Annotated in this window: 53 protein-coding genes; 14 read left to right on the top strand and 39 right to left on the bottom strand. The window is 63.6% G+C overall.

Going from position 1 to position 57,671, the window contains the following annotated elements; translation table 11 throughout:
* Positions 1-19: 19 nt before the first annotated feature.
* Genes AOT83_RS13135 through AOT83_RS13120 form a run of 4 tightly spaced genes read right to left on the bottom strand, consistent with a single transcriptional unit; the run spans position 20 to position 3,946 of the window.
* Complete coding sequence (locus AOT83_RS13135; protein ID WP_078284419.1) at positions 20-826, bottom strand: thioesterase family protein; 807 nt, start codon at positions 824-826, stop codon at positions 20-22.
* A 5-nt stretch (positions 827-831) separates the two neighbouring features.
* Positions 832-1,677 carry a sugar phosphate isomerase/epimerase gene (locus AOT83_RS13130; protein ID WP_030096477.1) on the bottom strand — a complete coding sequence of 282 codons (846 nt, stop codon included), beginning with the start codon at positions 1,675-1,677 and terminating at the stop codon, positions 832-834.
* A 16-nt stretch (positions 1,678-1,693) separates the two neighbouring features.
* Positions 1,694-2,962 (bottom strand): membrane protein, encoded by a 1,269-nt coding sequence (locus tag AOT83_RS13125; protein ID WP_030096476.1) that lies wholly within the window; start codon positions 2,960-2,962, stop codon positions 1,694-1,696.
* A 36-nt stretch (positions 2,963-2,998) separates the two neighbouring features.
* A complete protein-coding gene (locus tag AOT83_RS13120; RefSeq protein WP_044105077.1) occupies positions 2,999-3,946 on the bottom strand; it encodes a Ppx/GppA phosphatase family protein in 948 nt (315 codons plus the stop codon).
* Between the two features lie 34 nt (positions 3,947-3,980).
* Here AOT83_RS13120 and AOT83_RS13115 point away from each other — a divergent pair, with 34 nt between their 5' ends.
* Complete coding sequence (locus tag AOT83_RS13115) at positions 3,981-4,796, top strand: hypothetical protein (RefSeq protein ID WP_046254796.1); 816 nt, start codon at positions 3,981-3,983, stop codon at positions 4,794-4,796.
* Positions 4,797-4,800: 4 nt separating this feature from the next.
* On the opposite strand, the gene mca is transcribed toward AOT83_RS13115, so the two are convergent.
* From mca to AOT83_RS13100, 3 genes are read right to left on the bottom strand one after another with little or no spacing between them, the layout of a single operon-like run.
* Positions 4,801-5,661, bottom strand: coding sequence for a mycothiol conjugate amidase Mca (gene mca, locus AOT83_RS13110; RefSeq protein ID WP_057964875.1), 861 nt, complete (start codon positions 5,659-5,661; stop codon positions 4,801-4,803).
* 55 nt (positions 5,662-5,716) lie between these two features.
* Entirely contained in the window at positions 5,717-6,262 is a 546-nt protein-coding gene (locus tag AOT83_RS13105) for an SRPBCC family protein (RefSeq protein ID WP_057964876.1), read from the bottom strand.
* Positions 6,252-7,832 carry an NAD(P)/FAD-dependent oxidoreductase gene (locus tag AOT83_RS13100; RefSeq protein ID WP_057964877.1) on the bottom strand — a complete coding sequence of 527 codons (1,581 nt, stop codon included), beginning with the start codon at positions 7,830-7,832 and terminating at the stop codon, positions 6,252-6,254. Before AOT83_RS13100 ends, AOT83_RS13105 begins: the two co-directional genes overlap by 11 nt.
* Before the next feature lie 219 nt (positions 7,833-8,051).
* Between AOT83_RS13100 and AOT83_RS13095 the strand changes: the two genes are divergently transcribed.
* Positions 8,052-8,828, top strand: coding sequence for a class I SAM-dependent methyltransferase (locus AOT83_RS13095; RefSeq protein WP_057964878.1), 777 nt, complete (start codon positions 8,052-8,054; stop codon positions 8,826-8,828).
* 14 nt (positions 8,829-8,842) lie between these two features.
* On the opposite strand, the gene AOT83_RS13090 is transcribed toward AOT83_RS13095, so the two are convergent.
* The 8 genes from AOT83_RS13090 to AOT83_RS13055 all read right to left on the bottom strand — a co-directional run bounded on the left by AOT83_RS13090 (position 8,843) and on the right by AOT83_RS13055 (position 17,908).
* On the bottom strand, positions 8,843-10,666 hold the full coding sequence (locus tag AOT83_RS13090; RefSeq protein ID WP_057964879.1) for an SDR family oxidoreductase: 1,824 nt from the start codon (positions 10,664-10,666) through the stop codon (positions 8,843-8,845).
* A gap of 15 nt (positions 10,667-10,681) precedes the next feature.
* On the bottom strand, positions 10,682-11,752 hold the full coding sequence (locus tag AOT83_RS13085) for a PDR/VanB family oxidoreductase (protein WP_057964880.1): 1,071 nt from the start codon (positions 11,750-11,752) through the stop codon (positions 10,682-10,684).
* A 53-nt stretch (positions 11,753-11,805) separates the two neighbouring features.
* Positions 11,806-12,690 (bottom strand): metal-dependent hydrolase, encoded by an 885-nt coding sequence (locus AOT83_RS13080; protein WP_057964881.1) that lies wholly within the window; start codon positions 12,688-12,690, stop codon positions 11,806-11,808.
* Positions 12,691-12,694: 4 nt separating this feature from the next.
* Positions 12,695-13,645 carry an SDR family NAD(P)-dependent oxidoreductase gene (locus AOT83_RS13075; protein ID WP_057964882.1) on the bottom strand — a complete coding sequence of 317 codons (951 nt, stop codon included), beginning with the start codon at positions 13,643-13,645 and terminating at the stop codon, positions 12,695-12,697.
* Between the two features lie 9 nt (positions 13,646-13,654).
* Positions 13,655-14,575: an SDR family NAD(P)-dependent oxidoreductase gene (locus AOT83_RS13070; protein ID WP_057964883.1), complete on the bottom strand. Its 921-nt coding sequence runs from the start codon at positions 14,573-14,575 to the stop codon at positions 13,655-13,657.
* Positions 14,572-16,143, bottom strand: a complete 1,572-nt coding sequence (locus AOT83_RS13065; RefSeq protein WP_057964884.1) for an NAD(P)/FAD-dependent oxidoreductase — start codon at positions 16,141-16,143, stop codon at positions 14,572-14,574. The genes AOT83_RS13070 and AOT83_RS13065 overlap by 4 nt, the downstream gene beginning before the upstream one ends.
* Positions 16,144-16,172: 29 nt before the next feature.
* Positions 16,173-17,027, bottom strand: coding sequence for a metal-dependent hydrolase (locus tag AOT83_RS13060; protein ID WP_030096463.1), 855 nt, complete (start codon positions 17,025-17,027; stop codon positions 16,173-16,175).
* Positions 17,028-17,212: 185 nt separating this feature from the next.
* Positions 17,213-17,908, bottom strand: coding sequence for a TetR/AcrR family transcriptional regulator (locus tag AOT83_RS13055; RefSeq protein WP_030096462.1), 696 nt, complete (start codon positions 17,906-17,908; stop codon positions 17,213-17,215).
* Between the two features lie 291 nt (positions 17,909-18,199).
* On the opposite strand from AOT83_RS13055, the gene AOT83_RS13050 reads away from it, so the two are divergent.
* The 11 genes from AOT83_RS13050 (at position 18,200) to AOT83_RS13000 (ending at position 29,140) form a co-directional block, all read left to right on the top strand.
* Positions 18,200-18,859, top strand: coding sequence for a TetR/AcrR family transcriptional regulator (locus tag AOT83_RS13050; RefSeq protein ID WP_057964885.1), 660 nt, complete (start codon positions 18,200-18,202; stop codon positions 18,857-18,859).
* A 349-nt stretch (positions 18,860-19,208) separates the two neighbouring features.
* The gene (locus AOT83_RS13045; RefSeq protein WP_057964886.1) at positions 19,209-20,171 is read left to right on the top strand and encodes an ABC transporter permease; all 963 of its coding nucleotides are present in this window, start codon (positions 19,209-19,211) and stop codon (positions 20,169-20,171) included.
* Between the two features lie 2 nt (positions 20,172-20,173).
* On the top strand, positions 20,174-21,052 hold the full coding sequence (locus AOT83_RS13040) for an ABC transporter permease (RefSeq protein ID WP_030096459.1): 879 nt from the start codon (positions 20,174-20,176) through the stop codon (positions 21,050-21,052).
* 3 nt (positions 21,053-21,055) lie between these two features.
* Positions 21,056-22,135 carry an MlaD family protein gene (locus AOT83_RS13035; protein ID WP_030096458.1) on the top strand — a complete coding sequence of 360 codons (1,080 nt, stop codon included), beginning with the start codon at positions 21,056-21,058 and terminating at the stop codon, positions 22,133-22,135.
* Complete coding sequence (locus tag AOT83_RS13030; protein ID WP_030096457.1) at positions 22,132-23,145, top strand: MCE family protein; 1,014 nt, start codon at positions 22,132-22,134, stop codon at positions 23,143-23,145. Before AOT83_RS13035 ends, AOT83_RS13030 begins: the two co-directional genes overlap by 4 nt.
* A 14-nt stretch (positions 23,146-23,159) precedes the next feature.
* Positions 23,160-24,164 carry an MCE family protein gene (locus tag AOT83_RS13025; protein ID WP_030096456.1) on the top strand — a complete coding sequence of 335 codons (1,005 nt, stop codon included), beginning with the start codon at positions 23,160-23,162 and terminating at the stop codon, positions 24,162-24,164.
* Positions 24,165-24,172: 8 nt separating this feature from the next.
* Complete coding sequence (locus tag AOT83_RS13020; RefSeq protein WP_057964887.1) at positions 24,173-25,420, top strand: MlaD family protein; 1,248 nt, start codon at positions 24,173-24,175, stop codon at positions 25,418-25,420.
* Positions 25,417-26,451 carry an MlaD family protein gene (locus AOT83_RS13015; RefSeq protein WP_030096454.1) on the top strand — a complete coding sequence of 345 codons (1,035 nt, stop codon included), beginning with the start codon at positions 25,417-25,419 and terminating at the stop codon, positions 26,449-26,451. Before AOT83_RS13020 ends, AOT83_RS13015 begins: the two co-directional genes overlap by 4 nt.
* Positions 26,448-27,524, top strand: a complete 1,077-nt coding sequence (locus AOT83_RS13010; protein ID WP_030096453.1) for an MlaD family protein — start codon at positions 26,448-26,450, stop codon at positions 27,522-27,524. Before AOT83_RS13015 ends, AOT83_RS13010 begins: the two co-directional genes overlap by 4 nt.
* Entirely contained in the window at positions 27,521-28,327 is an 807-nt protein-coding gene (locus AOT83_RS13005) for a hypothetical protein (protein ID WP_057964888.1), read from the top strand. Before AOT83_RS13010 ends, AOT83_RS13005 begins: the two co-directional genes overlap by 4 nt.
* Positions 28,328-28,330: 3 nt before the next feature.
* A complete protein-coding gene (locus AOT83_RS13000; protein WP_030096451.1) occupies positions 28,331-29,140 on the top strand; it encodes a hypothetical protein in 810 nt (269 codons plus the stop codon).
* A gap of 3 nt (positions 29,141-29,143) precedes the next feature.
* On the opposite strand, the gene AOT83_RS12995 is transcribed toward AOT83_RS13000, so the two are convergent.
* The 22 genes from AOT83_RS12995 to AOT83_RS12890 form a co-directional block, all read right to left on the bottom strand.
* A complete protein-coding gene (locus AOT83_RS12995) occupies positions 29,144-29,683 on the bottom strand; it encodes an SRPBCC family protein (protein ID WP_057964941.1) in 540 nt (179 codons plus the stop codon).
* A gap of 14 nt (positions 29,684-29,697) precedes the next feature.
* Positions 29,698-31,269, bottom strand: coding sequence for an NAD(P)/FAD-dependent oxidoreductase (locus AOT83_RS12990; protein WP_057964889.1), 1,572 nt, complete (start codon positions 31,267-31,269; stop codon positions 29,698-29,700).
* 257 nt (positions 31,270-31,526) lie between these two features.
* Entirely contained in the window at positions 31,527-33,077 is a 1,551-nt protein-coding gene (locus AOT83_RS12985; protein ID WP_057964890.1) for an NAD(P)/FAD-dependent oxidoreductase, read from the bottom strand.
* Complete coding sequence (locus AOT83_RS12980; RefSeq protein ID WP_057964891.1) at positions 33,074-33,931, bottom strand: SDR family NAD(P)-dependent oxidoreductase; 858 nt, start codon at positions 33,929-33,931, stop codon at positions 33,074-33,076. Before AOT83_RS12980 ends, AOT83_RS12985 begins: the two co-directional genes overlap by 4 nt.
* Positions 33,928-34,929, bottom strand: a complete 1,002-nt coding sequence (locus AOT83_RS12975) for an alpha/beta hydrolase (RefSeq protein ID WP_057964892.1) — start codon at positions 34,927-34,929, stop codon at positions 33,928-33,930. Before AOT83_RS12975 ends, AOT83_RS12980 begins: the two co-directional genes overlap by 4 nt.
* A gap of 101 nt (positions 34,930-35,030) precedes the next feature.
* A complete protein-coding gene (locus tag AOT83_RS12970; protein ID WP_057964942.1) occupies positions 35,031-36,380 on the bottom strand; it encodes an AarF/ABC1/UbiB kinase family protein in 1,350 nt (449 codons plus the stop codon).
* A 72-nt stretch (positions 36,381-36,452) separates the two neighbouring features.
* Complete coding sequence (locus AOT83_RS12965) at positions 36,453-37,733, bottom strand: TetR/AcrR family transcriptional regulator (protein WP_057964893.1); 1,281 nt, start codon at positions 37,731-37,733, stop codon at positions 36,453-36,455.
* A gap of 149 nt (positions 37,734-37,882) precedes the next feature.
* Complete coding sequence (locus AOT83_RS12960; protein WP_030096443.1) at positions 37,883-38,569, bottom strand: response regulator transcription factor; 687 nt, start codon at positions 38,567-38,569, stop codon at positions 37,883-37,885.
* Positions 38,566-39,879 (bottom strand): ATP-binding protein, encoded by a 1,314-nt coding sequence (locus AOT83_RS12955; protein WP_057964894.1) that lies wholly within the window; start codon positions 39,877-39,879, stop codon positions 38,566-38,568. The genes AOT83_RS12960 and AOT83_RS12955 overlap by 4 nt, the downstream gene beginning before the upstream one ends.
* Positions 39,880-40,029: 150 nt before the next feature.
* Positions 40,030-40,800 carry a phosphoglyceromutase gene (locus tag AOT83_RS12950; RefSeq protein ID WP_030096441.1) on the bottom strand — a complete coding sequence of 257 codons (771 nt, stop codon included), beginning with the start codon at positions 40,798-40,800 and terminating at the stop codon, positions 40,030-40,032.
* A gap of 43 nt (positions 40,801-40,843) precedes the next feature.
* The gene (locus AOT83_RS12945; RefSeq protein WP_131726959.1) at positions 40,844-41,374 is read right to left on the bottom strand and encodes a hypothetical protein; all 531 of its coding nucleotides are present in this window, start codon (positions 41,372-41,374) and stop codon (positions 40,844-40,846) included.
* 56 nt (positions 41,375-41,430) lie between these two features.
* Entirely contained in the window at positions 41,431-42,753 is a 1,323-nt protein-coding gene (locus AOT83_RS12940; protein ID WP_057964896.1) for a hypothetical protein, read from the bottom strand.
* 143 nt (positions 42,754-42,896) lie between these two features.
* Positions 42,897-44,438 carry an NAD(P)/FAD-dependent oxidoreductase gene (locus AOT83_RS12935; RefSeq protein WP_057964897.1) on the bottom strand — a complete coding sequence of 514 codons (1,542 nt, stop codon included), beginning with the start codon at positions 44,436-44,438 and terminating at the stop codon, positions 42,897-42,899.
* A complete protein-coding gene (locus tag AOT83_RS12930; protein ID WP_030096437.1) occupies positions 44,435-45,376 on the bottom strand; it encodes a reductase in 942 nt (313 codons plus the stop codon). Before AOT83_RS12930 ends, AOT83_RS12935 begins: the two co-directional genes overlap by 4 nt.
* Before the next feature lie 12 nt (positions 45,377-45,388).
* Positions 45,389-47,428, bottom strand: a complete 2,040-nt coding sequence (locus AOT83_RS12925) for an alpha/beta hydrolase fold domain-containing protein (RefSeq protein ID WP_057964898.1) — start codon at positions 47,426-47,428, stop codon at positions 45,389-45,391.
* Positions 47,428-48,348 carry an SDR family NAD(P)-dependent oxidoreductase gene (locus AOT83_RS12920; protein WP_057964899.1) on the bottom strand — a complete coding sequence of 307 codons (921 nt, stop codon included), beginning with the start codon at positions 48,346-48,348 and terminating at the stop codon, positions 47,428-47,430. Before AOT83_RS12920 ends, AOT83_RS12925 begins: the two co-directional genes overlap by 1 nt.
* 123 nt (positions 48,349-48,471) lie before the next feature.
* Positions 48,472-49,026, bottom strand: a complete 555-nt coding sequence (locus tag AOT83_RS12915; RefSeq protein ID WP_057964900.1) for a pyridoxamine 5'-phosphate oxidase family protein — start codon at positions 49,024-49,026, stop codon at positions 48,472-48,474.
* Between the two features lie 51 nt (positions 49,027-49,077).
* Positions 49,078-50,652, bottom strand: a complete 1,575-nt coding sequence (locus AOT83_RS12910; protein WP_030096433.1) for an AMP-binding protein — start codon at positions 50,650-50,652, stop codon at positions 49,078-49,080.
* 77 nt (positions 50,653-50,729) lie between these two features.
* On the bottom strand, positions 50,730-51,233 hold the full coding sequence (locus AOT83_RS12905; protein ID WP_057964901.1) for a YbjN domain-containing protein: 504 nt from the start codon (positions 51,231-51,233) through the stop codon (positions 50,730-50,732).
* On the bottom strand, positions 51,230-52,561 hold the full coding sequence (gene mshA, locus AOT83_RS12900; protein WP_057964902.1) for a D-inositol-3-phosphate glycosyltransferase: 1,332 nt from the start codon (positions 52,559-52,561) through the stop codon (positions 51,230-51,232). The genes AOT83_RS12905 and mshA overlap by 4 nt, the downstream gene beginning before the upstream one ends.
* 64 nt (positions 52,562-52,625) lie before the next feature.
* On the bottom strand, positions 52,626-53,087 hold the full coding sequence (locus AOT83_RS12895) for an SRPBCC family protein (RefSeq protein ID WP_030096430.1): 462 nt from the start codon (positions 53,085-53,087) through the stop codon (positions 52,626-52,628).
* A gap of 137 nt (positions 53,088-53,224) precedes the next feature.
* Positions 53,225-54,463 (bottom strand): ROK family transcriptional regulator, encoded by a 1,239-nt coding sequence (locus tag AOT83_RS12890; RefSeq protein WP_030096429.1) that lies wholly within the window; start codon positions 54,461-54,463, stop codon positions 53,225-53,227.
* 311 nt (positions 54,464-54,774) lie between these two features.
* Between AOT83_RS12890 and AOT83_RS12885 the strand changes: the two genes are divergently transcribed.
* Entirely contained in the window at positions 54,775-55,524 is a 750-nt protein-coding gene (locus AOT83_RS12885) for an SDR family oxidoreductase (RefSeq protein ID WP_057964903.1), read from the top strand.
* Positions 55,525-55,570: 46 nt separating this feature from the next.
* Here the strand turns inward: AOT83_RS12885 and AOT83_RS12880 are convergent, their stop codons facing one another.
* Together AOT83_RS12880 and AOT83_RS12875 are read right to left on the bottom strand one after the other, a co-directional pair.
* Positions 55,571-56,935: an Ig-like domain-containing protein gene (locus AOT83_RS12880; RefSeq protein ID WP_057964904.1), complete on the bottom strand. Its 1,365-nt coding sequence runs from the start codon at positions 56,933-56,935 to the stop codon at positions 55,571-55,573.
* A gap of 99 nt (positions 56,936-57,034) precedes the next feature.
* Positions 57,035-57,478: a hypothetical protein gene (locus AOT83_RS12875; protein WP_030096426.1), complete on the bottom strand. Its 444-nt coding sequence runs from the start codon at positions 57,476-57,478 to the stop codon at positions 57,035-57,037.
* Positions 57,479-57,671 lie beyond the last annotated feature (193 nt).

The following is a 57,671-nucleotide window of genomic DNA, read 5'->3' as shown; positions in this document are numbered from 1 at the left end:
CCTACGGAAGGTACACCGATCAGTTCGCCGGCACCATGGCCAGCTGGCGAGACTGCACCACCAGAGCGCCCTCGGAGTCGATGACCGTGTGCTCGGAGTCAAACCAATGCTGGCCGATCTGGTTGGTACTGCACAACACTCGCAGCCAACCGTCCGCGGGCAACGTACGCAGATACGTGGTCAGCTGCACGGTGGGTGCCCAGCCGAAACGCCCCAGCGGGAACGTCACCGGTACCGAGATGTCGCCGCACACCAATGCGAACAACCCGTCTGGCGCCATATCGCGCGGTCGTGCCCACAGCACGATCTCGGGCTTGCCCCGCTCGCTCAGGTCGCTCATCGACCGCAGTGAGGGCCGAACGTCGATCCCGCCGAACAGGTGAAAGATCTCTCCCATCGGATGACCCTCGGCGATCGGGGCCACCCCGGGCGGCGGTTCAGCGGGCAGCTGCGTGAGTGCGGGCGGCAGGGCCGTCAGCAGCGGGCCTACGTGCTGCTCGGGCGTGCCCAGGGTGACCACGGCGTGCACCGCGGTGCGGCCGTCCTGGACGAGTTCGGCATCCACGAGCGAGATCTGCCGTCCCCGCTTACGCACCGATGTGCGCACCTGCATGTCACCGGGCGAGGGCGCGAACAGATAGCTTGCGCTGACGGCGATGGGCTCGCTCTCGCCGAGCGTCTCACGCGCCGCACCGGCAAGCAACGCAAGCATGACGCCGCCGTGCAGCTTGGGTCCGATGGTCCAGGTGTCATTCAGGTGCGCGTCAAACAGGCCGTCGCCCGCGGGCGTGAGGGCCATTGCTTGCGCGAAGGGAGCGTTAACCACGCCGCCTATCGCACCAGATGCGTTCTGGCGAACTCCAGCGACTCCCTCAGAATCGCCTCGCGCTGGTCCTCGGTACGTGCGGCCGAGGTGTGCACCTCGAGCACCACCTGCCCGGTGAAGTCACCGGCCGCCAGCTCCCGGCACACCTGCGCAACTGGCTGAGTTCCCTTGCCGGGCACCAGATGTTCGTCGACAGAGGCGCCAGTGCCATCAGTGAGATGCAGATGCGTGAGCCCAGATCCCATCCGGCGCATCATGTCCACCGCATCGGTCCCGGCGGTTGCGGTGTGTGACAGGTCAAGCGTGTAGTGCGCGTGATTGGCATCGGTCGGATCGAACGACGGCGCAAAGGCGGATACTCCGATTCCGGGCCTGCCACCGCGGCGCTTCATGCGCTCCACCGATGTCTGCCCGGCACCGAACAGACGGTCGGCCCGCAACGGGAACATGTTCTCCACCGCGACGTGCACATCGCTCGAGTCCTCCAGCGATGCAACCTGTTCGGCGAAGCCTTCGGCGTACCGGCGCTGCCACCGAAATGGCGGATGTACGACGACGGTCTGCGCACCCAGTTTTTCGGCGGCCCGAACGCTGCGTTCCAGCTTGGGAATCGGGTTGGCGCCCCAGACGCGCTGCGATACCAATAGGCACGGGGCATGCACGGATAGCACCGGCATGTCGTACTTGCGGGAGAGTTTGGCGACGGCGCCGACGTCCTGACTCACCGCCTCGGCCCACACCATGAGCTCGACACCGTCATACCCGAGCCGGGCCGCGTACTCGAAAGCTGCTTCGGTTTTGAGTGGATACACCGAGGCCGTTGACAGACCAACCTTGATCGCAGGGCGCACGGTTGGATAACGCTACCTAATCAACCGCTTGCAGCATGAGCACGAGGGGGCCGAACGCGATCAGGGCTCCCACCACGATCGCGATCAGGATGCTGGCCAGGTCGACCGTCTTGCGGATCACCCACAGCGAGGCGACCAGAATTGCGATGAACAACACGCCCAGGAGCAACGCGAAGCCCTGGTTCCAGCTCCACAGTTCCCGGAACACGAAGAACAGGCCCGCACCCGCGGCGGCCGCCAGCAGGTACTGCGCGGCAATCCAGCTGCCCTGCAGGTAGGTCTTGATCTTCTCCCGGCGGTCGGCCTTCGCCTCAGCCTTGGATTTGTCGGTGTCGGCCGCGGCGAGCTGACTGACCTCGGGCTCGGACGGGTCACCGTGCGCGCCGACAAGCTCCTGAAGCTCGTGCTCCAGCTGATAGTCGTCTTCCTGATCGTCGAATTCGTCGTCCTCGACGTCCTGCTCGGCATCGTGCGACGTCCACTCGACGGCCCGGCCGTACTCGTCGTATTCGCCGTCGTCCTCGTACTCCGCCTCATACTCCGCGTGGTACACGGTCTCAGGTTCGGGAGAGGGTTCCGGCTCCGGTGTGACGGGCTCCGGTTCGGGTTCCGGCTGTGCGACGGCCGCGGGCTCAGGTTCCGGCTCGGGCGCGACTGGCTCGGGTGTGACGGACTCGGGCTCCGGGCGAGACACCGGCGGGACCGGAATCTCGGGAGCCGGTGGCGCTGCGGGTACGGCGGGCGCGACCGCCGCCGGCGCCGGTGCCGGTTCGGACTTGGGCGGCTCGGCGGTAACCGGGGATATGACGCCGGTCGCGTCGTTGAAGTCGATGGACTTGCGCGGTTCCCCCGGCCGTGCGACTGGTGTGGGGGTCGGCGGGAAGATGCTCCGAAGCGGTGATTCCATCGAGGAAGGCTGAGCGGGCGCCGGGGCCGGTGCGGCCGTGGTGCCGCGACGGGCGGCCTCATCGGCCATGCTGTCGCCGCCGAACAACGCATCCTCGTTGGAACGCAGGTAGGAACGCGCTCCCGCCTCAGATGCCTTGGGAGACTCGGGCGGCGCCGCCGTTTCCGGAGCAGGCGACGGCGCCGGGTTGGGGCGCGCGCGGCCACCCTTCTTGTCACGGATGACGGGGATCTCACCGGTCAACTCGGCCACCGGGATGGCGTCGGCATTGCCGCGCATCCGGCGGCGATGGCCGCTGATCTTGCCGTCGGCGGCACCATTGCGCGCCAGCAGCTCGGCAACCGATACCGGCCGCTGCGTGTCGTCTGAGTCGGTCATGTCCTCTCCTACCGTCCGAGGCTAAGCGGGACGGGGTCAGTCAACGAGTGCAGTGCCATCGGCTTCGCTATCCAGCTTGCGCAGAATCAGCCCTTCGCGCAGAGCCCACGGGCAGATGTCGACCGCCTCTAACGACAGAGCACGCATGCTTGCCTCCGCGACGAGTGCTCCGGCGACGATCTGAGGCGCCCTGTCGACACTGACTCCCTCCAACTCTGCACGGTCTGCGGTAGTCATTCGCGAGATGAACGCGATCAACTGACGCAGTCCGCTTGCTGTAAGTGTCCTCTTAACTCGTGGTCCTGCACCGGAAGGTGCAGCACCGGTGAGTCGCGCAAGCGACCGGAACGTTTTCGAGGACGCTACGGCCAGATCGGGCACCCCAGCCGCCGCCACCTGTTTGGCAGCGTCCACCAGTTCCGATTCCAGCCAGTCACGCAGCATAGCGACGCGGCGACGTCCCGGCGGATCTTCGGCCAACCACTCTCGCGTCAGCCGTCCGGCCCCCAGCGGCAGAGACAACGCGATGTCTGGTTCTTCGTCGACACCGCAGGACAACTCCAGCGAGCCACCGCCGATATCGAGGTTGATGATGCGCCCAGCGCTCCAGCCGTACCAGCGCCGCACGGCCAGGAAGGTCAGCCGCGACTCGTTGACACCGGAAAGAACGGCGAGATCCACGCCGGTTTCCTTCTTGACACGTGTCAGCACCTCATCGGAGTTGGTGGCGTCTCGAACGGCCGACGTGGCGAACGCCATGATCTCCGCACAGCCGGAGCTGCGGGCAATCTTGGAGAACTCCTGGATCGTATGCACCAGGCTGTCGGAGCCCTTGCGGGTGAGCTTGCCGGACTCATCGATGGCCTCCGCCAGACGCAGCGCCGCCTTGGTGGAACTCATAGGGGTGGGGTGTCCACCCCGTCGGGCATCAACCACCAACAGGTGCACCGTGTTGCTGCCGACATCCAGCACGCCTAATCGCACGCAGCACACGTTAGTGGGTCTACCGTTTACATCTGTGACGACGCTGCCAAAACAGCCCTTTGGACGTGACGCCTCCCTCGACGGCCAGGAGGTGGAGCTCGACTTCGCCCGCGAGTGGGTGGAGTTCTACGACCCGGAGAATCCCGAGCATTTGATCAAGGCCGACATGACCTGGCTGCTATCACATTGGACCTGCGTGTTCGGCACTCCCGCCTGCCAAGGCACGGTTGCCGGACGTCCCGACGATGGTTGCTGCTCGCACGGGGCGTTTCTGTCCGATGCCGACGATCGGGCGAAGCTGGACGACTCGGCGAAACAACTCACCGATGAGGACTGGCAATTCCGCGAGAAGGGGCTGGGCCGCAAGGGCTACCTGGAGAAGGACGAGCTCGACGGGGAAAAGCAATGGCGCACACGCAAGTACAAGGGTGCGTGCATTTTCCTGAACCGCCCCGGCTTCGCAGGCGGCATCGGCTGTGCCCTGCATTCCAAGGCCATCAAGCTGGGTGTCGAGCCGCTGACGATGAAGCCCGAGGTGTGCTGGCAGCTGCCGATCCGGCGGACGCAGGCCTGGGTGGACCGGCCGGACGGTTCGCAGATCCTGAAGACGACGATTACCGAGTACGACCGTCGCGGCTGGGGTGAGGGTGGCGCAGACCTGCACTGGTACTGCACCGGAGACCCGGCCGCACATGTCGGCAAGAAGCAGGTATGGCAGTCGTACGCCCCGGAACTGACCGAGCTGTTGGGCGAGAAGGCCTACGCGGAGCTGGCCGCGATGTGCAAGCGCCGCAGGGGGCTGGGACTGATCGCGGTGCACCCCGCAACCGTTGCCGCAGCACCCCACTAGCGCCTCAGAGGCCGGCGAAGAGGTCAGTCTCGGGAGCGCTCGTCGCGACGCGGGTGTGCGCGAGCTCGAATTTCTCCGTCGGCCATAGCTGTTGCCGCCAGGTCCAGGGCACCAGGAAGAACGGTCCGCTGGGATCGACTTGCGATGCGTGCGCCCTCAGGGCCTTATCGCGTACGGGGAAGTACTCGGCGCAGGAGACTTCGGTGGTGACCCGGCGCCCTCGCAGCCGCCTGGTCAACGAGCTCACGCGCCGTACCCAATCGGGGACCGCGACATCTCCCGCTCGGGGATCTTTGGGTGCTGCACCGGATCCACGGCGGCTGACAATCCGCTCCACTCGTCCCGCGAACTTCACCATCGCCGGTGTCACCCGGACGATCTCGTGGAAGTAGTAGAGCTTGCGCACCTCCTCACACGCCTCATACGCGGCGACGGCGAGCTGGTGACAGCGAATGTGGTCGGGGTGCGGGTAGCCGCCACACTCGTTGTAGGTGATCATCACGTCCGGCCGGAAGCGCCTGATCACCTCGACAAGGCGGGGCACCGATTCGGCCAGTGGCACCCGGGCGAATCCGTCCCCGGGTAGCAGACTGGGGTCGAGTTGCAGACCCGAGTCCATGAAGCCCAGCCAGTGATGGTCAACACCAAGGGTTTTTGCCGCGAGCGCCATTTCCTCACGACGCACATCCGACAGGTTCTCGTGGTTGCCCGGCAGGTTCATCGCCGGGTTGAGAATGTCGCCGCGCTCGCCTCCGGTGGCCGTGACAACCAGTACCTCGTGCCCCTCGGCCGCATACTTGGCCAGAGTGGCGGCGCCTCGGCTCGATTCGTCATCGGGGTGGGCGTGCACCGCCATCAACCGCATGTTGTCAGTGGACCACAGTGTGTCTGCGGTGCACCCGCCCGGTCGGGGCCGCGGTTTAGCCGGTGCGCTGCGGGCCGCGCACCGGCAGCTCGCGGGCGAGCCCGCCCAGGCCGAACCAGAAGATGGGCTTGAGGATCGCGGCAACCGGGCGAATCGCGATATGCGATCCCGGAATGTTCGTCAGGTACCTCGGCGCACACGCCAGTGTCCAGTCAACGGTGGCCTTGCCGGGATCGGACTCGGGAAGCACCCGGTACTCCTCGCACCACGACCCGAACACCGGCAAGGTGGCGTCCAGCGCCGTATATCGCATGACGTGGGGGGCGTCGAAGTGAATGATCTGCTCGTGCTGGGCGAACACCATCCAGGAGTGGATGTACATCTGGAAGTCCCGTACGGTGCCGGCGGTTGGTGTGATGTCCTGCGGATACCGGCAGCCCCAGACGGACGGCAGCCACGACCACATCCGGTCGCCCGACACCACCCTCCATACGTCCTCGGGTGGCGCGTCGAAAGTGCGCCGGACCCGAGTCACGAACGGCGCGGTGGCGAAGAACTCCTCGACCCCGTCGACCGGGATGGGGACTGCGTCAAACCGCATGTTCGATCTCCTTCACCGGGCTGTTAATCCGCCTGAATTCGTAGGCACCTGACGGGAATTGGACACTGCGCCGGTAGGACTGCAGGACCGTCCACGGACGCACGTAGGGGGTATCGCCCTGCGAGTTGATGAAATAGCTGTTAGATCCGGCGCAGTTCACCGTGAAGTACCGATTCAGGTTGGCGCCACTGCGGGCGATGCTCGCCTGGAAGTCGTCCAGCGCCTCCTGGGTGACTTCGACCCAACTGGCTCGTTTGGCGCGAGCGAGTTGGATGACGGCCCCGATGTGGCGCATCGAGTTCTCCAGGATGTAGTGGAAGCTGGTGCCAGTCCAGGAGTACGGACCGACCAGCATGAACCGGTTCGGAAGGCCCGGCACCGATGTGCTTTGGTACGCCTGCAGCCCGTTGTCACGGTAGAACTCGGCGAGGTCGAATCCCTGGGTGCCCAATACGGTTCCCACCCTGTAGGTTTCGGGATCGGAGAACATCTCGTATCCGGTGGCCAGCACCAGAATGTCAACGGGGCGTTCGACACCCGCCTTGTCGACGATGCCCGTCGGTGTGATCCGGTCGATACCGTTCGATACCAGTGTCACGTTCGGCCGGTTGAAGGTCGGGAGGTAGTCCGCCCCCAGCGTGCCGCGGGTGCATCCCGCCCCGAACCGCGGCCGCAGCTGCTCGCGCACCTCGGGATCATTCACTTTGTGCCGGAGCCAGCCGCGATACGCCCAGAGCGCCACCTTGTCGAAGATCGCTGCCCCCGCCCGGAACAACGGCTTGGGCGTGTAGATCAGAACCCGCAAGCCAAGTTCTATGCCCCCCAAGGCAATCCCGTTGACTGTATTGGCGAATCTGCGCCCCGCCAACAGCCGCTGCAGTATGCGCGGCATCCGGAAGTCTGGTTTCGGGAAGTACCACTGCGGCGTCCGCTGGTACACATCGAGGTGCTCCACCTCGCCGGCAATGGCCGGTGCTATCTGCACGGTGGAACTTCCCACGCCCACAATTCCGACCCGCTTGCCGCGCATGTCCACATCGTGTTGCCATCGGGACGGCACCTGGATCGGACCCGCGAAGGTGTCCAGCCCTGGGATATCCGGGGCCGTTCGCGGGTTGATGTAGGCGCCTATCGCGCTGATCAGGAACCGCGACGAGATGACCTCACCGTCGGCGGTATGCACCTGCCAAAGGTGATTCTCTTCGTCGAACACCTCTCGTTCGACACACGTACCGAACCTCGCGTGGGCACGCAATCCGTGCTCGGTGACCAAATCCAGTGCGTACTGCTGTATTTCGGCGCCGGTGGCGAAGAATCGTTGCCAATCCCCCTTCGGCGCGAAGGTGAACTGGTAGGCAACGGTCGGGATGTCGGCACCCACCCCGGGGTAGGTGTTGCGCAGCCACGTGCCTCCGAAGTCCTCGTCCCGGTCGATGATGACGAAGTCCTGGATACCCATCTCGAGCAACTTGATGGCCGCACAGATGCCACCCAGCCCGGCACCGATGATCGCGACTTCGTAGTCGGGTTCATCATGCAGACCCAGGGCTGGATCCACGGTTCGTTTCACGGCACGTTCCTTCCATTACTTGCGGCGCGCACACGGCTCTTCCCCACCCGTCCCCCGCTCACATATTTAATAGACTGACATGCCATTCACTAAATAACAAGTCCTGCCGGCCACATGGTTCTGCGCAAACTCGCACATCACAGGTCTATGCGTGACCAGAAGTATCCAGTACTATCCGTTTCACTAATTTTGAATCAACCGATGTGCACTGGAGGGACCGTGGGCAACCAGCCAGATCTGACGCTCGCCGAGACGTTCGTGGATCCCACCCGGATCACACAGTCCCCCACGCGCGAGCACGGCTATCTCGACGTGCTCGGCCCCGAGGACGACGAGCCGGTGTCCCTGGCCAACCGATTCATGCAGAGCCGGCTGCTGGCGGCGATCTACGAGCGCGCCTGGCGGCCGATGTTCACCCGCGGATTCAGTTATGGCGGCAAGAGCACCCTCAAGGCCCACACCGCATTGATGGGCGAGATCGCCGGCCGCGGCGATCTGAAGATCCTCGATGTCGCGTGCGGTCCTGGTCTGTACACCCGCGAACTCGCCGCGCAGCTCGGCGACGATGGCGCGTGTATCGGCCTGGACCTGTCAGGCCCCATGCTGCGGCGGGCAGTGCGCGACAACTCGGCCGAGCACATCGACTACATCCGTGGGAGCGCGCACGCACTTCCCTTCGCCGACGCGACATTTGACACTGTGGTGTGCCTCGCCGCGCTCTACCTCATCCCGAATCCCGAACAGGCCGTGCGAGAACTGTGCCGAGTCGCGGGACCGGGCGGCCAGATCGTGATCTTCACATCCCTGCGCACCCCGGCGGCATCGCTACCGGGTGTCACCGGAGCCATGCGCATCGGCGGCTTCCGCGCGTTCGGTCGCGAAGAAGTCACCGGTTGGCTACGTGCTCAGGGGTGGACCGATATCGACCAAACGCTCACCGGCCAGGGACAATTCATCCGCGCCCGCCGCGAGGCCGCGCTGCGCATCGCGACCTGACGGCGGAGCGCTCTCTACTTCTTGTTGGGCACCAATTTGATGAGGTCGGTCATACCCGCCTTGGATGCGAAGTAGCGGGTAAGACCCGGCGCCAGCCGGTTGTTGAGATACTGCAGCCGGGCCTCGGGCGTCACGGGCACGACCTGCTTGTTCTTACGTACCGCGTTCACGATCTGGCGCGCCACCTTGTCGGGGCCGTAGCGACGCATCGCGTAGGCCTTGTCACCGGCCTGTTGCATCCGCGCCTCTTCCTCAGCATCCACACCCGAAATCTTGGTGTTGGCAACAATATTGGTGTGCACCACGCCGGGGCAGATGGTGGTGACACCGATATTGTTGGCGGCGAGGTCGGCGCGCAGGCAGTCCGAGAACATGAACACGGCGGACTTGCTCGTCGAGTATGCGGTGAAGGCCTTCTGTGGGCTGTAGGCAGCCATGCTGGAAAGATTGACGATGTGCCCGCCGAGTCCACGTTCGGCCATCTTCGCGCCAAATGCCCGACTGCCGTTCACCACTCCGAACAGGTTGATCTCGATAACACGGCGGAACTCTTCCGAGGGTGTGTCGAGGAAGCCGCCCGCGGCACCCACTCCGGCGTTGTTTACCAGGACGTCGGGTACACCGTGCCGCTTGACGACCTCCTCCGCGTGCGCGTTGACAGCGTCCTCGTCCGCGACATTGAGCCGGTAGGCGTGCGCCACACCGCCGGCCTCTTCGATGAGCGTGACGGTCTCGTTGGCACCGTCGAGGTTCACGTCCGAGAGCACCACCTCGGCACCCTGTCGGGCGAATTCGAGGGCGGTCTCCCTGCCGATACCACTGCCCCCTCCCGTGATGACCACCAGCTGGTCTTCGAACGGCTTGCGGCTCTTACCCATTTCTGCCCTCCGTAGTGCGCGGTCGGGCTCCTTGCCCGATACCGCGTCGATGAGTTCGACAGCCGCCGTGGCGAGCACATTCGGGTGCGAGAACGGCAGCCAATGGCCACCGTCGACCACTCGCCGCCATGTCCGCTGGTTCCATTTGAGCTCGTCGTCGTAGTTCGACTGGCGCACCGCGGGATCACGGGTGCCGACAATCACCTGGACGGGCACACCGGTGTGCCGGTCCTGTGGGTGCAGCATCGCCGGTAGTGCATTGGCCCGGTAGACACGCAATGTTCTGGTGATATCGCTCATGAACGTCGGCCCGAGGTGAATTTGCTCGACAGGTGCACCTTCGGCGACGGACAGTCCAGCACGCCAACGGTTTTCGTTCATGGTGAGCTTGAGCAGAACATTGGGGATGACGGGGGTCATGGACCCGAACATGTACAGCAACGAGCCGATCTGCCCGAGGGCAAGCGCCACATTCTTCGGAGTGGGACTGCCGAGTCGCGAGCGCACCCACCGGCTCATGTGATGCGCAGAGGGTCCGGACACGGAGGTGAACGAGGAGAACCGGTGTTCCAGGTCGGGATTGCAGATGGCTTCCCACATCGCGACACTGCCCCAGTCGTGGCCCAGGACATGCACGGGCTTGTCGGGGCTCACCGCATCCGCGACCGCGACGTAGTCGCTGGCCATCTCGGCGAGCCGGAAGTCACGGAAGCTCTTGGGGTTGGTGCTCTTTCCCGCACCGCGATTGTCAATGGCAACCACCCGGAAGCGGTCCCTGAGCAGCGGCACGACGCCGTCCCAGAGGTGATGCGAATCGGGCCATCCGTGCACCAGCAGTAGGGTTTCCCCATCCGGGTTGCCCTGAATGAAGTACGCGACGTCGATATCCCCGTTGCGCACCACGTGCTCGATGACGACGTCGTTCGTCACTCCGTCGGCGCGCTCTGTCGTGAGAGTCATCCCATGTCTCCGTTCTTAGATGTCCAGTACCAGTCGCCCGCCGTCGGCACGAGACACACATAAGAGCATCTGGCCTTCGGCGCGCTGAGTTTCGGTCAAGAGGGTGTCGCGATGATCGGGGTTGCCCGCGAGCACCTTGACTTTGCAGGTGCCGCAGAAGCCCTGCCTGCATGAGTACGGTGTGCCGGGCCGGGCCGCGAGAACCGCATCCAGTGCACTGTTCTGCGGCCCGATATCCAGCACCGGGCCGCCCCCGCCCAGCTGCACCTGGAATGGCACCCCATTCTCGATCGGCGGAGCCGAGAATCGCTCGAAATGCAGTTCTGCGCCCGGGTACTCGGCGACCGCATCGCGAATCACCTTCAGCATGGGGCCGGGCCCGCAGCAATACACCGCCAGATCGGGATGCAATGGCGGCAGCAGATCGGCTGCCGTCGGTATCCCGTCCTCGTCGTCGGTACGGACGGTGATCCGTTCGCCGTATCGGGCCAGCTCATCGCGGAACGGTATGGACTCCTTACTGCGCCCGGCGTAGGTCATCGTCCAGGGGAGCCCACGCTCTGTGGCGACCGCCAGCATGGGCAGAATCGGTGTGATGCCGATGCCGCCGGCCACGAAATGGAACTGGCGGACCCCGGCGTTCAGGTGACCGGTCGTGGCCAGCGGGAAGGCGTTTCGCGGCCCTTTGACGCCGAGCACGTCTCCGACGCGCACCGCGTCGTGCAGCTCGATGGATCCCCCCTTGCCTTCGGGTATGCGCCTGACCGCTATCCGGTACCGGTACCGGTCGCGCGGGTCACCGCACAACGAGTACTGACGCACAGCCCCCGACGGCAAGGTGACATCCAGGTGTGCGCCCGGTCGCCACTTCGGCAGTTCTCCACCGCCCACGGCGGCCAGCGTGAAAGCCACCACGTCCTGATCGGCAGCGACTACCGAACGTTCCCGGACAACCAGATTCAGTGAGCGGTCCACCCATGTGGGTTGACGCACGGGCCCCAACAACGGGCTCAGCCGCAGCACGGCGGGCAGTGTCTTGCCAAACGCCGCGACGGCCGTCGGCCCCACCACGTCAAGAACTTTCATACCCCAGCCGAGTGGGTGACGGCCCGTCTGAGCCGCCATCGCGTACGTCCGGGTCATGCCGCGGTCGCGGCTTTGGCCGCCGGAGACTTGGCAAGATACGCGACCGCCTGTGCGGTGTCCCCGATCGATTCCGGAGTGAAACCGGGCCGCAGAAAGCTCCGGAACCCCTCCCCCAAGACACTCCACTTCAAGGTGACGCCCCGCTTCATCGCCTTGTTGGTTTCACGAGTCCAGCGCGCCAGACTCATCTTCGGTACATCCGGGTCGGCGCGCGCGAGCAGCCAACTGAGAAAAATGAGACCAAATGGGATTGTCGCGCAGGAGCCGATGAAATACACCATCATGCGTGTCCGTCCAACCCCTAAGTGCCGAGCAAGATCCCACGCGACACTGCGGTGTTCGACCTCCTCGGCACCGTGCCAGCGGAACATGTCCGTGATGACCGGGTCGGAACCGTACTTTTCGAAGTCATGGTTGAGCAGCCAGTCTCCGGCGGTGGCGGTGAGATGCTCCAGGCCCGCGATAATCGCCACACCTTCGACCATCGCCCGGTATTGCGCCTTGGGTGGGAGCCGGTCCGTCTGCCGTTTGAAGATGGCGAGCATCCGGTCGGTCAGATCGTGCAGCGGCCGTGCATCGATACCGTGCTGCCCGAAGTACTGCAGCAGCGCTTTGTCGTGTGTGTCGGAGTGCAGCTGCTCCTGACCGATAAAGCCGATGACCTCTTCACGCAACTTATCATCCTTGATATGCGGCAGCGCCCGGCCGAACACCTCGACAAAGAACAACTCACCGGCGGGCAGCATGAAATTGAGCGCCGACAGCGCGTGTGAGGCCACCGGCTCATCCGGGATCCATTGCAACGGGGAGTTCGAGAAGTCGAACGTGACGTTGCGAGCATGCAGCGCCACATCGCCGATGTCTGATGTGTCGTTCATCTGTCTACCTCCGTGCTGCCGTGGGCTTTCGAGCCTCCTCGACGCCACCTTGGCGCGGAAGCAGATTCAGATAGTCCAGCTTGCCCAGCGCCCAGGCTCCCCATCGCTCGGCTCGCTCGATCGAGAACGCCTGGGTGGTACGACGGTTGATTCCCGGCGCCACTCGGCCCAGGACGTACCCGAGCCATGCCTCGGTGCGCACCGGCACCACCGCAAGGTCATACTTCACCGCGCGCAGGACGGCGCGCGCCACCAGGTCGGGGCTCATCGGGGAAAACGGCAGGCTGGCCGCGAACTCCTGCACCCGGAGCATGATTTCCTTACCCCGATCGACCATGGCTTGGTCCACGCCCACAGTTATTCCGTTGATCCCGATATTGGTGTTGATGAATCCTGGGCAAATTGCGCTGACACCAACACCTTTCGGACCAAGTTCCAGGCGAAGACATTCGGTGAGCATCTTCACCCCGGCCTTGGACACCGAGTACGGAGCCATCACCGGCGTCGGCGTGAAGGCCGCTGCCGAGGCGATGTTGACGATATGCCCGCTGCCGCGCTCAACCATCTGCTCACCGAAGACCCGGCACCCATGCACCACGCCCATGAGGTTCACCGAGAGCAACCGGTCCCAGTCGGCCGGACTGAGTTTCAGAAATGCCCCGCCCATGGCGATTCCAGCGTTGTTCACCAGCACGTCGGCTACGCCATGGTCGGCGAGTACGTCCCGCGCGAAGGTCTCCCACTGAACCGGATCGGTAACGTCCAATTGCACCGCCGATGCCGTGTTGCCGTCGGCGCGGATCATGGCCGTGGTGGCTTGAGCAGAGTCAAGATCCATATCGGAAACGACCACGTGGGCACCGTGTTTGGCGAATCGAATGGCGGTGGCCCGGCCGATGCCACTGCCTGCACCGGTCACCACCACCAGCTGGGGCTCGAGTTTGTTGAGTTTCACCTTGGTCTCCTACCGCACGCTCTCGACAAGAATCGGAGCCTGACGCTCAGTGTGTTTGGCCGCCGCACGCTCACCCAGACGCTCGAATCTGTCGATACCGAACGGAGCCATCAGCCGCCTGTTCAGGGCCGGGAACGCCCGCGACAGGAAGTACCCCAACCACGATTCGAGCTTGACCGGAACCACCACGAGATCCAGACGGACCGCACGGGTCACGGCCCGCGCGACGAGGTTGGGGCTCATCGGCGTCCACGGCAGCTTCTCGGTGACGTCGCGCATTCTCTGCATGCTGCGCTGGCTTGCATCAACGATTTCCTGGTCGACGCCGACCATGGTGCCGTGCAGACCGATATTGGTGTTGATGAATCCGGGGCACACGGCGCTCACGCCAACACCCTTGGGTCCCAATTCAAGCCGCAGGCATTCGGTGAGCATCTTCACCCCTGCCTTGGACACCGAATATGGTGCCATCACCGCGGTCGGCGTGTACGACGCCGCCGAGGCAATGTTGACGATGTGGCCTCCCCCACGCGCGACCATCTGCTCACCGAAGACCCGGCATCCGTACACCACCCCCATCAGATTCACGGACAACTGCTTATCCCAGTCCGCGGCGCTCAGCTTCAGGAATGGGCCGCTGACCACAATTCCAGCGTTGTTCACCAGCACATCCGCCACGCCATGTTCGATGGACACATAGCGGGCAACATCCTCCCAGTGGGCGGGATCGGTGACATCGAGCTGCACAGCCGATGCGTTGCGCCCCTCCGCGTGGATCAGATCCACTGTCTCATTGGCGGTGTCCAGATCCAGATCGGTAACCACCACGTAAGCACCGCGTTTGGCGAATCGGATGGCGGTCGCTCGTCCAATACCGCTCCCCGCACCGGTCACCACCACCAACCGGGGTTCCAGCGGATTGTTTCTCATGCACTCTCACCGACGGTCGATACCACGATCTCGGGAACCACAGCGCCCGTTGAGTAGCGATATACGTCGAGGTTGTAATGCCGGTTTTGCCAGTACATCTCGCCGTGCGTCGTCGGCCGGAATGGCGAGTCACCATTCTGATCCAGGTAGTACGTATTCGAACCGGCGCACACATCGGTGAACAGGAAATTCTTCTCCTGCCGCTTCAGGCACTTCTGGAAGTACTGGTCGTGGGCCTCCTGCCGGATCTCGCAGACGGTGGCTCCGCGGCGCTTGGTCTCGGCGATGGCCCGCGCCAAGTGCGCCGATGTCGCCTCGATCATCCACAGGTAGGACCCCAGGACAAATCCATACGGCCCGGTGATGGAGAACATATTGGGGTACCCGGGCACTGAAACCCCTTGGTAGGACTGGAAACGGTGCTTGTCCCAGAAGTCGCCGAGATTCCGTCCGTGGCGCCCGAGAACAGGGAATGGTGGCACAGAACCCTTGTCCCACAGCTTGAATCCCGTCGCGCAGATCAGCACGTCGACGTCGTGCTCAACCCCGTCCACCGTACGCACTCCGGTGGGCGTCACGCATTCGATCGATTCGGTGATCAAACTGACGTCATTCCGGTTGAACGTCTTGAGGTACTCATTGGACATCGACGGGCGCTTGCAACCCAACCCGTACTGGGGGATCAACTTCTCCCTGATGACGGGATCATGGACCTGCTCGCGCATCCAGCGGCGCATCGGCGCCTCGCCGGCACGGCGAACCGCGTTGATCAGCCAGGCCGGGCCGGCCACCTGACCGCTCATCGCAAGCTCGATGCCGACGGTCGCCACCGATCGGATGGCAGAACGAATCCGCCTATTTCCTAGCACTCTCCGCCCAAGAGAGCCGATTTCGAGATCGAACTTCGGCCCCACCCAGATTGGTGTGCGCTGGAAGACCGTGAGATGGCTGGTGTGGTCGACGATGGCCGGAACCAACTGCAAGGAGGTTGCCCCGGTCCCTATCACCGCGACACGCTTACCCTCAAGCGCCACGTCGTGATCCCACAGGGCGGTATGCAGGAGCGTTCCGGCGAAGTCATCGACTCCCGGGATGTCGGGCATCTTCGGGCGTTCCAGGCCACCGACCGCCATCACGCAGTATCTGGCGGTAATTTCCTTTCCGCCGTCAGTAGTCAATCTCCACAAGCTGTTTCGCTCATCAAACTCCGCGCGGATGATGCTTGTCCCTAATCGCAGCTTCTCGCGCAGTCCGTACTTGTCCACCATGAAATCGGCGTAGTGCTGTAACTCGTCCCCCGGCGCGAACAGACGCGACCAATCGCCACGTTGTTCATAGGAGAAGCTGTACACCACTGACGGGATGTCAACTGCGACCCCGGGATAGGTGTTCGCATGCCAGGTGCCACCCACCTGATCCCATTTGTCGATGACGACGAAATCGTGGATACCTTTGCGTTGCAACGCAATGCCGGTTCCGATTCCACCGAATCCGGCCCCGATCACCGCTACCTCGTGATCGGGTTGTGTCAGTTCAGCCGTCGTTGAATGCCGTGCGGCAGTGCTCACCGTTCGCGTCTCCTTTGACGTGTCGCGGGTTACTTGAGATGGTCGACGAGAATGCCCTTGGTGCCGAAAAGCTCTTTCTGCCAACGATCCAGCAGTTCATCGGTGTTGATATCGTCGGGATGAAAACCCGGTCGCAGATACTTGCGGACGTCTCCCAAAATTCCCTTGAACAAGGGCCCGCCGAAAAGTCCCCGCGCTTCTTTCAACAGTCGGAGCGGTTGACGCCGCGCGACCGGATCGGACAGCAGCGATCCCGCCAGGATGCCGAGCGTCAGCGGCGGGACGATGGTCATCGCGGCCAGCGTGAGCCCGATCCTCATCGTCTCAGTACCGCCAACCGCGCGATACACATCGAACGCCACCGACTTGTGTTCCAGTTCCTCCAAAGCGTGCCAGTTCAGCAGATGCCAGACCTCGGGATCACCCGGAATGGCCTGTACCTCATCACTGCCCAGCAGCCGCTCGGCGAGGATCGCGGTCATGTGTTCGGCCATGGCCGTGAACGCCAGATGCGCGTGGGCGGGGAGCATGTTCTCGAACCTGATCAACCGGTCAACCTGCTTCTGCGAATCCCACCACGCGATGGGATAGCCCATTTCGACCAGCTTCTCGTTGACCCGGCGATGCTCCTGCCCGTGCACCGACTCCTGCCCGATGAATCCCGCGACACGCTTCTTGAGCACTGGATCGGTGATCTGGTCAGAGAACTTGCGCACCGAACGGATGAATCCCTCTTCCCCGGGCGGGAAGCCCCCGGAAAGTCCCGCGACGAAGTGGCTGTAGACGATGTCATCTTCCACGAAGTACTTGTGGGCATTGCCGTCATCGCCGAACCGAAATCTGATCCGCCGAGTCTTGGGGTACGCCGCAGCTGGGCTCACCATGTCATCACTCCCTTGTGACGGTAAGTTACTAGTACTCAAAGTACTACCTGGAGTACACCATAAGACGGCGGCGGCATGGGACGCAATACACCGCGGCAGATGAAATAGGCGCAACACAGCGCTGGGCCGATCAGCGATAGGCCCAGCGCGAGAAGAGAAGAAGCGCCCTGGAACAGCGCTGGAAGCTATTCGGCAGGTACGAGGACGGGTTCGTCCGGATTCAGCTCGACGCCACGGGCCTTGGCCGACGCCGCGAGCCCACCCCACACGTAAACCACCAGCTCGTCGACAAGGGTTTCCTTGCTGATGACCGGCTCATCGAACCAGCGCAGTACGGCAATACCCGTGGAGGCCAGCATCGCGTCGATCACGTACTCGATGTGGTCGGCGTTGCCGCCGCGCGAGCTGAAGACCGACCCCACCAGCTGGGCAATGGCATCGGACAACGGGCGCCCGCTCTCGATCAGCGATGTCGCATTCGCATACTGAACGCTCAGCAGAAACCGCACGAGGTTGGGCCGCTCATCGACGAGGTCGACATAGCCGGCCAGCCCCGAGCGGAAAAGTTCGAGCAGACTGACGGACAGGTCGATGTTCGAGACCAATCGCTCGACAACCAACTCCTGGACGCGCATCGCCACCGCGGCGAAGAGGGCTTCCTTGTCGGTGAAGAAGCGATACAGCTTGGGCCGGGAGATCCCGGCGGATTTCAGGACGTCGTCGATCGAGAGGTCGGGACCGAGTTCGTCGATCGCGTTCAGGGTGGCTTCGACCAATTCCGCGCGAACCTTCGCACGGTGCTCACGCCACCGGTCGACGCGCGCATCACCGGTCAGCTCAGGAAGGCCTCGATCGGGATACACCTGCGTTGACACGCCCACATCGTAGACCTAATAGCTGGGCGTCCGAGGCGCATAGGACCACGTAGGAGGACCGATCTTCGCCATGACAGATCGTGACAAATGACCCTCGACAGGCGTCCAGCAAATAATGCGGTTACCGCGACGAGATCGTGCACCCTAGATGAAGGTATAGACCGTTCCTACCCCACCTCGGTATATTTATCCGACATACAGTTCAGCTAATGAAGCTGGTTGTGACCGCGCCCGAATGCGAGGCGGCAAGTTAGTGCATTTACCAAAATATTTGCCAGGAGTGGTTACTGTGTTCGCGTGGCCAGCACCAACGGAGACCGGCGAGGACCGGGCCGCCCGCCGAACCCCCAGCGTGCACGCGAACGCCAGCGCACCCTGACCGAAGCGGCCGCACTGGAGTTCGCCGAGAAGGGCCACCACAAGGCCAGCATCACCGACATCACCCAGCGCGCCGGCGTCGGCCGGGGCACGTTCTATCTGTATTTCGATACCAAACGCGATGCGCTGGACGCGGTGATCGACAGTTACTTCCAGAGAACACTCGCCGCGGTGAATGACACCAGCGACCTGTCGGGCAACGCGGGCGACTTTGAACAGCATCTGCGCACGGTCTTCACCAGCCTGTTCGACATGCTGGACAACAGCCCCGAGATCATGCAGGTCATCCTGCGTGAGGGCTTGCTCGACTCGGCGATGACCAAGCGCATGTTCGGCATCCTCGACCTCATCGAGTCCGTCAACATCACCATCATCGAGCAGGCCCGCGCCGACGGCACCATCACCTCGGCCATCGACGCTGCCTTCCTGGCGCATGCCATCACCGGGTTGTCGATGGCGGCCACCCTCAAGGCGGTCCGAGGCGAGCTCGCGGGCCACGCGCGCCAGACATACATCGACTCGTTTATCGAGCTGGTGCGGTCGATCACGACCGTTCCCCCCGCACTCGCAAATTCTTGACAATTCGCGTCCCAAGATCTGGAACCTCCGCTAGCCTCTGCCCTAGCCAATAAACTGACCACTGAACCAGTGAATTGCTAGAGGACCGGGTCGGGGGACCTCCGACAGCCTCGTCATGACAGCGTTCCGGCCGGGACGCATGGCATACCCACATGCGTGGGCACACGCTGCAACGTGCCAAACGCGGCAACCCCGCGCTTGACACAGACCATGACCTACACCACACTAAGCCACCGACTGTGATGTGGGGTACTAGATACCCACTGTTACACAGTTGTCCATTAAGCGGGCTGTTCGTCCAGGTCGGGCCCGAAATGAGAAGCCAAAGGAGCCACTGTTGAACTCAGCCGTGAGTCAAGTAGTGGCCGAGACGCGGGCAGAGACCGCTCCGGTGGACTGGTTCGAAGACCCCGATGGTGAATCCGACAGCAAATCGAGCGTGGACAGCGGGCCCGGTTCTCCCCCCGGCGGAGCATTCCAGCTACTCGATCGGGCGCCTGGAATCGTCCGGCGCCCCGCTGAATATGTGATCTCTCAGACCGATTCGATGCTGAAAACGCTCGGACGTTATGTCGATCTGGTGGCGCAATCTTTCGCGTTTCTCATCAGCGACATCATCCGGCTGCGCCATCCGTGGCAGGACACCGTGATCCAGTCCTGGTTCATCCTGACGGTCACGGTTGTTCCGGCGATCCTGGTGTCCATCCCGTTCGGTGTGATCGTCGCAGTTCAGGCGGGCAGCATCATCTCGCAGGTCGGCGCCTCGTCTATCTCTGGCGCGGCCGGCGGCCTGGGCGTGATCCAGCAGGGCGCACCCATCGTCGCCGCCCTCCTCCTGGGTGGCGCGGCGGGGTCGGCCGTCGCCACCGATCTCGGTGCCAGAAGCATCCGGGAAGAGGTTGACGCCATGCGGGTCATGGGTGTCAATCCCGTCCAGCGCCTGGTCACCCCGCGACTGGCGGCGATTCTCTTCGTGTCACCGCTGTTGTGCATCTTCATCATTTTCGTGGGCATCTTCGCCGGCTACCTGGTCAACGTGGGTTTTCAGGGCGGCACGCCCGGCAGCTACCTGTCTTCGTTCGCCGCGTTCGCCAACGTCAACGACGTCACCGTCGCGGTTCTCAAGACCTGGCTGTTCGGTGTCGTGGTCATCCTCGTGGCCTGCCAGCGCGGCCTGGAAGCCAAGGGCGGCGCACGAGGTGTCGCCGATGCCGTCAACGCCACCGTGGTGATCGGCGTGGTCACCGTCATGGTGCTCAACACCGTGATCACCCAGATCGTCGCGATGTTCATGCCATCGAAGGTGGGCTGAGAATGGCGACATCCCGTCCGGCCCGGTATTTCCCCGACGAACTTCCCGCAGCCGCCAGGTCGATCTGGAACTTCACCAAGGGAGCAGGCGGCTCCGCCGAACACCTCGGCCACCAGATCACGTTCGTCGGGCTGGTGCTGGCCGCAATACCACAGACCCTCAAGCGTTATCGGCGACAAACCGGTGTCCTGCTCGTCGATATGACCTGGGGCAACGGCTCGATCATCGTCGGCGGCGGGGTCATCGGCGTCCTGGTGTTCATGGGCATCGCGGTGGGCGCATCTGTTGGGATCGTTGGCTTTTCGACCCTGGACATGGTGGGCATGGGATCTCTCACCGGATTCATCTCGGCCTACGTGAACACCCGGGAGATGGCACCGATGATCGCCGCCATCGGATTCGCCGCACAGGCAGGATGCCGGATGACCGCCGAGATCGGCGCCATGCGTATTTCCGAGGAGATCGACGCGCTGGAAGCTCAGGGCATCAGATCCATTCCGTTCGTGGTCACCACCCGAGTGATCGCCGGCGTCATCATCATCGTCCCGCTGTATGTATTGACCTTGCTGCTGGCCTACGGCTCCTGCGCCTTCATGGTGTTCTTCGTCCACAACCAATCCCAGGGCGTGTACAAGCATTACTTCGACTCATTCGTCCATCCGATAGACGTGCTCTATTCGGTGATCAAGGCCGTGGTGTTCGTCGTCATCATCATCGCCATCCAGTGCTATCAGGGCTATTACGCCGGCGGCGGTCCCGAGGGGGTTGGGATGGCCTCGGGTCGCGCCATCCGGGCCTCCCTGGTCGCGATCGTCCTTTTCGACATGCTTCTCACGTTGCTCTTCTGGGGCAACAATCCTGGAATTCAGATATCGGGGTAATGGGTGGCCATCTATAAAGATCCGAGCGGGCGGGCCGCAGGCCCCGGGGCGCTCAAGTTGCGCGGGCTTGCCCTGGCGCTGGTGGTAGCCGCAGGCGGTTACTCGCTGTATCAGTCCGGAATCGGCAGCTACGGCCAACCATTCGAGCTCACGCTGATCACCAACACCATCGGCGAGGGCATGGGCCCCGGCGGCGAGGTGAAGTACCGCGGCTACAACATCGGGCAGGTCAAGTCGCTGCAGACCACCGGATACAACAAGCAACGGATGACCGTGATCCTCGACGGCCGACAGGCCAAGGCACTCACGTCAGATACCAAGGCGCAGTTCACTTCATCGAACATCTTCGGCACCGCCGCCGTCGAACTGGTCAGCAGCGGCGTCGGCGAGCCGCTGAAACCCGGTGGCGTGCTGGAGATCAGCAGCGACGTCCAGGCCGCGTCCATCACCGGATTCCTGCGGATGGGTCAGCGGCTGGGCGCGATCCTGGACACCCGCGAATTCAACGCCATCATCGCGACGTTCGAGCGCCACGCCGATCTGACCGGCCCTGTGGTGAAGTCGTTCTGGGACTTGTTCGCGATGATCGCGGATACCCAGAAGGTGCCCTTCTCCAAAACACTGGATGTGATGGCCTCATTGATCGACGGGACCAACGACTTCGTCCCCGTGATCGGATCTACCAACAAATTGCTGGACAGCCTCAACTTCATGGTGGGTCCGGGCAATACCGAGCGCGCGACCGCCGCACTCGACTCCTTGTCGGATCTGCTGAAAGTGGCAGGCGACGGACTGCACACGAACAACGACTGGCTCGTTCCGCTGATTCGATCGATCATGGATCTCGCTGTCCCCTATACCTATTTCCTGGGGAGCCTGGCCCCGGCGTACGACCGGCTCAACGGTCTGTTCGATCGCACCACTGCCGCATTCCCCGTCGACAACGGCAAGGTTCGCCTGAACGTGCAGCTGATCATGGATACCGCCCCCGGGCTCGGCGCGGCATTGCCGATGGTGCCTGAGGGGCAGGCTTCCAACGCGGCCGCCCCCGCCCCCGGACCGCCAGCTGGAGGGCAGCGATGAAACGGATCGTGCTTCTCATGACGGGCCTCACCGCGATTCTCGCGGTGGCGGTGGTGCTGACTCTGATCATCGTGAATGCCCTGCGCACCCCGGTAAACGGTCCGGTCCGCCGCTTCGACGCGCTGTTCACCGATGCCTCCGGGCTCATCATCGGCAACGATGTGCGCATCTCCGGCGTACAGGTCGGCAAGGTCGAAAAGATTCATCTGGACGGCAAGAACGCACGGGTCACGTTCAACGTGCTGACGGATCACCCGCTCTACCAGAACACCACGGTGGCAATCCGGTACCAGTCCCTGGTCGGTCAGCGGTACGTCGAGATCGCGCAAGCGCCGACACCGAGCGCACCGCTGGCGGCCGGAGCCACGATACCGCTCGGCCAGACCATTCCCTCTTTCGATATTGCCAAGCTGTTCAATGGTTTTCGCCCCATATTTGAAACACTTGACCCCGCCCAGTTCAATCGGCTGACCGAGAACATCCTGCAGCTCATCCAGGGCGACCAGCGGGGCATTGGGCCGATCCTGCGGGATATCGATGCCGTGCTAAAGCTTTCGGTCGATCGTCAGGCCGCTCTACAGGCCATCATCACGAATCTGGGTGATGTCTCCAAGGAACTGGGCGGCACCTCAGATCAGCTGTTCTACTTGATCAACGACCTCAACGATGTGCTGACACCGTTCGAGAAGCAGGCCGACGAGTTCAACAGAGCAGGCGCGGACGCACTGCCGGTGCTGCGCAGATCGGTCAGCATGCTGCGGTACATCGAGAACACGGTGGATGGCGCACAGTTGCCCCTGTACGACGTGGCCAGCCGCACTACGCCGGGGACACCGACCATCATGGCCGGGCTATCGCTGATACCAGACTTGGTACAGGGCATGCGTGACGCCTTGATCGAGGAGAAAACAGCGCCCCCCACCGCATTCGAGTGCAAGAACGGGATCGTCAAAATGCCCGGTATCGGTGAAGTGTCCTTCGCCAACCAGGATCTGGTGGTGTGTAAGTGAGCTTCTTCAAGAAGATCTTCGCTCGAAACAATCCGATCCTCGACGAGCACGAGGCAGCCAAGCGTAATCGCCGCAACGGGCTGATCGGGGTCCTGGTCATCGCCTCGGTACTGGCCGCAACAGGCGTCGCTTTCGTCAACACCAGCGGCATGAAGACCTATGCGCTGCATCTGCGAGCTTCCGGAGGGCTGCGTGCCGGCGACGACGTGCGCATCGCAGGGATTTCCGTGGGCAAGGTATCGACCGTCAGCATCGATAAATCACTGGTAAAGGCCGTCTTTACGGTGGATCACTCGGTCCCGGTCGGCTCCGAGTCCCGTGCCGACATTCGGATGCTCACTCCACTGGGCGGGCACTATCTGGCCCTCTACCCGGAAGGCAGCACGCCTCTGGGCAACACACCCATTCCGCCCGAGCGCACCAGTGTCCCCTTCGAGATCAACGAGTTGTTCCAGAAGTTCACACCCGTGGTGAAGAAGGTGGACGCCAAGGTCATCCACGACAGCCTGATGGAAGTGGCGAACGCAGTCGACAAGTACCCCAATGGTTTACGCGACTTCTTTCAGTCATCGCAAGCGCTCATCAAAGCACTTGAGCCCACCACCGAGGACTTTCACGCCACGCTGAACTACGCCAATGAATATCTGCGTGCCTTCAAGACAGGCAAGGAACAACTCGCCACGATCGTCACCATGCTGTCCAAACTCGGTGCCAAATACAGCAAGTCGACGACTGACCTGATCGAGGTGTTCGTACTGCTGAGGGATCTCTTCCGACTCTTCAATCGGTTCTTCACGGCGTACGCGCGCGATTACGAGCCCATGCTCAACGGCCTCGATGACATCGTCGACACCCTCACCAAATACCCCGAGAAGCTCGGCAAGGCCGCCGAACAATGGGGCCAACTCGTTGGGATTGTCCTGCCCATGCTCAGCGGCAACGGCATCACCATCAACGAGAACGACCGGGTGATCCCCGGGCAAGACGTCTGCCTACCGCACTTCTTCAGGTTCTGTTGAGGCCCTTGATGACACAGCCAGCATTTGTGAGCAGCATTCGGACCCGTCTCGCGGGTATGCGTCCCGCCGCACGCGCGGGTCTGGTGAGCGCAGTCGGCGTGGTACTTGTCGCGGTAGTGGCGGTTGCCGGAATCTTCGGTGCGCGCACTGTGTTTCCCGCCGTCAAGAACATGGTGATGCCGTACCTGGGGAACGCGCATATCCCGTTCCTGGACGACACCCGGGCGCTCTGCGCGAATTTCCGCGACGGATCCGGTTTATACAAGGGCAACAAGGTCTTACTTCTCGGTGTCGAGATCGGCACCGTGACAGCCGTCACCAACAAGCCCGACCATGTCGAGGTCGACTTCGACATTCCACAAGACATGGAGCTGCCCGCCGATGTGGGCGCAGCCAGCTATTCGCAGTCGGTGATCACCAACCGCAGTATCGAACTCACCCGTTCATGGAGCGAGGGGCCCAAATTCACTGGTGATCAATGCATCTCGACAGAGAACACCAGAACTCCGGTGACCGTCACCGAGTCGTTCTCCGCCATAGGCGAGCTCGCCGATACGCTGATGCAAGCAGCGCCTGGCCAGGACCCGGCGAACTCGCCTGGCGTACAGGCACTGAACAAAACCCTCAAGGGTGCAGCTCGATCGCTCGACGGCGTCGGCCCCGGGTTCAAGGAGATGCTGAACAACCTCACCACGATGGTGGGCGATCCCTACAAGGCCGACGCCGACTACCGGCAGCTATTCGAGAACAGCGCCATCGTCACCTCGAACTGGTTGCAGTATTGGAACGAGTTCGCGGGTGTGGTCGCCTCCCTGCCCGATACCGCACGCCTGATCGAGGGCATTTCGGAGAACTTCTCGGTCAGCCTCGACTACCTCACGACGCTCCTTCCGACGCTGAACGGCATGGTCCAGCGCGCCGCCGGCCGGCTCTACAAGAACGTCTTCGACAAGCTGGTGCCCTGGATACGCGACATCCTCAACGCCTACACCCCGCACATCCTCACCTTCTTCAACACGTTGCCACCGGTGATCAACTGGCTGGCCGATGACATCTATCTGCCGAACACGAAGACCCACGGTGTCACCTATGTTCCTCCACGCGTGGCCATCTCGCCGGAACAGGCCAGTGCCATCTGCCAGAACCTGCGTGACCGCAACACCCCAGGCTCCCAGGCGGCATGTGCACCGGGCACCGCCTCGGACCCCGTGACCCTCGGTTTGACGAATCTGATCATGGGGGCGGCACTGTCATGATTCGACGTGTACTGATCGTCCTGTTCGCCGCGGCATTCACGGTGGTCCCGGCGTGCTCCACGGAGGCACTGGATCCCACCAAGATGCCGATGCCCGGCGCGTACATACCGAAGAACACGTACCGCCTCAAGATCGAATTCTCCAGTGTGCTCAATCTGCCCGGACGGGCGAAGGTCGACTCGGGTGGCGTGCAGGTGGGCCTGTTGGATCGGGTGGAGCTCAAAGGCACAACCCCCGTCGTCTACGTAGATATCGACGGCGGTGCGAAGTTCCCGCGGAACGTCAAGGCCGAACTGCGGCAGGCCACCGTGCTCGGCGACATCTACATCGCCATGATCTCGCCCACCGATCCGGCTCCGACACATCTTCAGGATGGCGACACCATCGCCCTGGCCAACACGGTGCCGGCGGCCAACGTCGAAGATCTCATGCGGTCCATGTCAAACCTCATCGGCGGGGGCAGCCTCAACACGATGCAGACCACCGTGGCGAACATGAACAGCTCCTTCCCTCCGCCCGAGGAGCTTGACCGCATCCACCGCGCGCTGGCCGGAATCATCAATGACCTGTCCAACAATCAGGACACCCTCAACAAGATCCTGACGAATATGCAAGCCGTCAGCGAGTCCTTCCGAGCCAACAAGGGAACGTACCGACGGCTTCTGACCGAGGGACCCACCAAACTGCCGTCACTGGCCAAAGTGGTGCTGAGTCTTAGTGATCTGATCATCAATGGCGCCGAGTTCGGACGGCAGATCGCCCAGATCCTGGACTACCCGAACCTCATGCAGATCCTGTCCTATCTCACGCCATTCATCCACAGCGCCTCGACCGCCGACACCACTATCCCGGTGCTCGGCGACAAGATGGTCCGAACCATCCGCGACAGGATCATCCCGTTCTTCAAGGATGGCGGTCCCAAGTACACCGTGACCGATATCCAAACTCCCGATGGCACATTGGGAGTCAGCCCCGGGGAACGCGCCGACTCGGTCATCCGGAACATGCAGACGATGGGGCTGGTGCGATGAGGCTCAATGTCCTACTCACTCTCGCGGTGCTCTCGATCATTTCTCTGGTGGGCGCCGTCTACATGGCCTTCGGTGTCCTGGACATCGCCTCCACCAACAAGACCAATCACATGACGCTCATGCTAGAGAGCTCTGGCGGGCTAATGTCCACCTCGCAGGTCACCCTGCGGGGCATCAAAGTCGGCCGGGTCACCAACATTCAGGCCACCCCGTCGGGGTTGGCGATCTCGATGGCCCTCGACAGCGGCTACCCCATTCCCGTCGACAGCAAGGTGAGCGTCCAGAATCTCTCGGCCGCGGGAGAGCAGTACGTGGAGTTCAAACCCGCTCGCATCGAGCCCCCCTACTACAGCGACGGCGCCGTGATCCCGGCGTCGAAGGCAGCGCCGGTCTACACCGTGAGTGATCTCCTGCAAAAGGGCAACGCACTGATGCAGGCCATGAACGCCGACGACTTGGAGATCACACTCAACAACGTGGCTGCCGGATTCGTGGACAACACCAAGACCATCGATCAGTTGGCCACCACGGCAAGGCTGTTCGCGCAAATGGTGAAGGACGACAAGCATTATCTGGCCGAGGTCATCGGCAACACATCGACCCTGACCAACGGGCTCGGTGAGATCCGGGCCGGCGATATCTTGAAGCAGTCCGCCAAGACCATTCCGGGTAGCCTCGACGGCCTGGCGTCCCTGGTGAAAGTGATCGAAAAGCTGGAACCGCTCGTCGAAGCAGGCCTGGGCGATGGGAAGCCCCTGACGGATCTGGTCGAAAAGCTCTTCGACTACATCAACGCACTGTCCGAACCCATGTCGGAATTCGCGACAGTCCTCGAGCCCATCGTCGCCCCGCTGCGCGATGTCAAGCTGGATGCCGGGCACTGGCTGGACTTCTGGGATTCCACCTTCAACAACCAAGGCGGACTGCGCATCCATCTCGGGGTACCCGAATGGCCACAGCCCGATACACCGCAGCCAGGATCAGCTCAGCCATCGCGGCCAGCTGCCACACCACCCGCACCCAAACCCACATCGGCACCACAAACGGCAACAGCAGGAAGGCCCGGATCATGACCGACATCGACGATCGCACACTCACCCTCGATGACGCAGATCCCGATGAGCTCGCGGAATCGGAGACCAAGTCCACCACCGATTCCGCCGAGACCGAATCTGACGCGGAACCGAAAGCCAAGCGGGTAAAGCGGGCCAAGGCCGTTGAACAAGAAGCGGATCCGGCCGAAAGCGATAGCGCTCCCAATATCTGGAAGTGGATCGCCTTCGGTCTGCTCGCGGTGGGAATCATGGGAGCGGTCCTCGGTGGCTGGCAGTATCAGAAGTTGTCCGATGCCCTCGCCGCCACGCGCGCCGGCGATACCGAACGCACCGCGGCCACCGACGCGGCGTCGGCGTACGCGATGAAATCGCTCACCTATAGCTTCGAAGACCCGGACGGCTTCTTCAAGAACGTCAAAGAGAACGCGGCGGAACCGCTGAAGAACAAGTACAGCGATGCCGAGAAGCTGCTCAAGGCCATCATGCTGCAGGCCCAGGTGACGTCCAAGGGCGAGATCATCGCCGCGGATGCCGTTGCCCAGCAGAACGGCATCTACCAGGTGGTGGTCACCACCCGACAGACCACCCGGAACGTCCAGAACCCGGAACCGCGGGCTACCACACTGGTTCTGCAGATCACGGTCAAGAAGGATGGCGACAACTGGCAGGTGACCGATATCGGCCCCAAGAATGCCAACTCGACCGGCACCATCATGCACCCCGGCGACCAGAAGCTGCTTCCCGACGAGACGGCACCCGCACCCGGTAAGGCACCCGCGCCTGCCCTCCCGCCGCTGCCCACGCTCCCCGGTCAGAAGTAGGCAATGTCCCGGCACATAGGTGGTCTGGGCGCGGGTATCGCCGCTGCCGCCCTACTGGTTTCGGCGCAGACGGTCCATCCCGTGGCGGTGGCACGGGCTGCTTTGCCGCCGTGCCCGAGCAGAGCCACCACGATCGTCCCGGACAGCCCCAAGGCACATACAGACTGCCGGCTGTCTGCGGCCGACGGCACCGGGATCACCTTCGATGTGGAGTATTGGCGTCCGCACCCCGACAACAGGGACGCACCGGACTACCCGCCGCTGTCGGCCCGGGTAACCATCAAGGACGCCGCCGGTAACAGGCTGCAAGAAGTGAACGAGCTGTTGGAGCCGTCAAGCCCCTCACCGGCCGGTCTGCAGGACATCGACGGAGACGGCCGCGACGAGATGATCATTCCGATCTCTACCCGGGTCATGAATGGTGCTGTCAACACCCGGTTTTCCGTCTGGCGAGCCGAGAAGAACACCACCCACTTCGAGCGCGTCCAGATGTTCGGACAGGCCGTCTATCCCAGTGGCGACGGGTACATCGTGGTCAACAGCGGTGCGTTCTCCAGCCGCGATCTGGATTTCTACCTGCCCACCGCGGCCGGCTACACCCACATCATCACGTTGACGATGACTGCCGAAGAGGTCGACCTGAATACCCGCAAGGTGCTTACCGCAAGCTGCATGGTGCACAAGCAGTCCGGCCTGGGTGCCATCGACATGGACTGGCAGGATTCGCCGGTTTTCTGTGATTCTCCTGCGGCCAAGTCGATTTGGCCGGATGCCGAACGCGTCGAGACCAACAGAAGAGTGCAGGGCCGCTAAGCCTTACACCGCATCCCGGGATATGTCCGTGCCTTCCAGGAGCGCGATGAGCGACCGCATACCCGGCCGGAAACCCCACGCGAAGACCACCCGCAGCAGGGGCTGGAGCCAGCGCAAGGGCAACCCGGAAACAAAACGGGGGGTTATCGCCACCGTCCAATCGACGGTGCAGCCGTCGGGAGTGCTGGTCAGCACGTAGTCCTCGGCCCACAACTGCAACAGGGGCCAGGTTCCTGCCACCGCTGAGTAGGTGAGCCGATGCGGCGCCTCGTACCGCCAGAATCTCTCTCGCTGGATCCACAGGAACCGCCACGGTGCCGACACGGTGCCCATCTCTCGCTCCATGCCCACTCGCCGGCACGGTTCGTCATAGCGCACGCCGCACCCGAAGGGCAGCCATGACCAGGCATGGTCACTGTCCAGCGCCGCCCACACCTGACCACGTGGCGCATCGAAGGTGTGGGAGGTGCGCAGCACGATGGCAGCCGATTCGAACGCGGAATCGTCCGCCGACATCGGGATCCGATACTTGGGGGCGAGCATCGGCCACCCCATCCTCAGACCACCACCTGTGAATCATTGAGGGCCACAGTGGAATCGACACGTTGACTCTGTTGCGCATACTCGTAGTCATCCGCCGGGAACTTCTTCGCCGCCCGGCGGGCCTGCAGGGTCGTGGTCGGCCGCAACAGCGGTACATCATCGTCAGCGTTCTTCCAGTACGACCGCACACCTTGATTGAGTTCCGTGAAGTAGTACTTCAGGTTCCGCCCGTTGCGCAGCATGAGTTGGTGGAAACGGTCCAGTGCCTCCTGGCGCACTTCCATACGGCTGGCACCGCGCTCTCCCGCAAGGGAGATGGCCCGGACGATGTGCGTGACGGCGGTATCCGCCAGCCCGTGCCATCCGCCGTTGCCGGTCCAGGAGTAGGGCCCGACGATGATCCAGCGGTTGGGGAAGCCGGTGATCGAGACGCTCTCGTACGCCTGCATACCGCGAGTGTTGAAGAAGTCCCCCAGATCACGGCCACCGGCGCCGGTCACACGTCCTCGCTTGTAGGAGGCGGGTTCGGAGAACAGATCGAAACCTGTTGCGGTGATCAAGAAATCGGCCTCATGCACCGTCCCGTCCGAGGTCTTGACTCCCTCGGGAACGACCTCGTCGATGGGCGTGGTGACCAGTGAGCAGTGCGGCTTGTTGAAGACCCGCGGAAAGGCGGAGTTGAGAGTTGGCCGGTTCCCCAGCGGCCCGAAGTACGGGAGAAGATCCCGCGCGACCTTCCTGTCCTTCACCACCGCACGCAGGTACGCCCCGTACAGTGCACGCCCGGCGGCATCGAACAACCGCATCAACGGCCGCATCACCGCGCCCGGGGTGTGAATCAGGAACCACAGACCCAGGCTCCCGCCGAGCAGGGCCCCCCACTCGATCACGGAGAACAATCCGGGGATACGGAGCGCCCATTGGGCAATCACCGGGATCCGGAAGTCGGGTTTGGGGATGCAGTAGACGGGTGTCCGCTGGAACACCACGAGCGACTCGGTCTCGTCGGCGATGGCACCGCACAATTGGACGCCGGTCGCCCCGGTGCCGATCACTGCCACGCGTTTGCCCCGCACGTCGTGCTCCGGCAGCCACTGTACGGGCGTCACCCGGGTACCGGTGAAGTTCTCGAGCCCCTCGATGCCGGGCTGCTTCGGATCGAAGAAGGGACCGATCGCTGAAACCACGAACCGTGCGGTGATCAGCGAGCCGTCAGCGAGATTCAGCCGCCACCAGTGGTTCTCCTCATCCCACTCCTCGTTGCGAACGTCGACGCCGAAACGGAAGTGCGGCCGCAGATTGAACCGTTCGGCGACCTGTTGGTGGTAGGCCTGCACTTCGGAGCCGGGCGCAAAAACGCGAGACCACTTAGGGTTTCGGAAGAACGGGAACTGGTAGATCACCGACGGGATGTCGACGGCGATCCCCGGATACACATTGTCGCGCCAGGTCCCGCCCAGATCCGCGGCCCGGTCGAGGATCACGAAGTCCTCGATACCCGCCTGCTGCAAGCGCACCCCGGCACACAGGCCTCCGATACCCGCACCGATCACGACGACGTGATGATCGGGAACTGATGTGGTCATGAGGACTCCTCACTCGATGTCCGATACGGACTACTCACTGACAATTCCGGCGTTGAAAGCGACGGGCCTCCGGCCAGGATGACGAGCCCGCCGCATGGCCCGGGTCGGACTGGTCTGATCGCGCCAGTCCGGCCCGGACCCCCTCCGACGCCGTCACGGGATGATGTTGGTTCCCCCTCAACGAGCCGCCCTATTGGATATCGCAGCGTTACCCACCAAAAGCGGCATGGACACAGGTCTCCTTCTCGATGGCTTGGCTAGTTCACCTGCACGGCAGTGGTTTCGGCCACGGGGGCGCGATCACCCGCCACCGGCAATCGGTCGAAGCGAAAATCATCGAGCGGAAAGCGCTTACTCGCACGCGTCGACTGGTACGCCGTGGTGGGGCGCAGGAACGAGAAGTCGCCATGTCGGTCGATGTAATAGGAGTTGGCGTTGACACACGCACGCCCGTGCATGAGCGTCGATTCCGCCTTGGGCGCAATGAAATCGAAGAACCGGTTGTTGGCGTCTTCGGTTACCGCGAAGGCGGTGGCGCCACGCTTGCGCGCCTCGGTGATAACCCGCACGGCGATGCGCGTCGCGTTTTCCACCATCACATGCCAGGAGCTGCCGCTCCACGCGAACGGCCCGAAAACCATGAAGGTATTGGGCAGTTGGGGCATGGTGACACCCTCATACGCCCTGGCACGATTGTTCTCGTAGTAGTCGGCCAGGTCGAAGCCATTGCGCCCCTTGACGGGGCGGGCGCGATAGACCTCAGGGCTCTGCGACATCTCGAACCCGGTGGCCAGAACCAGGACGTCGATATCGCGGTGCGCACCGTCCGCCGTGACGATTCCCGCCGGGGTGATCTTGGCGATCGGATCGGTCACCAGGTCGACATGGGGCTGGGTGAAAGTCCGGTAGTAGATGTTCGAGACACTCGGGCGCTTGCACCCGAATCCATACTGAGGTGTCAGCTTCTTGCGCAACTCGCGATCGCGGACCTGGCTGAACAGAAATGCCCGGCAGGCCCAGTTCGGAATGAGGGTTATCGGCGCAATCTGCTTGCCGTAAACCGTGATCGCCACCAGGCCGACCTCCACCGCGGCGGCGGCGATCCCCCGGATCAGGGATTGCAGGCCCGGGACGTACTTCAACGCCCACCGCGCGATACGCGGTATCGGGAAGTCGGGCTTGGCGAACACCCAGATCGCCCGGCGCTGATAGACGTCCACGTGGGAGGCCACCCGCGCCATCTGCGGAATGAGCTGAACCGAGGTTGCTCCGGTGCCGATCACCGCCACCCGCTTACCCTGCAGATCGAAGTCATGGTCCCAGTTCTGTGTCTGGATCACCTTGCCCGCAAAGGAATCCAGACCCGGGATATCCGGCACCTTCGGCTCCACAAATGCGCCGACCGCGGTGATGACGAACCTGGACGTGATGACCCGGCCGTCGGCAAGGGTGAGGTGCCACAGGTGGTTGTCCTCGTCCCATACCCGTTTCATGACCTCGTGGCCCAACCGCAGGTGGTCGTTGAGGCGGTACTGGTCGACCAGGCTTGCGATGTACTGCTGCACTTCCCGGCCTTTGGGAAAAGTGCGGGACCAGTTGGGGTTTTTTGCGAAGGAGAACTGGTACACGATTCCCGGGACATCTACTGCCACATCAGGATAGTGGTTGTTGTACCAGGTGCCACCGATGCCCGCGGACCGCTCCAGTATGACGAAATCGGTCAGGCCGGCACGCTTCAATCCAATGGCGGCGCCGAGCCCTCCGATCCCAGCGCCGATGATGACGGTCTCGTGCTCGGGGGTACTCATATTGTCGCCTCGACCTGCCGGTCGATCCGGCCGTCATACTCGCTGCGGGCGCTCCGGTCTACGGGTCCGACCGTCCTGTCCGCATTCACGACTCGCCGGCCCAGCAGCCACAGCCACTCGGGAATCAGATGCTGTAACCGCAGCGCGAGGACCGTACCTCGCGGGGAACCGACCACTGCCGGCCGATTGCGCACGGTCCCGACCGCGTCGCGTGCCACCCAGCTGGGAGGAATGATGCCCAGTTTCTCCCACCACTTGAACGGAATACCATCGACGAGCTGGGTGCGGACGGCCGCCGGCATGACTGTCGAGATGGTCACGCCGGTGCCGACCAGCTCCTCGCGGGCGCTGCGCGCGAACCCGGTGGCGGCATGCTTCGAGGCGACGTAACTGGCCAGGCCCGGTGAGTGAATGGCTCCCGCCGCCGATGTCACATTGATGAAATGTCCTCTGCCCCTCGCGATCATCCGCGGGGCGAGTACCTGATAGGAGATGTAGTGGCTCCAGAAGTTGACGCGCATCGTCGCCTCGGCCACTCCCCGGGACTCTTCCAGCAGCGGCCCCACTGGCATGATGCCCGCGTTGTTCACCACGATGTCGATGGGCCCGACGGTGTCCTCGACCTCGGCGACAACACGTCGATAGTCATCGGACTCGCCTACGTCCAGCGCGAAACCTCGTGCATCCGCACCAATCTCCCGCGCCGCCAGAACAGCGGCGTCACCGTCGAGGTCCGCGATGACCACCCGAGCGCCCTCACGCGCCAGCCGCTGTGCGATAGACAGCCCGATACCGCGCGCGCCGCCGGTGACCAATGCGACGGCGCCGTCGATCTGAATCTCGGTGAATTTCATGCGGCGGGCCGTCCAACATGAGCTCTGACGAATGCCGAGATCTCCCCCACGGCCGCCCGCGCATCGGGGAGCACATCCGCGGCGATCTGGAAATCGTGCACTTGATTCCTCCATATCTGCAGTTCGACAGGCACTCCGGCCTCGGCGAGCCGAGCAGCCGCGAATTCGGCATCAGGGCGCAGGATCTCGTCACTGCCCACCTGAAGAAGTGTTGGCGGTAGGCACGCCAGCGTGGCCGCGGCGCCCTCGACGAAACTGTCGAGGACCCTGAGCCCGGCGGTAGCCGTCTCGCCCGACATCATGAGGCGCTCCATGGCTATCAACGCCGCCCGCGGGAACAACGGGTCGTTGGATTGCGCGGCCAGCACCAGCTTGCCTGCCGGGTCACGTTGCACCAGAGGTGAAATGCACACGAGAGCGCCGGGTGATTCCAGTCCGCGACGCTGCGCGATCAGACTGGCGGCCAGAGCAAGGAATCCACCCGCGGAATCGCCGGCGATGACGATCTCCGAAGGCTGGTAGCCCATGTCGATGAGGTACCGGTATCCGTCGAGTGCGTCCTCGACCGCCGAGGAGACCGAGTGCCCGGGCAGCTTGCGGTAGTTGACGGCAAGCGACGTGACGCCCGCGCTCGTGACAATGCGCGACACCAGCCTGCGATGCGTGTTCAGTCCGCCGACGACAAATGCCCCGCCATGCAGAAAGAGCATGGCGCCGTGTGACGAACCGCCTCCGGCAGACATGAGCTCGGCTTCGCAGTGGGTGAGTCGCACCCGGACACGACGCACTCCCCGAACGGGCCGCAGCACGATCGCCGCGAGGTCGATGACTCGGTACGGCCACGGCAAATACGGAAAGCGCGCCCACAGTGCAATCACCGGATACGCGAAGAGGCGGATGGCCAAGCGTCCTAATCGCAACAGAACCGTCAGAGAGCCTCGCTCGGAGCGAGTGAGCTCCAGACGCTCCGGATGTAGCGGCACCACGTTGGCCGTCATCGGCGCTCCTCGGTGATCTCGAACACGGGTAGGTGTTTTATAGACTGACATGCCATTCACAAAAATACAAGACGGCATTCCCACCTACTCCCAGATGACTGTTATCGCTGCTGAGACCAGATTTCTATGGCCTGCCCCATGGGGGTGGCGGTGTCGGCCATGCCGAGATACTCGCGCGCAATCGCCGACCACGGCGCCTCTGCGCCGAGCCTGCCGAGGAGTGCGGCCACACACATTTCGGTGCGCCGCGCCATCGCATGCGTCTCCACTAGACGCTGGTTACGGATGCCGTCGTAGAACCTGGACGAGGGCAATACGGCATCGGCAACCGAACGCCGCGCGATATCCGGCGTCATCCGCAAGATCCCGTCTCCGAGATGCCAGTTACTGACCGCGCGGATGTACTCGGTGGCGGCGCATCGCTCCATGGCCTCCGGGTCTGCCAGGAATCCCGCGGCCACCGCAAGCTCGAACGCCTGGTCATCATCCCCGGAGAGCAGCGCCCGAAACACCTTGCGCTGCACCTCGGCGTCCTCGTAATCCATATCCATACACAGTCCGAAGTCCACGAAACCGACCCGCCCATCGGGAAGCAGCATGATGTTGCCGGGATGTGGATCCGCGCAGAAAAATCCGGTTCGGTACATCTCACCGCAGTAGAAGCGATAGATCGCCTCCCCCACCAGGTTCCGCACCGGCTGATCCTGTTCGGCAAGGCCGTCGAAGGCCATACCGTCGAGGTACTCGGTCACCAGGACGTGCTCGGTGCACAATTGCGCGATCGGTTCGGGGATACGCCATGCCGGATGCCCCTGGAACGCGTCGAAAATCCGCTGGTGGTGGGCTAGCTCGGCCCGGTAATCCACTTCCTTGATCATCTGCCGCTGTACCTCCGCGACGATGGCCTGGGTGTTGCTCGCGGGCATCTTCTTCGCCGCCAGCTTGGTGACCAGCTGCAGATTCTTCAGATCCGCGCGGACCTTGGACGCGATATCCGGGTACTGGATCTTGACCGCGACCATCCGTCCGTCGTCAAGTTGGCCGCGGTACACCTGGCCGATCGAGGCCGAGGCGATGGCACCCGCGTCGAGGCTCACGATCCGGGCACGCAGCTCACCCAGCTCACGTTCCAGCGCCCCGTGCATCGTCTCGTCGGGAATCCTTGGGGCATTGTCGAACAGGGGCGCAAGCCGGGCGGTGAACTCGTCTCTGGCCGATGCGGATGTGATACCCACGTCCACCACAGAAAGCAGCTGGCCAAGTTTTTGCGCGGCGCCCTTCATCGAGCCCGCGACGGCCACCAAGTCGTCGGCGAACCGCAGAATATCGGCGTCCCGCCGGGCCGCCACGTCCGCCGAGACCGGTTTCATCGCCGTCGTTATCGCCGAGCGGACGGCATGACCGGCGACAACCTTGCCCAGCGCCGCCGCCCTCTTCGCACGCAGCGGCACGCCAGCTCGAGTTGCGTTGGCCTCGTTGTCAACTGGTTCGCCGATGGGATGCTCCTTCATTGCCGCGCCGACCTAGGGCGCTGGATTCAGACCATAAAGCAAAAAGTGCGTGATGGCCCGCGCGTACTCATCAATACGGTCAGTCCGGCCGTCGTCATCGACGACGAGAGTGACGGCGCCGACCAGCAAGGACACAAATGCCTGGCCGAGGAACTCGGTATCGATCGACGGGTTTATCCGGTCGGCACCAATCATCGAATACACGGACTGCTCGCTGCGCACCGAGGCGAAGCGGAAGAACTGAATGATCGACTGCAGTGCCTCCGGATCCACTCCGGCCGCTTCCGTGCACACGAAGATCAATGCGGGCAGCCTTTCGGCCACCGCCTCCAACGCGTTTGTAAATCCTTGCGCGAGAGCGTTTTCGATGTCCTGACGGGCATCCAGACGCCCAACCGGCCGCGACAGGACGGGCTCCATGGCCGAGAACTCACGAACCATCAGCGCATCGAGCAAGTCGCGTTTGTTCTGGTAGTAGTTGTAGAACGTGCCGTGGCTGACCCCGAGTCGCTCGACGATCTCGTTCACCCCGACGGCGTGATATCCAGCGGACAGGAAGCAGCCGAGCGCCGCATCCAGGAGTTCATTGCGGCGATCGGCCGCGACAGGCACCGGAACATGCACGGAATCAACGGTTTCCGCCGCGCTGTGCCCCGCGCTCGACTCCAAGGCGACACCGTCGCGCAAAATGCCGCTTTCGGCGATCTGCGAAGCGGTACTCACGAAACGTTCTCGGGTACCGGGGTTGTCGTGCCGGCTTTGTGCGAGCAGAAAACCGGGCAGCACCAGGGCCGGCAAGAGCCGTGCGAGCACGGCGTGGTTCTGTGCGTCCTCGGCCAGCCATCCGGCCCGACGGCCGCCATCCAGGCCCCGCTGCACGTAGGAGTCGAGCATCGACTGGATACCGAGGACTCGCTGCTTGAGCTCCTTGTCGGCGGCGGCCGATTGCACGGTGAGAAGTTTGAGCAGCGCAGGCTCCTGATCCACCAGCGCGTAGAGGCGGCGGCCGCCCTCCATGATGATGTCGTTTCGTTCTTCGATGCCGGCGGTTCCGCCGACTACCTCGAGAAAGTCGTCGAGCGCCAGGGTGTCGACGAGGCGTTCCACGGCATAGTCGAAGACCAGGTCGAGAACCTCGCGCTTGCTGTCAACGTATCGGTAGACAGTGCCTTGTCCCATGCCGGCACGGCCCGCTATGTCGGACATGCTGGTCTGCTCGTAGCCGTTTTCGGTGAAGGCCGAAAAGGCCGCGTCGACGATCTGCTGACGGCGTTTGTCGGCAAGCCCGGACACCGGGGGGCGTCCTCGGCGAGGCGGATCCTGCGCCACTCGCTGCTCCATCGACGTGTTTGACCGAACCGAAACCGGAGCGTCCCACAATTACGAACGCCTCGATGCCGTCAAAGTCTAAACACGTACGTGATGGCCCCTGCGGTGAGCGGTCAGCCCTCCAGCTTGTAGCCCAGGCCGCGCACCGTCACCAGATGCACCGGATTGGCCGGATCCGACTCGATCTTGGAGCGCAGCCGCTTGACGTGTACGTCAAGCGTCTTGGTGTCTCCGACATAGTCGGCACCCCACACACGGTCGATCAACTGACCGCGGGTAAGCACCCGCCCGCTGTTCCGGATCAGGTATTCGAGCAGGTCGAACTCCTTGAGCGGCAGGGTGATCGCTTCCCCGTTCACCGATACCGTGTGCCGATCGACATCCATGCGCACCGGGCCGGCCTCCAAGACGCCATCGCCCGCGGTGGTCTCTTCGGAATCCGATCCGCGGCGCAACACCGCACGAATGCGGGCGATGAGCTCGCGCGCCGAGTACGGCTTGGTCACGTAATCGTCGGCCCCGAGCTCCAGCCCGACGACCTTGTCGATCTCGCTGTCGCGTGCGGTCACCATGATCACCGGAACGCTGGACTTGGCGCGCAGCTGCTTGCACACGTCGGTACCGCTCATTCCGGGCAGCATCAGGTCCAGCAGCACGATGTCGGCACCGGCACGTTCGAATTCGGCGAGCGCTGAGGGCCCGTCGTTGACGATGGTCGCCTCGAAGCCCTCCTTGCGCAGTAGGAAGGCCAGTGGATCGGCCAGCGAGTCTTCGTCCTCAACAATCAAGACACTGGTCATCGACGTACATGTTCCTCTCGTGTAGTCGCTTGACGCTCCTCGCGTAAGCGGCTGGTTGGTGCGTGCGGCGGGGCTTGGTTGGTCGCGTCTTTGCGGGGGGTGGGTTGATCTGCTTGCGGGCCGTCTGCGGATTCCTCGATCACGTCATCCTCTTCCTCGTAAACCGGGAGAGACAGCGTGAAGGTCGACCCGGTGCCGGGCTGGCTCCACAGCTTGATGGCGCCGTTGTGATTGGCCGCCACATGCTTGACGATCGCCAGACCCAACCCGGTGCCGCCGGTGTCGCGGGAGCGCGCCTTGTCCACCCGGAAGAACCGTTCGAAGACACGTTCCTGATGTTCCTTGGCGATCCCGATGCCACGGTCGGTGACGGCAATCTCGATCTTGTCGCCCCGGCGCCGGCGGCTGATCGACACCGGCGATCCGTGCGGCGAGTAGGCAATGGCGTTGGCCACCAGATTGCTGATCGCTGTGATGAGCAGCGTGGGGTCACCGCGCACCTCGAAACCACTGGGCGCGTCCGTGGTGACCGCGATATCGGCGTTCTCGGCGGCCACCTTGGACCGGCTCAACGCCTCGGACACCACGAAGTCGACGTCGACGACCTCCAGATCGGGAAGCTTCTCGGCGCCCTGCAGCCGGGAGAGCGCGATGAGTTCGGTGACCATGTTGCCCAGGCGACGGGACTCCGCGAGAACCTGCTCACCGAAATGCTGCACCGTCTCGGGTTCGTCCGAAGATTCCAGTAGTGCCTCGGCGAGCACGCCCATCGCGCCGACAGGCGTCTTGAGCTCATGGCTGACATTGGCCACGAAATCGCGGCGGGTGGCCTCCATACGGACATGCTCGGAGTCGTCGTCGACATAGATGACGGCCCAGCGCGGATCGGCATCGGAGAGCCTGCGCACGTGCCCGCGCAGCGAGAACCCCGCGCGACCCGGCGCCTTCGGCTTGGTGGTCAGATCCACTTCGACGGCCTCACCGGTGGCCAGCGTCCGTTGGGCGGCGGTCCATGCCTGCTCGTCGAGCTGGCGGTCGCGTACCAGGCCCAGCTCCCGCGCGCGGGCGTTGACCAGGACGACGTCCTGGTGTTTGTCGACGACGACAATTCCGGTCGGTGAGATGGCGACAATGCGCTCGAGCATCTGGGAAACGGTCAGACCGCTCTGGGCTACCTGCGAACCTTTCCGGGCCGCGCGGTGGGTCGAGGAGCGGCGCGAGTACCACGCGCCCAGCACCGCACCCGCAGCAAGCGCCGCGAGGGCTGCGATCGTCACGATCACAACCAGAGAGCCCGATGAGGCGGTCACGCGAAAAGCGTACGCATTCGGTGAACGTCACCCCAGCAGCGTGCGGCTAAATGCCGAGCAAGTCACACATTCCCGCACAGGTGTTAGGCGTGAGTTCACCGAATATTCGCCGATTGGCGAAGTTTTGGTGGGTCAGGCTCACCGGGAAGGCTATTTGGCGCCCTGATTAGCTACCGCCGCGGCTCCTGCCGCAGCCGCCTCCGGGTCCAGGTAAACCCCACCTGCCGTGATCGGTTTGAGGTTCTCGTCCAGGTCATACCGCAACGGAATACCCGTGGGGATGTTCAGTCCCACGATCTCCTCGTCGGAGATCCCGTCGAGGTACTTCACCAGGGCCCGCAGCGAATTACCGTGGGCGGCAACCAGAACGGTCTTACCCGCACGGAGTTCCGGCACAATGGCCTCTTCGTAGTACGGCACGAATCGCGCCACCACATCGGCCAGGCATTCGGTGAGCGGTCCACCGCCGATATCGGCGTAGCGAGGATCCTGATCCTGGCTGTAGTGGCTGCCCCGCTCGATGGGCGGCGGTGGGGTGTCATAGCTGCGGCGCCAGGCCATGAACTGGTCCTCGCCGTACTTGGCCTTGGTTTCGGCCTTGTCCAGACCCTGCAGCGCACCGTAGTGGCGCTCGTTGAGGCGCCAGTCCCGCACCACCGGGATCCAGAGCCGATCAGCGGTGTCGAGGGCCAAATGCGCGGTGTTGATCGCGCGGCGCAGCAGCGAGGTGAACAGAATGTCCGGCAGCAGCCCCTGCTGAGCCAACAGCTCACCACCGCGCTGGGCCTCTGACCTGCCCTTTTCGGTCAGGTCGACGTCGACCCAGCCGGTGAACAGGTTCTTCGCATTCCACTGGCTCTCACCGTGGCGCAGCAGGATAAGGGTGGCTCCGTGTGCCTGATTGGAGGTCTCGCCGCTCATGAGCGCCAGTCTCTCATGTGGCTGCCCAGCTGCTCCCGACGTATCAACCCTGTCCCCTGTTCAGATCGGCGCAGCGCATGTCCCGAACCACCGCAGACGCATTGGTTATGAGTTCGTGCACGGAGTATCGGCATGCGACCGGGTCGCGTACCACCCCCACGCGGACGCGCAGCACGTTGAGCGCATTCGCGACATGGAGTGCCACCACCGCGCCCGACCACCTGGCCGACGGCGGCTCCGGAACCCTCATTGCCGCAGACAACTTGTTCACCGTCCGTGCGGCGGGGTCATCACGACGGGCGGGCTGTGCGGCGTCGAGCTCCTGGACGACCATGTCCAGGAGGACCTCCTCGGCGATAGCCGCCTCAAAGAACTGGACGTGCTGGATGTAGACGGGGTCGCCGCCGTTCATTCCGGTATCGCAGGCGAAAAACACCGCGGTGACGGCCCGGGGCGAGAGGCCCGCGGACGCGGCGAGGCCCACCGCCGCCGTCGCGACCTCGAAGAGTCCGGCGTCATCGGTGAATCCCATCTGCTCCCGGCCCCAGCCAGACGAGTCAAAGAGCGACTTCACTTTGGCACCTCCTGCACTCATCGAGACCACTGGCCACGGGATGCGTGTTTGACGATTCAGTCGAAAACCTTTACCGGAATCAACTTCTCGATCTCAGACTGCAGTATCTGCTCGATTCGCCGCGCAGTGTTCTTGCCGGTCACGAGCTTGGTGAAGTCGATACTCAAACGCCCGTTGTAGCTGGTGATGAAATAGATGCGTCCCTCAACCATCGCGACACCCCTTGTCGCGATGAATGCGCTCACGGCGTGGAGCTCGACACCGCAACGAAAATCGTTGATATCTACCCCGTCAGGTGTTGCGAAATCCGACACGCGACCCCAGTTGGTGATCTGGATGGCGGTGAAGGTCGGGACCCAACCTCCCATCGGCACCAGCAGGAAGTACCGTCTGGCCAACGCCAGTGCCCGCCGGATATCGCCACGGACAAATGCGGTTTGGTGAATGCGGGAGGTTCGTAAGCCCTCGCGGATATCCGCCATGACGTGGCGGGCAAGGTCAAGCGCGTCGCTGCCGCGCCCGACCTCGAGGATCGTCTCGGCAATGCCCAGCACGTTGGTGCCCTCCGTCGGCGCGACCGGCGGATCAATCCGGGAGCGCAGATTCACAAATGAGGAAACCGCCACGGGTAGTTCACTTTTCCCTGAAATCTCGCGTTCGGCGAGCACCAGCGCAGCGCTGACGAGCCCGTTGAGTGTGACCTCGTGCGTACGCCCTACCTCAATGAGCCGATCGGTCTGCTCCACCGACAGGTGAATGCGTGCTCGTTGGGCACGACGTGGCCGAAACGCGGTCCAGATCCGTTCGGGCCCGCGGTATGCGGGGCGAAGGTCCATCAACTGCCGGGACGTCGATTCGGTGTAGCCACGCGCACGCAGCAGTGTCTCCGAACTCGCCGGAATGGGATGCGCACCCATCAACCCGCTGATGCCGTTGACTGCGCGCGTTCTCCCCGTGTAGAGACTCCACAAGTCGTGCAGGTATGCCAGAGCCGCGTCGGCATCTGCGATGGCGTGATGCAAAAGAAACGTCACACGGAACTTCTCACCCGACCGGTAGACGTGCAGTGCACACACCTGCCCAACGGGTAACGCCGAGTTCCCGGACAGGACGTAATCCCCGATGTCGGCGTCGCCGACATCCCAGAACACGACGGCCGGCCGTTCGCGACCTGTGAATCGAAGTTCAAAACCTTTGCGCGACATATGGATTCGACCGCCCAATAACGGGTACATGCCCACGAGGTCGTCGAGGGCCCCCTCAAGCGCGACATCCTCCAGTGTGCCTGTGCCATAGCAATGTTGAGCCACCGTGGTACCCGAGACGACGAACACGGACTCCGAAGGCGCGAGAACACGCGGGGGCAGCAGCTCGGGCATGAAGCTCCTTTGACAAGCCAGATATTCGATACACAAAGTTATCGATACTGAAAGTACCCGATACTTGTCATATTGCCACGTGTCGCGGCATCGCCGCAGGTTACGGCGCCAGCCGCGTGCCCAAGGTGTCCTCTATTCGGCGATTATTCGGCGATTGCCGCCACCGCGACCGTCCGGTCGCGGCCTTCCTGACCCGCGAAGGCATAGTCATCGAGCGGGAACGCCTGCGACGAGCGGCGTGCGGACTGCGTCGTCTGGGGCCTGATGTACGCGGATTCGCCGTTGTGGTCGAAGTAGTAGCTGTTGGCAGTGGTGCAGTTACCGGTCTGGAACAGCGAGTAGGTGTAGCGCGACCGCGCATCCCTGGTCCACGCGTCGGCCGCGTCGGCACGCACCTCGACATCGGTGGCCCCGAGCCGTTGAGCCTCGCCGATGACCCGCCCGATATGGATGGCGGCGGTGTCGACCACGCTGTGGTAGGTGCCGCCGGTCCAGCCATATTGCCCAAAGACGTTGAAGCTGTTGGGCAATCCCGGTATGGAGAAGCCGTGATAGCTCTGCGGCGGGTGGTTCTGATAGAAGTCGGCGAGATCGAAGCCGCCCCGGCCGCTCACCGGCCGGTCCCGATACACCTGCGGGTCGAAGAACAACCGGAATCCGGTGGCGAGGATCAAGGCGTCGATCTCTCGCTCCACGCCCGCGGCGGTACGAACACCGTCGGCGGTGATGGTGTCGATCGGATCGGTGACCAGCTCAACGTTCGCCCGGTTGAAGGTCGGCAGATAGGTGTTGGAGGTAGCAGGGCGCTTGCACCCGAAGTCGTAGTCGGGGGTCAGCTTGGCCCGTAACTCCTTATCGGGCACCTGCAGCCGGTACGAGACATTACCGAGCAGCCAACGCAGCGCCCCTGGGGTGTTGCCCAGGCGACCGGCATTGAGCACCCCGTAGACAAGCGCACCGCCCACGATGAATTCCAGGCCCTCCTGCAGCAAGCGCTGAGTCCTCGGTATCCGGCGGAACAGTGCCCGCACCGGTGCCGGCATGCTCGGGTCGATCTTGGGGAAAACCCAGATCGGCGTCCGCTGATAGACGTCGAGATGGCCGACTTCACGTGCGATCTCGGGAATGATCTGCACAGCACTGGCCCCGGTGCCGATGATGGCGACACGCTTGCCCTTCAGATCCACGCTGTGGTCCCAGGCCGCCGAACGCAGGACGGTGCCGCGGAAGTCGTCAAGCCCCTTCAATTCTGCCGGTTTGGGCTCGGGAAATGGGCCCGCCGCGACGACGACGAATCTGGCCGTCACCTCCTGCCCATTGACCCGAAGCCGCCACAACTTCGCGTCCTCGTCCCAGGTACGCGCGCCCACGTCACTGCCGAATCTGACGAATCGCTGCACGTCGTTCTCGCGGTACAGCCGCTCGATGTAGCTGAGTACCTCCCCGCCCTTGGCGTAGAACCTGGTCCACTCGGGGTTCAGAGCATGGCGAAACTGGTAGGCCTGCGCCGGAATATCCACTCCGATACCGGGGTAGACGTTCTGACGCCAGGTACCACCGACGCCGTCCATGCGCTCGTAGATGACGAAGTCGTCGATACCTCGCCGGCGCAGCTCCAACCCGATACCGAATCCGGCCAGCCCGGCACCGATGACGGCGACATAGTGATCAGGTTGGTCACTCATGCACTGACCTCGTAGGTGAGTTCCTTGGACCAGCTCGGCTGTTCGGCAAGCCAGCGCTTGGGGTAATAGTCGGACAGCTTGACCATGGTGTTGGCCACCGCGTGATACGGGCCGTGCAGAGGGTTCTGTGCATTGGTGATCATCGCCGCACCAAGCCGCAGTACCTGGTACACCAGCAGTCGTGTGCCCTTGCCACGGCTGCCGACGTTGACGAACCGCTCCATCGCGTCATACAGGCGCTGCTCACGCAGGCCCATGCCAATCAGATTGCCCTTGATCCGGTTGATGAGCGGGATCCCGGTGCCGAGCCCCAAGAGCAGACCCATCAGCAGCGACGGGTTGAGCACGGTAGCGACATTCTCGATGACGACACGGCGCAGGTTGCCCTGACCCATCATGTCCAACACATGGAAATCGACTGCCAGATGGCGTGATTCGTCGGAATTGATATGCCGGAAGGCCTGGTGGCAGATCGGGTCGTTGACCTCCTCCAGCAGGAATTTCAGCAGCGCGCCATCCAGGGCCACTTCCAGTAACGGGATGATGGTGCCCAACACGGTCAGCGACAGCCCGTCCGAGTAGCGGTCCAGCCATTCAATGGCCAAGCGCACGTTCACATTGGGGACGGGCACTTCATCCTGCTCGAGCATGCCCCAGCGCCGCATCAATGCCAGCTCCGCATTCGCGTGCTTTTGCTCCTCGGCATGGAAGTACCGATAGATCTCCGCGAGCGTCTCGTTGGGGGCCTTCTTGGCCAACGCCGAAAAGCCTCGCGCACCGATGTTCTCGATCCAGACCAGGTCGGCCATGAAGGCCTTCAGCTTGGGCCGCTGCTCATCGGTGATCTGCTCGGCACCGGGTGCGTCCCAGTCCACATCGGCCAGGGCCCACTGTTTGTCCTTGATGGTCTGCAGCATGTCTTCCAGAACAATGGCCATCTCTCGTCCTTCCTACGCGGTCCGGGCCGTGCGTGACGGCCGATGGGTCAGCACCCCGGTGATGAATCGGGCGGCCTCGCTCAGCGCCGGGTTGGCCTCCGGAATCAACCGGGGCAACGCCTGGAAAACATGGATCTGGCCGGGCCAGACCTGCAGATCGCACTGCCCGCCGGCCTGCTCGATCATGTGTGCCAGCTGCTGCGCGTCGGCGGCCAGGAACTCGACTCCGCCAGCCTGAATAAGAATGGGCGGCAATGCGATACCGGGCGGAAAGCTCAGGCGTAAGCGTGGCGAATCCGCGGGCTCAGCGCGGGTGTATTTGTCCACCAGATGTTTGGCGGCCGCCGCGGTGATGACCGGGTCGGGCTGCACCTTTTCACGTTCGGCGGCCAGGCCGAGCGTCAGGTCCAGCAGGGGTGAGAACAATGCCATCGCGCCCGGCTGGGGTACACCCAGCCGATGATTCTCGATGAGCAGGTCCACCGCGAGATGGCCACCCGCCGAATCACCGGCGACCACAATGTCCTGGGCAGCGTGGCCACGTTCCAGTAACCAGTCATAGGCGGCCCGAACATCGTCGGCAGCGGCCGGGAAGAGATGTTCGGGTGCCAGCCGGTAGTCGACGGTGAAGGCCGGCAGCCCCGTTGCCTCCGAAAGGCGGGCGACCATCGAACGGTGAGTTTTCGCCGAGCAGATGACGTAGCCGCTGCCGTGGACGTACAGGATGACCGGACCGGGATCATCGGCGCTGAGCGCCGCGCCCGCCCGAACCCATTCTCCCCGTAGCGGATCTCTCAATCGAGCCACCTCGGTACCGCGGGGCATCGATCCGCCGATCGCCATAATGGTCGAGACGATCTGCCGCGCCAGCAGCACGCCCGGCTTACCCGTTTTGTCCAGGCGGGCCCGGGACAGCACTGGCCGCAATCCAATGGCGGTGAGCGCTGCGGTGGCTTTGGTGCGCCGTGAGGCCTCGACAACCACGGTTCCGGTCGCGTCCAGCGAGCGCAATGCCAGCGACACCCCGCCGACTACCGCGTTAATCCGTGCCTGCGTCTTGCGAGCACTGTCGCGACTCGGTTCGGTCGTCGGCGGATCGGCGATGAACAAGTTCGGGAAACCGGCCACCGTGGTCGGGATGCTGCCCGCCTGCTTCAGCTTGCGGCGCCGCGCCCCCACCACCGACACCCTCTCGGTGCTCGAGCCTGCATCCGGGTTGGACGCGAAAATCACCGCATCGCACTGGTGGTCGATGCCTTCGGCGGTGCGGATGCCCCCGCTGCTGAACCGGGCAATCGGCCAGGTAACCAGCTTGCAGTTGCGCGCCTGCAAGGCGGTAAGGAACTCATCGGTCACCACGACGTTGGGGCGACCGGTGAGCCTTAACGGCGTCAGCTGACGCCGAATCCAGGGGTCCGGCACGCGCCGGCGCAGGTTGCGCTGGGCCACCACTTCGAGCAGTCCGCGCGATTTGGGCCGTCTACCCGAGAACCAGGCCTGGCGCGTCTCGTCGCGCAGCGTGCGGTCCAGAAGTTGCCCGATCCGGCCACTCGGCCGGGGCAGTATCCAATCGGGTGAGCTCTGAAAAAGTTTGACAGTGGCAGCATTTCGCACCACTACCGGCAGAATCGACGCGGCGGCGGCACTGTTGCCCACCACCGCGACGCGCAGCCCAGCGAGCCCCGCACCGTCACCGACCTCGGCGGCATCGAGGACCTTTCCGGTATATCCGTCGAGTCCCGGGATGTCCGGACTACCGCCTACCGACCCGGTGGCCAGCACCACCGTATGTGCAGTGACGCGTTGTCCCCCTTCTAAATCCACAATCCATACGCCATCGTCGAGTTCGATGCGGGTGACCTCGCTGCCGAACGTCACATGGGGGCCCAGGCCGAACAGGGCAATGGTGTCGTCACGCCAACTCCCCGGTTCCGGCCGGGCGCGGTCAAGCACGGTGAAGCCGGTGATCCCTGCCTCCTGCAGTCCCACCGCGGTGCCCAAACCGGTGTATCCGGCGCCTACCACGACGACCGGCAGCACCGGGCCGGGCATCACCGCACCACCTTGACCGGGGACTCCTGTTCGTAGGCGGTATCCCATAACTCACGCGGATCGGTGTCCTCGGGAAGCAATCGGCCCAGTCGCGAGATGATTCCTGCGCCCCACGAATAGGGCACGGGCGCATGTCGTTTCATGGCCCAGATGAGTTTGGCATCGGGCTGCGGCACCACATAGAGCCGCCCCCGGTCGTGTGCGTTGAGGGTGGTCTTCGCGATCCATTCCGGCGACACCCCAACCCATTTGAATGCGGTGCTCGCGAGGTTGCTCAGCGGCCCGGGGATACGCGCACCATCCAGGATGTTGGTTTTGACCGCCGTGGGACACAGCACGGTCACGCGCACCCCGCTACCGGCCAGCTCGGCACGCAGCGTCTCCGACAGTGCGAGCACGGCGGCCTTGCTGACGTTATAGGGACCCATCAGTGGCGCGGCCGCGAAGCTGGCGGCCGACGATACGTTGATGATGCCGCCGAATCCCTGTTCCCGCAGCAGCGGCGTGAAGACCTGGCAGCCGTAGATCATTCCCCACATGTTGATACCGATGGTGGCGTTCCAATCGTCCATCGACACCTCACCGATGGGTTTACCGCCGGTTCCAATCCCCGCATTGTTGATCACCAGATCCGGGGCGTGCCCAAGCCAGTCGGTCGCGACATCGGCCAGCTTGACGATCTCGTCGTACGAGCTGACATCACACGCGACCGGGTGCGCGCTGACCCGTCCGAGCTGGTCGGCGGTCTCTCGCGCGCGGGCCAGGTTGATATCGGCACATACCACCCGGCCGCCGCGGGCCACGATGGCCTCTGCGAATGCTCGGCCGATCCCGCTGCCCGCGCCCGTCACCACCGCGCTGGCCCCGTAGCTGACCTTTGGACGTCGGCGCGGGTAGGCTCCCGCGTCGGGTGCCGTCATTGGCATCACCCTTCGCTTATCGCTTACGCATCATCCGCAAACGTAAACTAAGCGTCTGTCACGCCCGACCGCTTGTCAAGAGTCCGGCGAGATTAATGTCGGGTTAGTCGTACCGCGTGCAGGCTACCGCAGGGCAGTCAGGCCATCGATCGAGCTGCCGTTCTTCTCCAGCGCACTATCCAGAGTCATCTTCTCCTCGGGCACCTTCTCGATGTGCTTCTCGTACACGTCGCGATGCCCCACGAAGTCCATCAGCGGAACCGAATAACCGCACGAATCGGCCACCCGCGTGACATCAACCAAAATGATTGAACGCGCACCCTTTTCGAGCTCCTGGGTGAAGTGGCCGCGAAGTTCCGGGTACTCAGGCTCGTTGAACTGCACGACACGCGCGGTGCCATGGAGCCTGATGATGCGGCAGCGCTTGTCGAACGAGCAGAACATCAGCACGATGCGCCCGTTGTCCCGCACGTGCGCGATGGTCTCCGCACCGCTGCCGAAGTAGTCCAGGTAGCCCACCCGGTGTCGACCGAGCACCGCGAAGGTCCCGGCCATGCCCTTGGGGGAGACGTTGACATGCCCGTCCGGGCCGGAGGGTGCGGTGCCCACGAAGAACACCGGCTGCTCGGTCAGCCATCGAGCGAGCTTGTCGTCGATCTCCTCGTACACATGGCCCATGTGCTCCAGGGTGCCACTCGAGTCTGAGAATCCGCCAGCGGATTTCGCGCGTCAGATACGCGCGCGCAGGTCCTTGCGCAGGATCTTGCCCGCCGCGCTCTTGGGGATCGCGTCGATGAACTCCACCTGCCGAATCCGCTTGTGCGGAGCCACTTTCTGCTCGACGAAGGCCATAACGGCCTCATCGGTGAGGTCGGAATCGGTGCGCACCACAAAGGCTTTGGGAATCTCGCCGCTGGACGGGTCGGGAACGCCGATCACGGCGGCGTCGCCGATACCCGGGTGGGACAGCAGCAGCGCCTCCAATTCCGCGGGCGGCACCTGGTAGCCCTTGTACTTGATGAGCTCCTTGAGCCGGTCGACGATCGTCACCACTCCGTCGGCACGCACGACAGCGATATCTCCGGTGTGCAGGAATCCGTCGGGCTCGATCGTCGCCGCGGTGGCCTCCTCGTTGCCGAGGTAACCGGCCATCACATTGGGGCCCCGTACCAGCAGCTCGCCGGGGGCACTCTCGCCTTCGGCCGGTACATCGATCTCCGCACCGGTCTCGGTATCGATGAGCTTGTTCTCGGTGTTCGGGACCGGGATACCCACCGAGTTCAGCGGAATATCGGGCCGGCCCGGCGGGATGAGGTGGCTGACGGGGCTCAACTCGGTCATGCCATAACCCTGGCTGACGCGGCAATTGAGTCGTGCGGCAACGGCATTGCCCAGCTGTTCGTCCAACGGAGCGGCGCCGGAGAACACCGATCGCAAGCAGGAGACGTCGTGCTTGTCGACATCCGGATGCTTGGCCAGCACCACCGCCACCGGCGGCGCCACGAAGACGTGGTCCACGCGGTAGTTGGCGATGGAACCCAGGAAGGTATCGAGCTCGAAGCGCGGCAGGATCACCAGCTCGGCGCCCAGCTTGAGCTGCACGTTGAGCAGTACTACCAAGCCGTAGATGTGGAAGAACGGAAGTACGGCCAGCACCCGGTCGCCTTGCTCCACTCCGTACAGGTGTTTGGCCTGCGCGATGTTGGCGACCAGGTTGTAGTGGGTGAGCATGACGCCCTTGGCCTTGCCGGTGGTTCCCGAGGAATACGGCAGCACTGCCAAATGCGTTGCCGGATCGAAGGAAACCTCTGGCGGCGCCAGATCGGGCCGCACGATGTCGGCCAGCGAGCGACGCCCCTCGACGGGGTCGATGGTGATCACATTGGCAGCATCGATGCCCGCGATCTCCGCGGCCTCCAGCGCGCGCGACAGCAGCGGCGAGACCGTGAAAACGAGCTGCGCCTTGGAATCGATGAGCTGCTTGGCCAGTTCCTCGGCGGTGTACAACACGTTCACGGTGCTGGCGGTACCGCCAGCACGCAAGATGCCGTGCAGCACCACCGCGAACGTCGAGCAGTTCGGCAGGAAGACCGCTGCGACATCGCCGAGGCCGAACCCGCGGGCGGCCAGACCCGCCGCTGTGGCGTCGACCTGCGACCGCAGCTCGCCGAAGGTGGTCTGCGCACCGGAAAGCCCGTCGATCAGCGCGACACGACTGTCGTCTACGCCGGTATCTCCGAATACGTACTCGTAGACCGAGCAGTCGGGAATGGAAACGTCGGGCAGAGGGCTACGAAACGTCACGCCGGACAGTCTTGCACGCCGCGTCTAGTCCGTGCTGATGGTCCTTGTGTCTTCGGGCCTGTACTGCCCGAAGAGGGTCAATCCTCGATGAGATGCTCGAAGGCCTCAAGGTTCTTCAACGACTCGCCCCGCGAAGTGCGCCACGCCCATTCCTTCTGAATGGACGTCTTGAATCCCAGCTCCAGCAAGATGTTGAAGTCGTTGTCCACGGCTTCCAGCACCTGCCCGAGCAACCTGTCGATCTCATCCGGGGTAACCGCGGGCAGCGGCAGGCGGCCCACCAGGTAGATGTCGCCCATGTTGTCGATCGTGTACGCGACAGCGTACAAGCGGCGGTTGCGTTTGAGCAGGTAGCGGTAAACGCCCTCGGTGTTCTCGTCGGGTCGGCGACACACGAACACCTCGACGCGCACGGCATGCTCACCCGGGCTGAGCATCGTGGTGATCTTCTGCTTGCGTTCGCCCGGCAGCTCCACGATCAGCGCCGGTTTGCCGTCCGGCCCGTGGTGCTCGGTAAAGGTGACCTCCCGGTCCACCAGCGTCCGCACAATGGTGGCGTAGGCCTCCCCCGCGGTGGTCATCGCCGCAAGCCGGACAGCCGGCGCGACCGGAATCGCGCACGCGGCGCACGCGGCGTCGCGGGCCTTTGTGGTGCACGGTAATCAGCGATGGCGCGGCTGTAGCTGGCCAGCAGGGCCTCGGCGGTGCTGGACCAGGAGAAGCCCGCAGCGTGCGCAGCGGCCGCCTGGCTGAGCTCGGAACCGTTACGCGCCAACAAGTTCCCGATGGCATCCGCCCAGTCCTGGGTGCAATGGGTCGGGACCAGAAGACCGGTACGTTGATCCGCGACAGCCACCGGAAGGCCTCCCACGTCGGCCGCCACCACCGGAGTGCCACACGCTTGAGCCTCGATCGCCACGAGGCCAAATGATTCCGAATAGCTGGGCACCGCAACGATATCGGCTGCCCGATATACCTGGGCAAGCCGCTCTCGTGACTGCGGCGGTAGGAAGGTGACACGGTCCGCGATGCCGAGATCCACGGCGAGATCCTGCAATGCCGTGGGCTCGTCGAGACCGCTACCGGATGGCCCACCGACGATGAGAACTCGCACCCCTGGCAGCTGCTGGGCCGCACGTACCAGCAGGTCGGGAGCCTTGAGCGGCTGAATTCTTCCGACAAAGGCGACGATCTGTTCATCGGCTCGCAGGCCGAGCTCGGCACGCGCGGCCGACTTGTCTCCGGGCGTGAACACGTCCAAATCGACACCCGGATGCACGATATCGATGCGGCCGGGGTCTGCGGCATGTATCGAAACCAGCTGCTCGGCTTCATCTTTGGTGTTGACGATGAGCCGGTCGGCCTCATCCACCACCTGCTGCTCCCCCACCGCACGCAACGCGGGCTCCGGACGGTCTCCTTCGGCGAGCGTCCGATTCTTCACCGCGGCGAGCGTATGCGCGGTGTGAACCAGCGGAACGCCCCATCGGTCCCGGGCCAGCCAGCCCGCCTGACCGGAAAGCCAGTAGTGCGAGTGAACCAGGTTGTAGTAGCCCTGCTCGTGGACCGCCTCGGCGCGCAACACCCCGGCGGTGAATGCGCACAGCTGGGTGGGCAGGTCGTACTTGTCCAGGCCCTCGAACGGCCCGGCGACGATATTGCGCACGGTCACCCCATCGGCGACGGATACCACCGGCTCATCGGAGGACGCGGTGGCACGGGTGAAGATGTCGACGGCGACACCCCGGCGAGCCAGCTGAAGGGCCGTTTGCAGCACGTAGACGTTCATGCCGCCGGCATCGCCGGTGCCCGGCTGAGCCAGTGGCGAGGTGTGTACGGATAGGACGGCGATGCGGCGCGGCTTCAGCGCCGAAACCGCCCGGCGCGCGAACTCATCGCCACTAAGCACACTGCCATCTTGTCACTAGCGCACAAGCTATCGGTGTGCAGCACTCCTACCAGCGGCTTGAGCCTCAGCGTGCGGCGATCTTCTGCCGGTATCCCTCTTCGAGGATCTTGCGCAACTTCTCATCCGAATGCGTGATGGCCAGCGAGATGAACGGCGAGATGACCTTGCCCAGCGCCCGCCCGGCGAGCCCGCCCGGCAGCCGGTAGTCGATGTTGATCTCCAGCTCGGTTTCGTCATCGGATATCGGCCGGAACCGGCATTCGATCTGGTTGTCGATCCCGGAACGCGACTCGGTGGTGAACAGGGTGTCGGGGTCCCACCCCGTCACCTCGATCGTCGACCGGAGCGTGGCGCCGAGGTTGATGGCGATGTCGTATTTCGCTCCGAGCCCCCGCGGCACGTCGTTCACAAAACGAACGTGCTCGATCCCGAACATCCAGTCCGCCAGGTGGTGCGCATCACTGATGTAGTCGAAGGCATACGCCATCGGCACCTTCGCAGAGGACACGTGGTGGATATGCGTCATGCGCACATGCCTATCACTTTTTGGCCCCGAGTCGTAGATTCGCGGCCAAATCGCCAGCAATCACATCGCCTCGGTGAGGCTATGGCGGAAAACCGCGGGAATTCCCGCCATAGCGTCACTCTCGGCGCATGACGAGCCTAGGCCAGTGCGGAGGTCTCCGAGCGCCGGGCCGACGCCCGTCGCATGGCGCCCAGCGGATCGGCGAACAATCCCCCCAGGGACACCACACCGGCACCCGCTTCCTGAACCCGGTTACCGAACGCCGTCACCCGAATATCGCGCTTGGACAACGTCGATCGATCCAGGAACGCCGTCTCGACGTCGTTCATCACCTCGGGGTATTCGGTGAAGGCCTGCCCACCGACGATCACCTCGTCTGGGTTCAGGATGTCTCGCAGTAGCGCCACCGACTGCCCCAGCACCCGGCCACGCTCGGAAAGCAGTTGCTGCGCAGAGTCATTGCCGCCACGCGCGGCTTTGTATACCGCGCTCACCGACACGCCGTCACCTGCCGGCACAATACGTAGCCTGCGTGCGGCCGCCAGCACTGCCTCGTCACTCACGGTGGTCTCCAACTTGCCGGTGCCACCGAGCAATTCGGAATCAACCGGCAGCGCCGCGATAGTGCCCGGACCGCTGGACGGACTGTGCACCCGGCCGTCGATGGCCAGCGCGAAACCAACTGTCTCACGGGCATATACGTACAGACTCGTCAGGGAACGGGCCGCGAAACGCCGCAGCCCCAGCAGCAGCTCTGCGCCGGCCATCGCATCCACATGCGAGGCCACCGAGACCGGCAGCCCCAGCGTGTCGGCGAAGACCCGGCCAACGGGAGCCTCGGTCCAGCCCAGACGCGGGTGATCAACCGTCCCGGCCGGTCCATCGACCACACCACCGGTGGCCACCCCGATCCACAGCGGGCGGCGCCGGTGCCAGCGGGCCAAGTACCGCTGCGCACTGCCGGCCAGCGAAGCCAGCGCGGCGCCCTGCGGGCCGTTTGGCGTGGGGGTTTCCACCACATCCAGGGTCCGGCCGAACAGGTCGGTGGCCACGATGCTGGTGGCGCGGGCACCGATGTGAATGCCGAGGGTCAAGAAGGGTTCATGGTTGAGCTCCACCGGCACCCGGGGACGGCCGATGGCGCCGGAGACCGCCAGATCGGCACGTTCACGCAGCAGCCCGGCGTCGAGCAGCGCCGTCACCTGCCGGTTGACGGTAGCAATGGAAAGGCCTGTGACCTGGGCAATCGCGTCGCGAGCCACGGGTCCGCGCACACGTGCGGCACGGAACACAGAGGACGCGGCGCTATCGCCGATGTACAGGGCGGGCGGGTGAATCTGGTGGCGGGAAACTGGTCGGCGAACCGGAGAAGTCATGAGAAGGGTCCTTTGGCGGGGGCCGGGTTCAGACGAAGACTGAAACGCGGGCTACTGATGGCTAATGGTGTTGTGAACTGGGGCGATACCGCACCCGGGACGTCAAGAAAGACGTGCAGAAACTAGGCGCAGCGACAGACGCAGCGACAACACAGCTCGCGAGCCAGCGGCAGCCGAGAACCAATACCCGCGATCACGAAAGTGACCCGGGGTTCGGCGGCGCGCTTGATGGACACAGGCGCAATTTAGCATCCCTACGAGGCAATGTCCTACTAGCGGCCCATTGCCGCTCCCTGACTACAGTGGCGTCCATGACCAATCCCACGTTCGACGGCCGGGTCGCGGTCGTTACCGGCGCCAGCTCCGGAATCGGTGCAGCATCCGCGAAATCACTTGCAGCCCTTGGGTTTCATGTTGTGGTTGCGGCGCGGCGCGAGGACCGCATCAGCGCACTGGCCGGGGAAATCGGGGGCACCGCGGTTGTGCTCGATGTCACCGACGCCGATTCGGTTGCCGCCCTTGCGCAGAGCCTGGATCGAGTGGATGTCCTGGTCAACAACGCCGGGGGTGCGTGGGGCCTGGAGCCGGTACTGGAAGCGGATCTGGAGCACTGGCGCTGGATGTGGGAGACCAATGTGGTGGGCACCCTCCAGGTGACTCGCGCCCTGCTGCCCAAACTGATCGCTTCCGGCGACGGACTTATCGTCACCGTCACCTCCATCGCCGCGCTGGACGTGTACGACGGCGGCAGCGGATACACCTCGGCCAAGCACGCGCAGGCCGCGCTGCACCGCACACTGCGCGGTGAGCTACTGGGAAAGCCGGTGCGGCTCACCGAGGTCGCTCCGGGTGCGGTGGAAACCGAATTCTCGGTGGTGCGTTTCGACGGCGACCAGGACCGGGCCGATGCCGTCTACCGGGGCATCACTCCGCTGATTGCCGAGGACGTCGCCGAGATCATCGCGTTTGTGGCGTCGCGGCCATCGCACGTCAACCTGGACCAGATCGTCGTCAAACCGCGGGATCAGGCCTCCTCTACCCGCAGGGCGACACGCGACTGAACACGCAGAGCGCCAATCCTCTTCTTCGACAAACAGATCCGAGCGACTAGCGGGGCGTGGTCGTCGGCGTACCGGACAATGACGGCGCTCCGGACGGGGTCAACGGGGCTGATGTGGGCGTCCCGGAGAGTGTCGGCGCACCCGACGGCGTGAGCGGAACGGTGGTCGGGATGGACGAGGTAGACGGCGTGGTCGTGATCGTCCGTTCCTTGGGGTTCGGGGGCAGCGCCGACATCGATTGCCAGGTCGGCCAGTCCACCACCCAGTCCCACAGATCGCCGTCCGCGTACGACAGCTCGATCGAAGTACCGGTCACCTCAACGGGATCGCCATAGATGGCGGTGCGGAAGTACGACTCGGCATCCCCCAGCGACAAGTTGATACAACCGTTCGTGACATTGGTGCTGCCCTGCTGGCCAACGGTGTTGGGGTTGGCGTGGATGAACTCGCCATTGTTGGAGATCCGGACCGCGAAACGCTCGTGAACGTTGGTGTACCCGGCCGCCGGGTTGGACATCCAGAAATCCTCGTACTTCTCGGTGACCACGTGAATCCCGCTGCGGGTGACGTTGCGCGGCAGGTCCGCCTCGCCATAGCTGCACGGCAGGTCCAAGATGGTGCCCGCGTCGGTGGTCACCCGAATGCGGTGACTCGGCGCATCGGCGTAGACAATCTGGCGGCGCCCCACACTGAAGTCCAGGGACATGTCCTCATTGCCAAATGCCCCGTCCCCCAGGGGAATTCCATAGAGATTGGCCTTAACTGCCACCTTGGTGCCGGCCTTGAAGTACTCACGTGATCGCCAATGCACCCGGGAGCCCTGCTGCTCATCGGGCAGCCAGGCCCAACCACCTTCGGTGGGCGGATCGCACGTGATGCTCAGCGACTTCTCCGCCGCGGCCTTGTCGGCGATATGTGCGTCGAACTGGATGATCACCGGAGCCGCGATCCCCACCGTCTGCCCATCCGCGAGCTGGAACTGACCGTTGACCTTCGCCGTCGGCACCAGAGTGGTGAACGAGCCGGACACGGCGACGGCCTTACCGTCCAGGCCTACCGCCGAACCCTTCCAGGAGTACGTGACGTCGAACCCCAGGGGTTCGGTGGTGCGGAACCTCGTCTGGTCGCGGCTGAGGGCTCCGGCGACGACCTTGCCGTCGGCGTTGACCAACTTCACGTCCTGAAACCACCCGTTGGCCACGGTCACGCTGACCGGCGCAGTCGGGTTGACGTCCTTGGCCTTGTCATCCGGCAAGAAGGTCAGGACCGCCCCCGGTGACGGGGCATCTTGCGGCGCATTCGGGCCGACGGTCGTGCAGGCCGCAGCAACAGCGGGCACCGTGAGACCCAACATCGTGAGCGCGCGCCGCCGCGTCAGCGCATCACGGATATCCGGCCTGGGGTACTTCACGACACCCCACGATACGGGCCGCTGCGGACAGCTTCGCCCAGCCCGACCAGGATCACACGTTGGATCGGGCGGGACATGCGGTTTTGGCCCGCGCCGCGGCTAGTAGACCGGGATATCGAAGATCGCCGCGGGCGCGCCGTACTGCGCACTCCACCCGGCCCAGGCGACATCGCTCGGGCCGACCCGCTTGTCGACGAGCGTCCAGCCCTGCTCGTCCTGATGCAGCAGCGCTACGTATTTCTTGGACTTACCGCCGTTGGCCGCCGCTTCGGCAAAGGGGGTGCCGGTGTAGTCGATGGGGTTGCCGTCGGGTTCCTGCATGGCAGACCACAGAAAGGCCCAGCCGTCGGCAGCCTTGAGGCTGCGCACGTCGAGGCGTACCGGCTTGCCGAGCTGAGCCGTCACGTCCGCGAGCGCCGGCGCCAGGATCGTGGTTGCTTCCGGGGATGCCGGGTCCACCGCGGTGGCGCCGGGGTCGGCCGCCGCCAGAGGAGCCACCAACAGACCGGCCCACACCAACAGCACCAGGAATCCGCTTCGCATGGCCGCTCCTTCGTTCCGGGACATTCGAACGGTAAACGACCGACACACGCATTCGCCGAAGGCGAGCCCTGTGGCGGATTCCGGCCGAGTCAGAACTAGGGCGTGTCTGACAAATGTTTCGGGTGTTTCGGCTGAGACTTAGGCCATGTCACGGTTCCAGCTGCTCACCGATGCTCAATGGTCGTTGATTGAA

Origin of the sequence: Mycobacteroides sp. H001 (assembly GCF_001440005.1) — a bacterium.
Lineage (GTDB): Bacteria > Actinomycetota > Actinomycetes > Mycobacteriales > Mycobacteriaceae > Mycobacterium > Mycobacterium gwanakae.
The sequence above is the reverse complement of the archived record's forward strand: the minus strand, read 5'-3'. Positions and strand labels throughout refer to the sequence as shown.

What these genes read in the sequence shown, in the direction of transcription:
- AOT83_RS13125 (WP_030096476.1), bottom strand. Translation starts at nt 2,962, where the DNA reads ATGACCGACTCAGACGACACGCAGCGGCCGGTATCGGTTGCCGAGCTG.
- mca (WP_057964875.1), bottom strand. Translation starts at nt 5,661, where the DNA reads ATGCGGTTGATGGCGGTGCACGCCCACCCCGATGACGAATCGAGCCGA.
- AOT83_RS13105 (WP_057964876.1), bottom strand. Translation starts at nt 6,262, where the DNA reads ATGCGGTTTGACGCAGTCCCCATCCCGGTCGACGGGGTCGAGGAGTTC.
- AOT83_RS13090 (WP_057964879.1), bottom strand. Translation starts at nt 10,666, where the DNA reads ATGACTCTCACGACAGAGCGCGCCGACGGAGTGACGAACGACGTCGTC.
- AOT83_RS13085 (WP_057964880.1), bottom strand. Translation starts at nt 11,752, where the DNA reads ATGAAAGTTCTTGACGTGGTGGGGCCGACGGCCGTCGCGGCGTTTGGC.
- AOT83_RS13080 (WP_057964881.1), bottom strand. Translation starts at nt 12,690, where the DNA reads ATGAACGACACATCAGACATCGGCGATGTGGCGCTGCATGCTCGCAAC.
- AOT83_RS13070 (WP_057964883.1), bottom strand. Translation starts at nt 14,575, where the DNA reads ATGAGAAACAATCCGCTGGAACCCCGGTTGGTGGTGGTGACCGGTGCG.
- AOT83_RS13060 (WP_030096463.1), bottom strand. Translation starts at nt 17,027, where the DNA reads ATGGTGAGCCCAGCTGCGGCGTACCCCAAGACTCGGCGGATCAGATTT.
- AOT83_RS13040 (WP_030096459.1), top strand. Translation starts at nt 20,174, where the DNA reads ATGGCGACATCCCGTCCGGCCCGGTATTTCCCCGACGAACTTCCCGCA.
- AOT83_RS13030 (WP_030096457.1), top strand. Translation starts at nt 22,132, where the DNA reads ATGAAACGGATCGTGCTTCTCATGACGGGCCTCACCGCGATTCTCGCG.
- AOT83_RS13020 (WP_057964887.1), top strand. Translation starts at nt 24,173, where the DNA reads ATGACACAGCCAGCATTTGTGAGCAGCATTCGGACCCGTCTCGCGGGT.
- AOT83_RS13015 (WP_030096454.1), top strand. Translation starts at nt 25,417, where the DNA reads ATGATTCGACGTGTACTGATCGTCCTGTTCGCCGCGGCATTCACGGTG.
- AOT83_RS13010 (WP_030096453.1), top strand. Translation starts at nt 26,448, where the DNA reads ATGAGGCTCAATGTCCTACTCACTCTCGCGGTGCTCTCGATCATTTCT.
- AOT83_RS13005 (WP_057964888.1), top strand. Translation starts at nt 27,521, where the DNA reads ATGACCGACATCGACGATCGCACACTCACCCTCGATGACGCAGATCCC.
- AOT83_RS13000 (WP_030096451.1), top strand. Translation starts at nt 28,331, where the DNA reads ATGTCCCGGCACATAGGTGGTCTGGGCGCGGGTATCGCCGCTGCCGCC.
- AOT83_RS12995 (WP_057964941.1), bottom strand. Translation starts at nt 29,683, where the DNA reads ATGCTCGCCCCCAAGTATCGGATCCCGATGTCGGCGGACGATTCCGCG.
- AOT83_RS12990 (WP_057964889.1), bottom strand. Translation starts at nt 31,269, where the DNA reads ATGACCACATCAGTTCCCGATCATCACGTCGTCGTGATCGGTGCGGGT.
- AOT83_RS12985 (WP_057964890.1), bottom strand. Translation starts at nt 33,077, where the DNA reads ATGAGTACCCCCGAGCACGAGACCGTCATCATCGGCGCTGGGATCGGA.
- AOT83_RS12980 (WP_057964891.1), bottom strand. Translation starts at nt 33,931, where the DNA reads ATGAAATTCACCGAGATTCAGATCGACGGCGCCGTCGCATTGGTCACC.
- AOT83_RS12975 (WP_057964892.1), bottom strand. Translation starts at nt 34,929, where the DNA reads ATGACGGCCAACGTGGTGCCGCTACATCCGGAGCGTCTGGAGCTCACT.
- AOT83_RS12960 (WP_030096443.1), bottom strand. Translation starts at nt 38,569, where the DNA reads ATGACCAGTGTCTTGATTGTTGAGGACGAAGACTCGCTGGCCGATCCA.
- AOT83_RS12950 (WP_030096441.1), bottom strand. Translation starts at nt 40,800, where the DNA reads ATGAGCGGCGAGACCTCCAATCAGGCACACGGAGCCACCCTTATCCTG.
- AOT83_RS12940 (WP_057964896.1), bottom strand. Translation starts at nt 42,753, where the DNA reads ATGCCCGAGCTGCTGCCCCCGCGTGTTCTCGCGCCTTCGGAGTCCGTG.
- AOT83_RS12935 (WP_057964897.1), bottom strand. Translation starts at nt 44,438, where the DNA reads ATGAGTGACCAACCTGATCACTATGTCGCCGTCATCGGTGCCGGGCTG.
- AOT83_RS12930 (WP_030096437.1), bottom strand. Translation starts at nt 45,376, where the DNA reads ATGGCCATTGTTCTGGAAGACATGCTGCAGACCATCAAGGACAAACAG.
- AOT83_RS12925 (WP_057964898.1), bottom strand. Translation starts at nt 47,428, where the DNA reads ATGCCCGGCCCGGTGCTGCCGGTCGTCGTGGTAGGCGCCGGATACACC.
- AOT83_RS12920 (WP_057964899.1), bottom strand. Translation starts at nt 48,348, where the DNA reads ATGACGGCACCCGACGCGGGAGCCTACCCGCGCCGACGTCCAAAGGTC.
- AOT83_RS12915 (WP_057964900.1), bottom strand. Translation starts at nt 49,026, where the DNA reads ATGGGCCATGTGTACGAGGAGATCGACGACAAGCTCGCTCGATGGCTG.
- AOT83_RS12905 (WP_057964901.1), bottom strand. Translation starts at nt 51,233, where the DNA reads ATGACCACCGCGGGGGAGGCCTACGCCACCATTGTGCGGACGCTGGTG.
- AOT83_RS12895 (WP_030096430.1), bottom strand. Translation starts at nt 53,087, where the DNA reads ATGACGCATATCCACCACGTGTCCTCTGCGAAGGTGCCGATGGCGTAT.
- AOT83_RS12890 (WP_030096429.1), bottom strand. Translation starts at nt 54,463, where the DNA reads ATGACTTCTCCGGTTCGCCGACCAGTTTCCCGCCACCAGATTCACCCG.
- AOT83_RS12885 (WP_057964903.1), top strand. Translation starts at nt 54,775, where the DNA reads ATGACCAATCCCACGTTCGACGGCCGGGTCGCGGTCGTTACCGGCGCC.
- AOT83_RS12875 (WP_030096426.1), bottom strand. Translation starts at nt 57,478, where the DNA reads ATGCGAAGCGGATTCCTGGTGCTGTTGGTGTGGGCCGGTCTGTTGGTG.